Genomic DNA, 56,350 nt, shown 5'->3' on the forward strand with positions numbered 1-56,350 from the left:
CAGGCAGTTCCGGGAGGCCGTCGCCGACTTCGGGCTCGGTTACACGGAAAAGGTGGAGAAGAACGTGACAGTGCAGGCGTACGACGGTTCGACCGACCTCCGCGCGGCGCAGGCTGCCCGGTGATGGTTCCTCCGGAGTACCCCGCGAACCCGTCCGGGTCCGGCCGCCACCGCGCGCCGGACAGCGACGCCCAGACCGCTTACATCCCGCGGATCACCGATGCCGCACCCGATGGTGTCCCCGGTGGGCCGCTCGCGGCCCCGGTCGGACCTGGCGGCAATGTCGACCCACGACCCGTCACGCCATCCGCGCCGACCGCACACCCTGCGCCGTCCGTGCCCACCGCACACCCTGCGCCCCCCGCGGCCGCGCCCTCCGTGGCCGCTGCGCCATCTTCGCCTTCCGCGCAAGACGAGATCAGCGCCGCGGCGGCTGCGGCCCGGCGACGGGCGACTGAGGGGGCCGGCGGTCCGACAGCCCTCAGAAACGATCTGGGCGGCCCTACCCCCACCGCTACCCCGGTGCGGCCTTCCGCGCCTGGCAGCGAGGCTCTCAGCGGGTCTGGCGGATATGAGCCGCGTCGTGCCGCAGCTCACTCGGAGCCGGTCGTGGCGCAGCCGGCGTGGAACGCGACGGTCACCGCACCGATCGACACCTCGGTCGCCGCTTCGCTGCGGGCGGGCGCCCCGCACCCGGCTTCTCCCGGCCCGTCCACGCATCCGGCTTCCCCCGGAGTGTCCGTCGCACATAGTGCGTTGAGCACGCCCGTTCCGGCTCCACTGACGACCGCCCCGGCTCCTGCGTACAACCCGGCTGCCGTCCCCGCCGGACAGCATCCGTCGGCCGCTGCGCACAGCCAGACGGCCGCCGGCCACGCCGCGTACAGCCAGACGGCCGCACCCAATGGCGCCTACAGCCCGGCGACCGCTCCTACCGCTGCATACAGCCCAGTAGCGGCCGCCCCCATTGCCGCGCACGGTCCCGCCGCAACTGCCACGCACAATCCGCAGGTCACCGCCCCGGGGTACAACCCACAGGCGGCCGCCTCGACCACTGCGCACACTCCACAGACTGCGTCTCCGGCCTACGACCCGCCTGCCTCACCTGGTGCGCACGGTTCACCGGTGGCGGCATACAACCCGCAGGCCGCGGCTGGTGCGCACAACCCGCAGGCGGCGGCCCACAACCCAGCTGCCGCAGCTGGTTCGCATAATTCGCTGACGGCGGCCTCGGCGGCGGCATACAACCCGCAGGCTGCCATTCCTGCCGCTGCGCACAGCTCGCCGGCTCCGACTGTGGCGCACAACCAGCTGGCCACGGCCGGTGCCGCGGGCATGCCGGGTTCGGGTTCGGTGGGTGCCTACGACGGTGCGACGACCGCCTGGACGCCTGCGGCCGACCAGCAGGGACGTGGCCAGCAGGGGTGGTCGCGGGCCGAGCCCGGTTCCGGTGCCGCCTGGCCTCCCGGGGACCGCTCCGGCGCTCCGGCCGCACCCGCCGACTGGCTGTCCGGCGGCTCGACCCCCGAGCCGGCGCAGGCGTGGACGGCCGGCCCGACGCGGGATCCGAGTGTGACCGCGATCATCCGTACCGTCGATGCTCCAACCGGTCTTCTACCTGCGGTCTCGCCTGCCAAGCCGACCGCGCCCCCGCCGGGTGCCGCGGCGCAGGCCGCGCGTGACGCGGCCGGCCCGGACGCGGCACTCGGCGCCGCCTCGGTGTCCCCGGCGGCCGGTGGTGCGCCTGCCTCCGGCCTGCCGGCCGACGCGGAACCCGACCCGGCCGACGACAAGGCGAAGCGCGGTGAGCGGGTGGTCAAGCTGCGCCCGGAGCAGACCGACGAGGGTTACAAGAGCGTCTACTCCGAACTGACCCGGCCGACCATCGGCTCCCGGATCCGGACCGGCATCCGCACCTCCGGCGAGCTGATGATCACTTTCGGTCTCGTGGTGCTGCTCTTCGCCGGCTATCAGGTCTTCGGCAACTCGGCCGCGGTCGACGCCGAGCAGGACACCCTGGGCTCGGAGCTGGATCAGGCCTGGGCCGACCCGACCGTGGCGCCAACCGCGAGCACGGTGAAGGGCCCGAAGGCGCCGGGCGCCGACCTGGTGGGCCGGCTCTACATCCCGAAACTGGACAAGAAGTGGGTGGTCGTCGACGGCGTCCAGCCCGACGACATCAGGTACGCGCCGGGCCACTACCCGGATACCGCGAAGCCGGGGCAGATCGGCAACTTCTCGGTGGCCGGCCACCGGGTCCGCAAGATCTTCTGGCGGCTCGACGAGCTGAAGGACGGCGACGTCATCGGCGTCGAGACCCGCGAGAGCTGGTTCATCTACCACGTCTACCAGCAAGAGGTCGTGAAGCCGAACCAGGTCGAGGTGGTCGCCGCGGTGCCCGGCAAGCCCAAGGCCAAGCCGACGCAGGCGCTGCTCACTCTCACCACGTGCAACCCGAAGTTCAACAACTACGAGCGGCTGATCATCCACGCCGAGCTGGTCAAGACGGTCCCCCGGGACCAGACCCTGCCCGACGCCGGCATGCCGGCCGAGATGAAAGCATCCTGACGACGATGTACGCGTGGATCTGGCGCAAGTTGCCGGGTGGCGTCTGGAGCAAGCTGGCCATCTCGCTCGTGCTGGTGACGACGGTCGGGACCCTGCTCTGGTACTGGGTCTTCCCGTGGGCCACCCCGCTGCTGCCGTTCGACGACGTACAGGTCGAAGCGGGCACCGGTGAGGACTCCGGATCCACCATTCCGGGCGACGCCGGCCCGGACGAGGTGCCCTACGAGACCACCTCCAACCAGCCCAAACCGAGCCCCAGCAGGTGATGACGTGCGCATTCTGGTGATCGACAACTACGACTCGTTCGTCTTCAACCTGGTGCAGTACCTGGGTCAGCTCGGCGCCGAGTGCGAGGTGCGCCGCAACGACGAGATCTCGGTGGCCGACGTGGCCGGATTCGGCGCGGCCGGCATCCTGCTGTCACCGGGCCCGGGTGAGCCCACCCGCGCCGGGATCATGATGGACGTGATCAAGGAGTACGCCGGGAAGATCCCGATGTTCGGCGTCTGCCTGGGCCACCAGGCGATCGGCGCCGCGTTCGGGGCCACCGTGACCCGCGCCCCCGAGCTGCTGCACGGCAAGACCTCCGAGGTGCATCACAAGGGGGTCGGGGTGCTGGCCGGGCTGCCCGACCCGTTCACCGCGACCCGCTACCACTCGCTCGCGGTCCTGTCGGAGACGCTGCCGGCCGAGATCGAGGTGACCGGCACGACCGACTCGGGTGTCGTCATGGCGATGCGGCACCGCGAACTCGCGATCGAGGGCGTCCAGTTCCACCCCGAGTCGGTACTGACCGAAGGCGGTCACACCATGCTCGCGAACTGGCTGGCGTTCTGCGGTCTGCCGTCGGCGCTGGAGAAGGCCCCGGCGCTGGCCGCCGAGGTGGAGACCCGCCGCCGGTCCGCCTTCGCCACCGCCTGATTCAGGAATACGAGAAAGGCCGGCACCCCCCGGGGTACCGGCCTTCGTCGTATCCGTCGATCAGGGCTGCTCGTCGCCGCCGCCCTCGCCGGTCCCGGTGGACTCCGAGGTGCTCGGGTTCGGGTCGGGGTCAGCGATCACGGTGAGCTTGATCGTCGAGTTGCGCTCGACTTCCTTGCCGGCCTTGGTGCCCTGGGTGATCACCGTGCCCGGCTCGCCGTCGGCCTGCACGAACTGCGGGTCGGCGACCAGGTCGGACGCTTCCAGCAGAGCCTGTGCGGCCTCGAGCGACTTGTTCTCGACCAGCGGCACCTTGACCAGTGCGTTGTTGGACACCGTCACGGTGATCTGGGTGCCCCGGTCGACCTTCTGGCCGGCCTTCTCGACCTTCAGAACCCGGTCCTTCTCGGAGGCGCTGTCGATCCTCTGGACGTCGACTTCCAGACCGAGGCTGGTCAGTTGCGCCTCAACCGCACTCAGCGGACTGCCGATCAGGCCTTCCGGAACCTCCACCGGTTCCGGCGCATTGCAGACCTTGTAGGTGACCGGATCAGTAGCGGTCACGTTGGCGCCCGCAGTCGGGTCCTGGTCGGTGACCGTACCGTCGCAGTCCTTGTCCGTGTCCGGCGGCAAGGGCTTGGCGTTCGTCAGGCCGACCCGCGTGAGCTCGGCCTGAACCTGCTGGGGTGTCAGCCCGATCAGTTTCGGCATGGAGAAGGTCGTCGGCGTGTTCGCGGTCGTGTCGTTGTCGTCGCCCTTCTTCGACATCGCCAAGGCGACACCGAGCACGACCACGACGAGAACCGCGAGACCGGCGACCACGGCCATCACCCACGACGACCGGCTCTCCGGTTTCTGCGGAGCGCCCATGCCGGCCGGGATCGGCCGCTGGATCGTGGTGGCGCCCTGCGGCGGCCACTGACGCGGGCCGCCCTGCATCGCCACGGTCTCGGCCTGGTTCATCACCGGGGTGGCCATCACCGGACGGCCGGAGACGGCACGCAACGCGTCGGCGCGCATCTCCTGGGAGCTCTGGTAACGATTCAGCGGGTTCTTGGCCAGCGCCTTCAGCACGATCGCGTCGATGTCCGGCGGGACGTCACGGACGATCGAGCTGGGAACCCGCGGCTCCTCGCGAACGTGCTGGTAGGCCACACTGACCGGGCTGTCACCGACGAACGGCGGCTGCCCGATCACTAGTTCGAAGAGGACACAACCGGCGGCGTACACATCGGAGCGTGCGTCGACCGACTCGCCCCGCGCCTGCTCGGGCGACAGGTACTGCGCGGTGCCGATGACCGCGCTGGTCTGAGTCATGGTGGTGGCGCCGCTGGCCAGGGCCCGGGCGATACCGAAGTCCATCACCTTGACCTGGCCGTTCTGCGTGATCATCACGTTGCCGGGCTTGATGTCCCGGTGGATGATCCCGTGCCGGTGGCTGAACTCCAGCGCGGCGCAGATGTCGGCGATGATCTCCAGGGCGCGGCGTGGCTGAAGCCGCTGCTCCTGGGCGAGAACCTCTTTCAGGGTCCGTCCGTTGACGAACTCCATCACGATGAACGGCAGTTTCTCGCCGGTGGCCGAGATCTCCTCGCCGGTGTCGTAGACGGCGACGATCGCTGGGTGGTTCAGGGCGGCCGAGTTCTGTGCCTCACGACGGAACCGCTCCTGGAACGTGGCGTCCCGGGCCAGGTCCGTACGCAGCATCTTGATGGCGACGTCGCGACCGAGGCGCAGGTCACGCCCCCGGTGCACCTCGGCCATGCCGCCGTATCCGAGCAGCTCGCCGACCTGATACCTGCCACCGAGCAGGCGGGCCTGCGCCGTCATAACGTCTGTCGTCCTTCGTTCGGTCGGATCCAGCCGAGCTGGGCATCGGCCTTTGTAAGACGGTACGACGCCACCGACACAGGGTCGACGACCACGCCCGAGCGGAGGATAGCCTCAGAGCTGCTGTGATGACCCAGCGTGCTGCCCAAGGCGGAACTGCCGTTGCCATGTCGTAACAGGAAAGAGATGACCCCGGCGCAGAGCAGCACCAGCAGAGCCAGCACCACGGCGAGGACCACCAGCACCTGACGCCCGAACGAACTCTCCTGCTTCGCGGCCGGGGGCTGTGGTTGGTACGTGTTCATCGGCGGACCCGACTGCGGCCGGTACGGCGGAGGCGCCGGCGACATCGGCTGGGAGGCCGGCGGCGCGGACGGCACCGACGCCGCACCACGGGCACCGGAGACCGGCCGCGGGACCGCGGCACGCGCGGCACCGGAGGTGGGCCCGCCCGACTGCGGACGGTTCGGCGGCGCGCTCGTCGGGCGCGAGTTGTGCACCGGGGGTGCGGACTGCGGGGCGACCGGCTGCTGAGCGGTCGTCAAGGAGGACGCCGCCTGCCGGGCCACCGCGGCCATCGCCGAGGCACTGGGCCAGCGGGCACCCGGGTCCTTGGCCATGGCGCGTTCGACGATGGCGCGGACTGCGGGCGGGATGTCGGCGGGCAGTGGTCGCGGGGTCTCCCGGACGTGCTTCATCGCGATCTCGATCGGGGTGGCCCCGTCGAACGGGCGATGGCCGGAGAGGCACTGGTAAGCGACGACGCCGAGAGCGTACACATCGGAGGCCGCGGTCGCGACGTCACCGGCAGCCTGCTCGGGGGAGATGTAGGAGGCCGTGCCGAGCACCGCGCCGGCCACGGTGAGCTGTCCGACGAGTGCGGAACGGGCGATACCGAAGTCGGTGAGAACCAGGGTGCCGTTCGGCCGTACCAGAAGATTGCCTGGTTTGACGTCTCGATGAACGATGCCGTTGCCGTGTGCCGCCTGCAACGCGTCGGCTGCCTGCGCGACAAGCGCCATGGTCCGCGCCGGCGTCAGCCGGCCGACCCGGCTCAGCGTCCGGGAGAGGGCGTCGCCCTCGACATACTCCATGACCAGGAACGCGATCTGCTGATCGCTGCCGTAGTCGTAGACGTCCACGACGCCGGGATGATTGATGGTGGCCATGGTCCGTGCCTCGCCGCGGAACCGCTCGGCGAAACCCGGCTCGTCGAGCAGCGCGGGCAGCAGGATCTTGACCGCGACGGTCCGGCCCAGCACGTCGTCCGTGCCGCGCCAGACATCACCCATGCCGCCACCGGCGATCCGCTCCTCCAAGCGGTATCGCCCACCGAGCATGACCCCCGGCCGGATCATGTCAGTCCCCTCCCCGGCCCGCGGCGGCCTTCATGATGAGCCCGGCGATCCGGGCTGCCTCAGCGCTGGCATGACCGCCGGGCACGTTCTCCAGCATGACGCACACCGCGGACACCGCCTTCCCGTCCTCGTCGTACGCGAAGCCGATGAACCACCCGTGCGGATCCGCGCCTTCGGCGTTCTGCGCGGTACCGGTCTTGCCTCCGACAGTGAAGCCACTGATCCTGGCGTTCTTGCCGGTGCCGTTCTCGACGACGCTGATCATCATCTCTTTGAGGCCCTCGGCGACGCCAGCGCTGGTCGGCTCGCGAAGCACCTTCGGCTTGGCCGTGTAGATCGTCCGGCGGTCCGAGTCGAGCTGCTGTTGTACCAGGTAGGGCTGCATCTGCTTGCCACTGTTGGCCACCGTCGCGGCCATCAGCGCGCCCTGTAGCGGGGTCATCCGGACGTCACGCTGGCCGAGCGACGACTGGGCCAGCGCGGACTTGTCGACGCTGCCGTCCTCGTTGGCGATGGCGCCGGTCCGGCTGGCCGCCACCGGCATGCCCTTGTCAGCAGTCTCCGGCTCACCGATGTGGAGCGCCTCGTCCTCGAAGCCCCAGTTCTTGGCTGTGTTGATTACCACATCCCGGCCGAGCTTCACACCGAGCTTCGAGAAGCCGGTGTTACAGCTCGTGGTCAGCGCATCCTTGAGAGTGATCTCGCTGCCGGGGCACACCTCGTCCTCGGAGTTGCGGATCGTCGCGCCGCCCTCCTGGTAGACGCTGCCCGCCGGAATCTGGGTGTCGAGGTTGTAGTTGTTCTCCAGCGCGGCCGCCGAGATGATCACCTTGAAGACCGAGCCGGGTGGCAGGGTGTTCGCCACCGCCCGGTTCAGCAACGGCTGGTCCTTGTCGGCGCTGAGCTTCTTGAACGCGTCGAACGCGACCTTGTCGTCGTGGCTGGCCAGCGGGTTCGGGTCGTAACTCGGCATCGAGACCATCGCCTGGATCGCGCCCGTGTTCGGGTCGATCGCGACCGCCGCGCCCTTCGTCACGTCGCGCTGGTTGTCGGTCATCTGTTTCCAGGCGACCTCCTGCGCGCGTGGGATCAGCGACAGCACGATGTTGCCGCCACCGGTCTTGTCACCGGTGAACATGTCGCTGAGCCGGTCGGCGAAGAGCTTGTCGCTGGAGCCGGAGAGGATGTCGTTCTCGAACTCCTCGACACCGACCGCGGAGAGGTTGACCGGCTTGTAGCCCAGGACCGGCGCGTAGATCTCCTTCTTCGGGTAGATCCGCTGGTACTTGAGCTCACCCTCGGTCTCGGTGTTCTGCGCCAGGGTCTCGCCACCGGCTGCCTGGATCACACCGCGGGGCCGTTCGTACTCGGCGATCTGGACTCGCTTGTTGCGGGCGTCGTTGCGGTACTCGTCGGCCTTGTACGCCTGAACCCAGTTCAGCTTGCCGAAGATCAGCGCGAACAGGACGAGGATGACGACACCGGCACGTCGGAGAGGGGCGTTCACGGCTTGATCACCTCCGTCATGGCGCCGTGCAGTTGGGTGGGGGCCTTCTTCGGTCCACTGGCTCGTTCCGCCGGTGTGTTCGCCGGCCGGCGAGCCGCGTCGGAGATCCGCAGCAGCATGGCGACCAGCAACCAGTTCGCCATCAGCGAGGAACCACCCGCGGAGAGGAACGGGGTGGTCTGGCCGGTCAGCGGGATCAGTCCGGTGATGCCGCCGAGGATCACGAAGACCTGGAGGCCGAGCGTGAAGGCGAGACCGCCGGCGACCAGCTTGCCGAACGAGTCACGCACCGCCAGTGCCGCGTGCAGGCCGCGCTCCACGATCAACAGGTAGACGATCAGCAGGGCGGCCAGGCCGAACAGGCCGATCTCCTCACCGAGGCCGGCGAAGATGAAGTCGGTACGGACCTCGGGCACCTTGAACGGCGAGCCGGCGCCCGGCCCGGTGCCGAACAGGCCGCCGGTGCCCAGGCCCAGCAGACCCTGGACCAGCTGATAGCTGTTCCCGCTTTCCCGCTCGTAGTTCTTCTGGGAGAACGGGTCGAGCCAGATCTCGGCCCGGTCGTAGAAGTTCGCGAACGGGCCGCCCACCACGTCGCCGAGCAGATAGGCGACGTAGACGCCGCCGAAGAACAGGACCAGGCCGATGATCAGCCAACTGGATCGTTCGGTCGCGACGTAGAGGGTGACGACGAAAAGGCCGAAGTAGAGCAGCGCGGTGCCGAGGTCCTTCTCGAAGACCAACACCAGGAGGCTGAACAGCCACACCGTCAGAACCGGGCCGAGGTCACGGCCACGCGGGAAGTCGATACCGAGCACCCGGTGGCTGGCCAGTGACAGAACCTCACGCTTACGGACCAGGTAGTAGGCGAAGAACGACACCAGTGCCAGCTTGGCGAACTCACCCGGCTGGATCGAGACCGAACCGAGGCGGATCCACAGCTTCGCGCCGTTCACCTCGGAGATGCTGGCGGGCAGGACCGCCGGAATCATCATCAGCACGATTCCGACAAGACCCAGGGTGTACGCGTACCGGGACACCACCCGGTGGTCACGCAGCAGCAGGAGCAGCACCGCCGCCAGGATCAGCGACAGCAGTGTCCAGGCCAGCTGGCGGCCGCTGGTCTCGGCGAAGAATCCCGGGATGGCCCGCTCGTTGGCGATCGCATTCTCAAGGTCGAGACGGCGTAGGAAGGCCACGCCGATGCCGTTGATCAACGCGACCGCCGGCAGCAGCACCGGGTCGGCGAACGGCGCGGTGAACCGCACCACCATGTGCAGGCCGAAGAACAGGATGCCGATCAGGCCGGCCGGCACCCAGAAATTCGGCTTGATCTCGTCGAACTGGTTGGCCTCCACGGTCGCGCCGAACGCAGCGACGAGCAGCATGGCGAACACCAGCAGACCGAGTTCGGCGTTGCGGCGTGTCTTCAATCCCCGGATACGCGACATCTCGCCCGTGGAAGCGGGCGGTGGAGCCGGTACGGCGGACGCGGTCAAGAATCTTCCCCAGACTGTAGGCCGTGCTCAGTCGACGGTCCGGCACCCGACCGGGTCGACCGTCGGCGGAGCACTTTCGGAAGCAGCCGGAGCGGAGGCGGACCCGCTCGGTTTCGGCGCCGAACTCGGCGAAGCCGCGGTCGATGGCGTCGTACCGGCGACGGTGCAGATCGGCTTCAGGTTCGAGTTGGACGGCTCGTCACTGGTCAGGTCGGCCATGATGGTCCTGGCGCCGTCCTGGTTCTTGGCGTGAATGCCGTCCTTGACCCGCTCCTGAGCCGCCGTGGTCAGGTCGTCCAGGCGCACGTTGCTGGTCTCGCTGACCGTCGACAGGTCCAGACCGGCGATCTGACCGGGCACACCCTGGAAGATGGCGAGCTGACCCTGCTCGGTCGCCCCCACGTAGTACTGGTTCTGGGTGTACCGCCAGCCGACCCAGAGGCCGCCACCGAGCACCACGATCAGAGCCAGCACCATCAGGGCCGTCCGGACCGGATGTCCGGTCGGTTCCGCGTCACGCTCGTAGCCACCGGACGGCTCCGGCTGGGCCGGGCGGGGCGGGGGCTTGAGCGCGGCGGCCCGTGCCGCCGAGGTCGAGCTGTCCGCGACCGTGGTGTTACCCCGGTCGAGTGACGCGGCGCCACCGACGATCGGCGCCTGCTCCATGATGTCGGCGTCGGTGGCGTCGGCGATGATGACCGTGATGTTGTCCGGTCCGCCGCCGCGCAGCGCCAGCTGCACCAGCCGCTCGACACACGCTTTCGGGTCGGCGAGCTCGCGCATGGTCTGCCCGATGGTCTCGCCGCTGACCACGCCGGAGAGCCCGTCGCTACAGATCAGGTAGCGGTCGCCCTTGAGCACCTGGCGAACCGAGTACTCCGGGTCGATGTCGCGACCGTCCAGCGCGCGGGTGAGCAGCGAGCGCTGCGGATGGCTGCTCGCCTCCTCCGGGCTGACCCGGCCCTCGTCGACCAGCATCTGGACGTACGTGTCGTCCTTGGTGATCTGCGCGAACTCACCCTTGCGCAGAAGGTAGGCCCGGGAGTCGCCGATGTGCACCATCCCGAACTTGCTGCCGGAGAAGAGGACCGCGGTGAGTGTGGTCCCCATCCCCTCCAGCTGAGGATTGGCGTCGACGGTGTCCCGGAGCTGCTGATTGGCTGTCCCCACGGCGTGTCGCAGGGCGTCGACCATGGCGTCCCCGGGGACGTCGTCGTCGAGGTGGGCCATCGCAGCGATGACGATGTTGGACGCGACGTCACCAGCGGCCATACCGCCCATGCCGTCCGCGACAGCGAGAAGTCGCGGCCCGGCGTAGACGGAGTCCTGGTTCAGGTCTCGGATCAGACCGCGGTCGCTCTGAGCGGCATAGCGCAGGGTCAGGGTCATGGCCGTAACTCGAGGGAAGTGCGCCCGATCCGGATCGGAACGCCAAGGGGGACTGGAGTAGGTCCGGAGACCTTACCGCGATCAAGGTAGGTGCCGTTGGTCGAGCCGAGGTCCTCGACGAACCACTGGCCCTCGCGAGGCACCAGGCGGGCGTGCCGGGCCGACGCGAAGTCATCGGTGATGACGAGCGTCGAATCCTCGGCCCGGCCGATCGTGATCGGGGCTTCACCGAGAGTGATCCTCGTGCCGGCGAGATTGCCGGCAGTCACGACCAGTTGCCGCGCTGCCTTACCGCGTTTCACCTTCGCCGGCCGGCCCTGTAGCACCGCGCCACCCACCCCCCGAGGGCTGGCGACGATGCTCTTGGTCCGGCCGCCCGCGAAGAGATCCCGCCGGATCACCCCGACAACCGTGAACACGAAGATCCACAGAAGGATGAGAAATCCGAACCGGGCGACGGTGAGGACGAATTCGGGCAAGGTCGCTAGCCGTCCACTCGGAAGGTGAGCGTCGTGGTGCCGAGCTGGATCATGTCGCCCGGGTTGAGCGCGACGGCGGACACCCGCTGGCCGTTGACCATGGTGCCGTTCGTCGAGCCCAGATCGGTCAGCACGACCTGGTTGCCGTCGTAGTCCAGCCGGGCGTGGCGACGCGAGATGCCGACGTCAGGCAGACGCAGGTTTGCCTGGTCGCCACGGCCGATCACGGTCGAGCCCATCTGAAGCGGGTAGGTCCGTCCGTCACCGGAGACCAGGCCCACACTGCGCGGCCCGCCGTGGTGATGCTGCTGGTAGCCACCACCCTGCTGGTCATAGGGCGAATACTGCGGGCCGGCGTCATACGCGGGCTGCTGCACCGGGGCGACCTCGCCACCCGTGTACACCTCCGCGGTGACACGGAACATGCCCGTGTCCAGGCCGTCGCCCCGCTCGATCTCGACGATCACGTCGCCATACACCGTCCAGGCCTGCTCGCCGATGAACTCGGCCTGGGACTGCGCCAGCTCCTGCGCCAGCGCGGCGGCATAGGGCGCCAACCGACTGTGGTCGTAGGGCGACAGATCGATCACGTAGCGGTTGGGCACGAGAGTGCGACCACCGGCCAGGATGGCCTTGTGCGCCTCGGCCTCCCGCTGCATGGCATTCAGAATCTCCACAGGGTGCACGACACCCTTGAAGACCTTGGCGAAGGCCCCTTCGACCAGGCCTTCCAATCGCTTCTCAAAGCGCTGCAGCACGCTCACCGGCTCCTCCTCGGGTTCCGAGGACATGATGGTATCCGGCGACCGCTTGCGCATCTGTAGCCCAAGAGCAGCCGGCACTTCTGACCCTCGTATGGCGCCCTGGAACGCCGTGCTAGTGTTTCCTCCGTTGCCAGGGCGATATCAACTCGCTAGGTGACGTGCGACAGCGTAGTCTGTCGCAGCGAGTAACAAAAAGCAGGCCCGACCGGCCGGCTTCAGCCAAAAAGGTCAGATGTATGATCTTGGAGGCAAGTCACATGGGGATGTGGCGGAATGGCAGACGCGCACGGTTCAGGTCCGTGTGTCCGAAAGGACGTGGGGGTTCAACTCCCCCCATCCCCACGAGATCGAATGGGCGACCCCTGTCCGCGGAAAGCGCGGACCGGCGGTCGCTCTCGTCTTTTCTGCTCCGTGGGCCGAGCCCCCGGAAACCCCGCATCACGGTGGGCGCGGCAGGTGGGTCGGTCACCGTTCGTGCGGTGGGCGCGGCAGGTGGGTCGGTCGCCGTTCGTGCGGTTGGCGCGGCGGGCGGGTCGGTCGCGCTACCCCTCCCCCTTCCCCCTCGGCCCTCCCTCTCTCCTCCGGCCTTCCTCTTCCCTCGGGTCAAGATCAACGGCTTTCGGGGGTACGGCTGGCGGGGCGCTGTTGGGCGTGAGGGATCGTCGCCTTTCGGGTGATGGGTGGGGTGGCGCTATGCTCGCGGCTTTATTCGGTCTTCAGGGTGGGGTGCGGTCGTGACGGCGACTGGTGCTGGTGTCGGGCAGGGCAAGCGCAACGTTCTCGGGGTGCTTGTGGATGCGACTGACTATGCGACTGCTACGGCTCGGATCATCGAGGCGGCCCGGGAGCAGCGGCCGTTCGCTGTGACGGCTCTGGCCGTGCACGGCGTGATGACCGGTGTCGAGGATCCGGCTCACAACGCCCGGCTCAACTCGTTCGACCTGGTCACTCCGGATGGGCAGCCGGTTCGGTGGGCGCTCAACCTCCTGCACGGGGCTGGGCTGACCGACCGGGTGTACGGACCGACCCTGACCCTGAAGGTGGTTGAGCAAGCCGCCGCCGAAGGGCTTCCGATTTATCTGTACGGGTCCACTGAGCCGACTCTTGAGCGGCTGGTGCCGGCCCTACAGGGGATGTTCCCGGCTCTGAAGATCGCCGGGGTGGAAGCCTCCAAGTTCCGCAAGTCGCAGCCAGGGGAGCCGGAGGCGATCGCTGAGCGGATCAAGGCTTCCGGGGCCCGGGTGGTGCTCGTCGGGCTGGGGTGCCCTCGGCAGGAGGTCTTCACCTACGCCATGCGGCCGCTGCTGGACATGCCGCTGCTGGCCGTCGGCGCCGCGTTCGACTATCACGCGGGACTGCTCAAGAACCCGCCGGCGTGGATGCAGAAGTACGCGTTGGAGTGGCTGTGGCGTCTCGGCCTGGAGCCCAAGCGGCTGTGGAAGCGGTACATCCTGCTGAACCCGGCCTACCTGAGCCGGCTCGGCGCGCAGAAGCTCGGCCTGTGGAAGGCGACCCCGCCGGCCCCGTCGACAGTGCCGGTGGCCGAGTTCGCGGTCTGATCGATGCGGATCTTGTTTCCGACAGAGTGTCACAGATCACTTACTGAGTGACCACCTTCGTCCACATAGTCCGTGAAGTCATCCACAGACTGTAATGATTCGTTCACATGAAGTGATTCGGTGCCCCTAGGGGTACCGCGTCCGGGCATATCCCGGTTTCGCAACCGTCACAAACGGTGAACGCTGTCGATGTGAACACCGCTGTGGACGTCATCCTGATCGGCATCCTCGCCGCGGTCTGGCTCGCAGCCGGGCTACTGGCGGACGGCATGCCCACCGCCGGCAGTGCACGCCAGTTGCGGCGCCGGGCCGGGCTGCTCTCCGTGCTGGTCGTCGCCGGCGTCGCGGCATTCGCGGCGGTGCCGCTGGTCTCCGGTCTGGTGCCGGGCATCTCGGCGGCGCCGACGGCCGCGCTGCTTCCGGCGGTTCCAGCCCTGCTCGTGCTGACCGCGACCGTGCGCCGTCTCGGCCTGGTCCGGCGTGGCGCAGGCGCGTTCACCACCGCTCCGCGCACCCCGGTGCCGCCGGCTCTGCGGGCCGCGGCCGCGCATCCGCTGCTGGCCGCGCCTCTCCAGGTCACCGGCCTCGCCGCGCTGGTCGGGCTGCCGATCGCGGCCGGCCTGGTGGCGCTGCCCGGTGGCCAGGCCACCGCGACAGCGGGCATCACTGCGATCGTCATCGTGCTGGCGGTGGCCGTGATCGGCATTCGCGCCGCGCTCCGGCACAGTCGCCTGGCCCCGCTCGCGATGGCGCCCCTGAGGCGCGACCGAGACCGCACCCCGGTCGGCGCCCGCTGACCGCAGACCACCGCAGTAGAGACGGTCGGCCGGCTGCGGGTGCGGGCGTAGGCCGTACCTAATGCTTCTTTGCCTCTTGAACGTAAAGAAGCTCCAGAATGGAGCGCGCCGCCTCGAACCAGCGGTCCAGCCATTCGGAGGGTGGCAGGGTGCCGCGGGCCGGCAGTTCCAGCAGGAGGCCGCGCAGCAGTGGATGATCGGCCATCGACTGGCTCGACGAGTCCGCCCAGCCCGCCGAGAAGACCGGGTCGCTCAGGCCCTGAAGGTCGAGGGCCGGAAGTTTCGAGGCGCGGTCCAGCGAGCTGGACGGCTCGATGCTGGTGTGCGTCCGGCCGGGTGACCGGGTCGGCAGGCCCGCGGCGGTCCGCGACATCAGGTCACTGTCGTTGTCGGGCCCGAGCGCCTCACGCCGGCCCTGCCGGTATGCGCTCACCCCGCCGCTGAATCTGTCCTGCGCCGTCGACGAACCGTTGCTGAGGTTGTCGGAACCAATCGTCATCTGTCTGCCTTGCCTATGTTCGGGCCGGCTCTCAGCGTTGTCCCAGAGGTTCTGAGACAGCGCTGAGAACCAGCCGGTGAGGTGTCCCGGCCCACAGCGCGGTCCGGTCCGCGCTCGGACACTTCAACGAGGCGAATCGCACACAGCGACGGCAGAATCGGGCAAATAGCAACGGCCGGCCCGTGCGATGCGCTCGCGGGGCCGGCCGTTGCGGACGTTCTCAGAGGTCGAACTCGCCGTCCTTGGCGCCGCCCACGAATGCGTCCCACTCGGCCGTCGTGAAGATCAGCGCCGGTCCCGACGGGTTCTTCGAGTCCCGCACCGCGATCGCTTCACCGACGAACGCGACCTCGACACAGTTGTCGCAGTTGGGGCCGCTTCGCGTGCTCTTGAACCACCGCGCGTGGTTCAGATCGACTCGGAGGCCCTTCGCCTCGATTTCCACAATGGCTCCTCTACCAGCACTTTGATCATCTCGCTGGACGATTCCGGATCGAGGGCGGCAGCCCGGATGGTGTCGAACACCTGCCGGTACTTGCGGAGCTCGTCGTCCTTCTCCAGGAAGAGCCCACCGGCCGCGTTCTCCGCGAACACCAGGTCGGGGTCACCGTCCGAGGGGAAGTCGAGGATCGCGAACGAGCCGTCCATCGCGGCGTGTGCGCCGACAGCGAACGGCAGGATCTGGAGAGTCACGTTCGGCAGACGGATCACCTCGAGCAGATGTAGGAACTGCTCACGCATGACCTCGTCGCCACCGACCGGACGACTCACCACCGCTTCATCGAGTACCACCCAAAGATCGATTGGATCGTCCTGAATCAACAACGACTGGCGTTGCATGCGGACGCGGACCCGTTGCGCGATTCTCTGGTCGGTGTCATCCCATCGGGCGGATCCAATGAGAGCGAGCGCATAGTCCTCCGTCTGCAATAGACCCGGAATAACTTGCTGCTCGTACGTCCTAATTGATCTAGCTTCTGCCTCGAAACCCACATAAGTGCTGTTCAGGACGGTTGAATAGGGATGCCACCAGCCTCGCTGGCGGGCATCGCGAGCAATTCCGACGAGACCCTCCGCAATGTCCGGATTCACACCATAAAAAGCCAACATGTCGCTTACGTCGGCGGTCGTGGCGCTGGTATGTCCGGTTTCGATGCGGGATATCTTGGATGGCGAACAGCCCAGCCGTTCGGCCACCACGTCGATGGTCACGCCGGCCGCCTCACGCAGTCTGCGCAGTTCCACACCGAGGCGGCGTCGACGAAGGGTGGGACTGCGGCGTCGATTCACCCGCCCAGTCTTCCGACCCGTTCATGATCGTTCAAGCACAGTGGATGATCACGGAGAATCACGGAAGCGTGACATGCAACTTGCATCGACAGGACTGGTGGTGCAATCTTTCCGTATGGCTAGCGTCACTTAATGTTCTTGAGGGACATGGTCAAAATCGACAAAAGGCACCATACGACGTCCATCACGGGGCGCCGAGCCATTGGCAGTCCGCTGTGGACTTCCGCCCCGACACGGGTGGGGCTGTTCGGCGATAGTGACGTTCCGCAACCTCCTTCGATGGTCAAAACCGTCGAAGACTTGCAAATGTGCATCAAGAAGGCAAACTGATGCACTTGTCACCATCCACATCCCACACGAGTCTCAGGGCAGGAGATGACGTGGTTCTACCTCGGTCCGGTGATGTCATCCACGTGACGAAGGCGGCAAGCGTCCAGTTCGCATCACCGATGTTGTTCCGGGTCATCCGGGTGCACGACTGGCCGACCTACGAGGGCTGGGTCTGGCTGGACGGCTACGAGTTGAACTCGGCCGGTGACGCGGTCGAGCGCCGATCCATCTTCGTACAGGTCAACGGGCTTCGCCCGGTCGGAAAGGCTCCCGATCCAAGGGCCCGCAACGGCCGTCAGCCGGCCACTCGCCCGGGAGTCCTCCCCGGGCGGACGATCCGCACACCCAACCGCTAACGGGTAGCGCCGTTCGAGGGCGTGGTACTCACGGGCGCCGACGTCGTCGGCGTGCCCGCCCTCGCCGACGCGACGATCAGGGTCACGCGAGTGTCCGACGGCACCTGCTGCCCCTCCGCGGGATCACAGTCGATCACCGTGTCCGGTTCGGCGTCACTCTCCCGGCGGAGGATCCGCCACCCCAGACCGGAACGCTCCAGCGCCGCCTGCGCGTCGGCAAGAGGCATGCCCCGCAGCGCCGGCACGTTCACCTCCGGATCGGCCGCATCCGTCGTCGGCAGCGTGGTCGCCGCCACCGCCGGTGTGGTCACGCCGGCACCGGTCTCCGCCGGCAGTTGAGCGGCCGTCGGCGTGTCGCCGGGAGTCTCCGTGTCGTCGCCGGAACTCTGCACGATCACCATGATCCCGAAGCCGAGCAGCGCGAGAAGAACCAGCGAGACGCTGCCGACCGCGATCGGAGTCCACCAGTGCCCGGCCGGCTCGGACTGTCCCGGATCGGCCCAGTCGCCCTCCTGGTCGTACGGATCCCGCGGCACCGCACCAGACGGCCGCACGCCGGCCCGCCCGGTCCACACGTCACGGTCACGATCGCCTGAATCAGGACGATCGGCCGTCGGGTCCGGATCGTGCTCCTCGGGCATCGCCGGGTTCCTTCCGCTCCGTACATCCGCGCTCATCGCAGCGTCAAGGTACCGAATCTTGCTCGGTCAGGACGGTTTCCACCAGCGGAAAGCGCATTTCCCAGACATCGGCGAGGAGCAGTACAGTGCGCGGCATGGCCGAGAAGGGCTGGACAACACAAGCCGCCACCGCGGCCGGGATCGCAGCCGGCGCCGGGGCCGCACAACTGGGTCTTGGGTATGGACTGGGCGTGATCGCCTGGCCGGTGAGCGCCGCCGAGGCGGACAGCGTCTGGCTGGGCAGTCTCGGCTGGGCCGCCTGGATCACGGCCAGCGCGACAGTCCTCGGCGCGGTGATCGCCGGGCGGTTGCGGGCCGAGCGCTCGGATCGCTGGCGTGGGCTGTGGCGATTCGCGCTGGCGGTCGCCTCCGCGCTGGGCGCGCTGGTGATCGTCGCCCTGGTCGCGTTGCCGGCCCGGGGCGCGGTTCGCGAGGGTGCGCTGTCCCCACAGGCGGTCGCCGCGGCGTACGCGGCGGCTGGTCTGCTCGCCGGGCTGGTGGTGGCGTTCTGGGCGGTCTCGTCCGGGCCGGTCGCGGCCAACCTGATCGGGACGGCGCTGTGGCTGTGGGCACTCGCGATCGCCGGCGTGGTCGCCGAGCTGGTCACCGGACGTGACTTCGCCACCTACCTGACCAGTTGGCAGTTCGCCGAGTCGGTCAGCCCTGTGCAGTACGGCGGGATCTACTGGCCGAGCGCTCTGTTGACGCTGTTCGCGGCGTTCGGCATCGGCCTGGTCGCGGCGATCCCGGCAGCATGGCGGCGCGAGCTCGGTCTCGGTACGGCGATCTCCGGCGCGGTCGGGCCGCTGCTGGTGGCGTTGTCGTTCCTCACGCTCGCTCCACTGTTGACCGAGGCGATGGGGCCGATCGAGTCGGCGTACCTGATCGCGCCGTATGCCGTTCTGGCCGGGCTCGGTGGCTCCGCGCTGACCGTGGCGATCGTGAAGGGCCGGCTCAACCGCCTCGAGCGGAAGGACCGGCCGGCCCTGCCGTCGGCCGAGCGGCCGAAAACAGTCGTGCAACCGAGAGTGAACACGGAACCGCCGAAGGCAGCGGCCGCGCCGCCGAAGGACAGGGCGTCCGGGCGAGCGGCGCCACCGAAGCCGGCGCCTCCGAAGCCGGTCACGCCGGCTGTCGTCGACCCGGAGATCGCCGCGGCCGCACGGCCCACCGGGCGCGCCCCGGCAAAGCGGAAGAACGGCGACAGCGAGCCGCCACGGCCCACGATCACTCCACCACCGGCAAACCCGACAGTTGCCAAAATCAACCCGGAAAAGGGCAAGTAGCTCCCGATCTTGTGGACTTCCACGACACACGACAAGCGGGTCAGAGGGGCCAGGTGTGTACCGGGTCGTTGGTGCGCTGGTGGTCCAGGTAGCGCTGAGTCATCTCGCGCAGCGCGGCCGGGCGGCTCAGCCCACGGGCCTCGGCCGCGTGGACGGCGGCGGTCTGCCAGCTCGCGCCGTTGCGGCCGGTCCGGCAGCGGCCCTCGATGATGCCGAGCAGGCGGTCGCGCTGGGCCGGGCACACGCCCAGCAGGTCCAGGCCGGTGTGCGCCTGCGGCAGCAGAACGTCACGGACCAGCGTGGTGACCGGCACCTCGCCCACTCCGGGCCAGGTCAGGCAGGCGGCGATGCCGTCGCGGGCGCCGGCCCGGAAGTTCGCCTCGGCCGCGGCGAACTCGAGACGCGACCAGATCGGCGGATCGTCCTCGGCGAGGGCGCGCACGAGTCCGAAGTAGAGTGCCGCGTTCGCGACCAGGTCGGCGACGGTCGGGCCGGACGGCAGCACCCGGTTCTCCACTCGCAGGTGGGGCCGTTCCCCGGACACGTCATAAACCGGACGGTTCCAGCGGTAGACCGTGCCGTTGTGCAGGCGTAGCTCGTACAGCTGAGGGATTTTGCCGCCGATGCGGACCGCGACCGGATCCTCAACATTGAGCTCCGGCAGCAGTGGTGGAAAATATCGGACATTCTCCTCGTAGAGGTCGAGGATCGAATCGATCCATCGATCACCGAACCAGACCCGCGGACGTACGCCCTGCGCGCTGAACTCGTCCGGCCGGGCGTCGGTGGCCTGCTCGAAGAAGGGGATCCGGGTCTCCGCCCAGAGCTGCCGCCCGTAGAGGAACGGCGAGTTGGCGCCGAGCGCGAGCTGTACCCCGGCGATCGCCTGTGAGGCGTTCCAGTAGCGGGCGAAGTCGTCCGGTGCGACCTGAATGTGGAACTGCGTGCTGGTGCAGGACGATTCCGGCGCGATGGTGCCGCTGCTCGTCACCAGCCGGTCGGCGCCGCGGATGTCGATGTGGAATTCATCACCCCGGGCGCCGGCGATCTCGGCGTCCAGTGCCCGGAAGCGCTCGTTGTCGGAGATGTTGGCCAGCACGACGTGGTCCTGGGTGAGCGTGGGCAGCATGCCGACCAGCACGAGACGGCATTCATCCTTGCCGGCACACTCCGCGGCGCCCCGCAGTGCGTCCAGAATGTCCTGTTCGAAGTCGGCCAGCCCGTCACCGGACAGCTCTCGGGGTGGAACGTTGAGTTCCAGGTTGAAACGGCCCAGCTCGGGCTGGAATCGCGGGTCGCCCAGGTCGGCGAGGATCTCGGCGTTGCGCATGGCCGGAGTGGCGTCCGCATCGACCAGGTTGATCTCGATCTCCAGACCGGCGGTCGGCGCTCCGGCCTGGAACGGCACGGTGTCCAGCATCTCGGCCAGGACGTCCAGGCAGCGGCGCACCTTCCGGCGGAAGACGACCCGGTCATGCGGCGTGAAGACGGCGGTCACCAGATCCTTGCCCATGATCCCTCCCGGGGACGGCTGAGGATGAACCGGACGTCGATCACCGCTCTGTGAACGAACGCATGCGTTCGGTTAGCCTGCCATCTTGCGCGATGGACCGCCAGAGATTCGAAAAGCGCCGCCCGGGGTCCGGGCGGCGCTCATCGAATGTGGAGTGTCAGGCGGCCGGCTGCTGCAGGACGGCCTCGCCCTCGATCTCGATCTTGACCTTCTTGCTGACCATGAAGCCACCGGACTCCAGGGCGACGTTCCAGGACAGGCCCCAGTCGTCACGGTCGATCTCGGTGTGCGCGCTGAAACCGAAGACATGCTGACCGTACGGGCTGGTGGTGGCGCCCTCGAACTCGACGACCAGCTCGACCGGCCGGGTCACGTCCTTGATGGTGAGCTCGCCGTCGAGGACGAACTCGGCGCCGGCGTGCGACTTCACACCGGTGCTGCGGAACTCCATGGTCGGGTACTTCTCCACCTCGAAGAAGTCACCGGTGCGCAGGTGGTTGTCCCGGTCGACCTGACCGGTCTCGACGCTGCCCGTCTTGATCGACGCGGTGACCGAGGAGTCGAGCGGGTTCTCGCCGACCACGATCGTGGCGGTGGCCTCGGCGAACTGGCCGCGAACCTTGCTGACCATGAGGTGCTTGACCACGAACCCGACCCGCTTGTGCGCCGCGTCCAGGTCGTAGGTGCCGGCCGCGGGGATCTGGAGGCCTTCGAACTCACGGGTGCTGGTCATGACACTGCCTTCTCTCGAAGCTCTGCGGGGATGCTTGTCTGACGGAGCAACTATATGCTCGGCAATATTCCTCCTGTCAAGTGCCTGGTAGAGTTCACCTCGTGAACGAAGATCTGGACGACCCACGCCTCACCGCCGTCGGACTGTTCGCCGAGGCGTACACGGGATTGATGAACCGGCTCGCCGCGCAGATCGAGGAGCACCGCCTCTCCCAGGTGGAGTTCGAGGTGCTGATGCGGCTCGCCCGGTCACCCGGCAGCCGCCTGCGGATGACCGATCTGGCTGGTCAGACCACACTCTCCACCAGTGGCGTGACCCGGGTCGTCGACCGCATGGAGCGCACCGGGCTGGTCCGGCGCGAGGCCTGCCCGAGCGACCGGCGCAGCTCGTATGCGGTGATCACCGAAAGCGGCATGCAGCGTCTCGCCGACGTCCTGCCGGGCCACCTGGAGCTGGTCCAGAGGTGGTATGTGGGATTGCTTCCCGAGACGAAGCTCACTGAGCTGCTCGGCTCGCTGCGCACGATCCGCGACGCGGTCAACCCGTGCGCGACGGCGGGCAGCGCGGAGACCGCACTGCCCGCCGCGTAAGAAACCCGCTTACAGCCCGAGGCCCCGGGCGATGAGCATGCGCTGCACCTCGGACGTGCCCTCGCCCACCTCAAGGATCTTCGCGTCCCGGTAGAACCGGCCGACCGCGGACTCGTTCATGAAGCCGTACCCACCGTGCACCTGGGTGGCCCACCGGCTGTTCTCCATGGCCGCGTTGCTGGCGTTCAGCTTGGCGATGGCCGCGTAACGCTTGAAGTCGTCGCCGGCCAGCATCCGGGCCGCCGCGTCGTAGTAGCCGAGCCGGGCCGTGTGGGCGCGCAGGTCCATGTCTGCGATGAGGAACTTGACCGCCTGGTAGTCACTGATCGCGTGCCCGAAGGCGGTCCGGTTCTTGGCGTAGGTCACCGACTCGTCGACGCAGCCCTGGGCCAGGCCCACCGACAGCGCCGCGATCGCGATCCGGCCCTCGTCGAGGATGCGCAGGAACTGGGCGTACCCCCGGCCGCGCTCGCCGAGCAGGTTGGCCGCCGGCACCCGCACATCGTCGAAGGACAGCTCATGGGTGTCCGACGCGCACCAGCCGACCTTCGAATACCCGGGCGCGACCGTGAAACCGGGTGTCCCCGAGGGCACGATGATCGTCGACAACTCCTTGCTGCCGTCCGGGTTCGTGCCGGTCACCGCCATGACGTTGACCAGGCAGGTGATGTCGGTGCCGGAGTTCGTGATGAACGCCTTCGTCCCGTTGATCACCCACTCGCCGGTGCTCTCGTCGAGCACCGCCCGGGTCAGCGTGCCCGACGCGTCCGAGCCGGCGCCCGGCTCGGTCAGCCCGAACGCGGCCAACGCCTCACCGCTGGTCAGCCTGGGCAGCCACTGTTTGCGCTGCTCATCGGTGCCGAAGCGGTAGATCGGCATGGCGCCCAGGGAGACGGCCGCCTCCAGGGTGATGGCGACCGAACTGTCCACCCTGGCCAGTTCCTCCAGGACGATGCAGAGCGCGAAGTAGTCACCGCCCATCCCGCCGTGCTCCTCCGGGAACGGCAGGCCGAACAGGCCCATGCTTCCCATCTGGCGAATGACCTCGTACGGGAAGGTCTTCTTCTCGTAGTGGTCGGCGATGACCGGTGCGACCTGCTCACGCGCGAACTGGCGCACGCTGTCGCGCAACTCCTCGTACTCCTTGTCGAGCCGGAAGTCGACCATCTCAGCCTCTCTCTACACAGGATTGACGCCGTGCCGGCGCCGTGAGAAGGAGCGGTCCCGGCCCTGTGCGGCGGAGAACCGTCGCACCAACTCGGCCCGTAGGTCGCCCGGCTCCACCACGGCGTCCACGACGAGTTCGCTGGCCAGGCGCATGATGTCGATGTCGCGCTCATACTCGGCGCGGCGCTCGGCGACGAAGGTGGCCCGCTCCTCCGGATCCTCGATCGCCGCGATCTTCTTGGCATAGACGGCGTTCACCGCCGCCTCGGCGCCCATCACCGCGATCTTGGCGGTGGGCAGGGCGATCGTCGCATCCGGGTCGAAACCAGGACCGGCCATCGCATAAAGACCGGCACCGTACGCCTTACGCACCACCACGCAGATCTTCGGCACCGTGGCCTCGGAGATCGCGGTGATCATCTTGGCGCCGTGCCGGATGATGCCCTGTTTCTCCACCGCGGTGCCGACCATGAAACCGGGCACGTCGGTGAGGAACAGCAGCGGGACGTTGAAAGCGTCACAGAGCTGCACGAACCGGCTCGCCTTGTCGGCCGAGTCGACGAACAACACCCCGCCCTTGAACATCGAGTTGTTGCCGATCACGCCGACCACCTCGCCGTCCAGGCGAGCGAAACCGACGGTCAGCTCACGGGCCCAGAGCGCCCAGATCTCGAAGTACGAGTTCTCGTCGACCAGACCTTTCACGTACCGCCGCATGTCGAAGGCCTGACGCTCGGAAACCGGGACCAGACCGGCGAGATCGACCTTGGCGGGGTTTGCGGCAGTGGCCGCCGGCGGCTTGGCCGTCCAGTTGGACGGCAGGTAGGACAGGTAGGTCCGGACCACGTCGAGCGCCTCGCGCTCGGTCTTGCAGAGGAAGTGGCCGACGCCGGACTCGGTGCAGTGCACGCGGGCGCCGCCCATCGCCTCGAGCGTGGTCTTCTCACCGGTGACCATCTCGACCATCCGGTCGGACCCCAGATACATGCTGGCGTTGCCCTCGACCATGGCGACGACGTCGCAGAAGGCCGGAATGTACGCCCCACCGGCGGCCGACGGCCCGAACAGCGCGCAGACCTGCGGGATCGAGCCGGACGCCTTGACCTGGGTGTGGAAGATCTTGCCGGCGCCGCGGCGGCCGGGGAACAGGTCGACCTGGTCGGTGATCCGCGCGCCGGCCGAGTCGACCAGGTAAACCATCGGGACGCCGGTCTGGTAGGCGCGCTCGATGATCCGGATGATCTTCTCGACGGTACGGGCGCCCCAGGAGCCCGCCTTGACCGTCGAGTCGTTCGCCATCACGCACACGTCGCGCCCGTCGATCCGGGCGGCTCCGGTGATCACACCATCCGCGGGCAGTCCGTCGGCCAGACTGTTGGCGAAGAGTCCGTCCTCGACGAAGGAACCCTCGTCGACCAGCAGCGAGATCCGCTCGCGGGCGAAGAGTTTGCCCTTCTCGGCGTTGGCGGCGTGATAACGCTCCGCACCGCCCGCCAGCACCCGCTTGTGCGCTCCGGCCAGCGCCTCCCCGTCCATGCCTGCCTCCGCATCCCGCAGCCGACGACCATCCGCAGCCGACGATGTCAGCTTAACGAGCGTTAGGTTATCTCACCCAGTGGACAGCGGGCAATGCCGAACGGGAGCCCCCGTGGCTCGGGGGCTCCCGTTCGTCTTCACTGCTACCGGCGCTGTGGAGTGGCGCCGGCGGTCATCGGCCCCGAACGGAGCCGATGCGGGTCACGCCCGGGACCGGCGCGACCCGGTCTGTCGCCGCGCTGATTCAGCGCAGGCCGAACAGGTCGAAGGCGCTCAGGCCGTCCAGGTCACCCAGGCCACCGAGGCCGTCCAGGTCACCCAGACCGTCCAGGTCGCCCAGCTCACCGGGGAAGCCGATCGAGGAGAACCGCTCGAGGGTCTTGGAGGTGCGCCCGCCGTCCTCATAGCCGGCAGTGTCGACGTCCGCGTCGGTCACCGGCTCCTCGGTGTCGCCGTAGCCCTGGGCACCACGGACGTCGCCCTTGTCGTCGTTGTAGCCCTGAGCACCGCGAACGTCGCCCTTGTCGTCGTTGTAGCCCTGGGCGCCACGAACGTCGCCCTGGAGGTTCTTGTGCCGCTTGGGGGTCCGGTGGGCGTAACCCTGGCCGCGGACGTCGGCCGGGTAGCCGTAGGCCAGGCTGCCGGTCGGGCAGACACAGTCACTGCCACCGAGGATGTAGGACGGGGCGGTGTAGACCGGAACGACCGGCTCGACGTACTGCACCGCCTGGGTGTAGACGATGTCGGCGCCGCCACCGCAGGAGCCGTAGGCGCCGGCGTATCCGAACGCGCCGAGCGAGCTGCCGCACGTGTCGACCGGCTCGACGTACTGGGCGGCGTCGTAGGCCGAGTAGTCGACCTGGTCGTAGCCGTAGTCGGCGCCGTAGCTGTCGACGACCCCGTAGTTGGCGACCGCGCCACCACACGGGCTGGCGGCCACGTACGCCGAGCAGCTCGAGTAGTTGTCGGCCCGCACGAACTGCTGGACCGGAACCTCGACCGCCTGCACGGCCTGAACCGCCTGCACGGCCTGGCCGGAGTACCCGAAGCCGCCACCACCACACGTGCCGTAGGAGCTGGCCGCGCCGAGCAGGGCGAACGAGCTGCCGCAGGAGCTGGTCGGCATGGCGTACGAGGCGCCGTCGAGGGTGCTGAAGCTGTTGAAGCTGCCGAGGCTGATCCGGCTGACACTGCCGAAGAGTCCGCCGAATCCGCCGAGGATGCCGGACTCGGTGACGCTCTCCGCCCGGTGGGTCTGGTTGACCTCGGCTGCCTGCGCCATGGCGGCCGGCGCGAGCAGCAGGGCGCCCGCGGCCAGGATGCCGACGCTTAGAGCCTTACGAACCCAAGTCTTCTTCATCAGTAAAGGGAAGCCTTTCACAAATGGTCAGCATTGGTTTTGCGTATTCAGTTGACTGCTCTGTTTTTGGGCACAGTGATGCCCGGGAGTTGATGAACTGCGATCAGAGCTCGGGCGCTCGTACGATTCGCCGCCTGTGCGCAAACGGTTCAGGAATCGCGTGGCCCGGCGAAGGGGGGAACTACGCCACCGGCTCGAGGTTCATCCGCTCGGAGGCGATCACCGGATCCGCGACGGGCTCCGGCGGCTGGACGGCCGCTTCGAGGAGCCCGTCGACCGTGCGTTCATACCCGGCAATCGTCGCGGTCGACCCACCGGCGACGGGTACACGCAGGCGCCACCGTGATCCGGTGCGTCCGGCGCGGCGCTCCGGCCGCCGCTCCGCCCCCTGGCTGTGGGACGGCATGAGCGGGGAGCCGCCGTGGGGATTCGCTGCGGACCGGCGAGCCGTGCGCTCGACGCGCTCAGCCTGCCAGTCCGTCATGCTCTGCCCCTCGTCGTCAATGGGTGACCGTTCCAGCGGGTATTGGTCACTCGGTATTGGTAACGACGCGGTAGAGCCGGAAGTCACGCCAGCAAATCGGGAAAATGGTTATAGAAAATCGCGCCCGGAATCACACCAGACGAGTTCGCGGGCCGGCCCGCAGAACACCCGACGGCAACGGGCGGCCGACCAGGCGTTCCGCGAGAGCAGCCGCTTCGAGCAGAGCGTCCAGGTCGATTCCGGTGTCGATGCCCATGTCGTGCAGCATGTGGACGACCTCCTCGGTGGCCACGTTGCCGGAGGCGCCCGGGGCGTAGGGACAGCCGCCCAGCCCGCCCACGCTCGCGTCGAACTCGGTCACGCCCAGGTCCAGGGCGGTCAGGATGTTCGCGAGTCCCGTACCCCTGGTGTTGTGGAAGTGGAGCAGGTCGGGCCGCACCGCGGTGAGAAGATCGCGGACCCGCCGCGGAGTGCCCATGCCCGTGGTGTCGCCGAAGGCGATACGGTCCGCACCGTCGGCGCGGACCCGGGCCACGATGCCGGCCACCCGGTCCGGGTCGATGTCGCCCTCGAAGGGGCAGCCGAAACTGGTCGCGACGATCACCTCGAGCGTCGCGCCGGCCTCGTGCACCAGCGGGATCAGCTGGGCGATGTCGTCCAGCGACTCGGCGGTTGACCGATTCAGATTGCGCCGGTTGTGGGTGTCACTCGCCGACACCACCACCTCGATCTCCCGGAACCCGGCGGCCAGCGCACGCTGGGCGCCGCGGGTGTTGGGGATCAGCGCCGAGTAGCGCACGTCCGGGTTGCGCCAGGCCTTCGCCCAGACCTCGTCGGCGTCGGCCATCTGCGGGATCGCCTTCGGATGGACGAACGACACCGCCTCGATCCGGCCCACACCGGTCCGGCTCAGTGCGTCCAGCAGCTGAATCTTCGCCTCGGCCGGCACCGGATCCTCGTTCTGGAGGCCGTCGCGGGGGCCGACCTCGCGGATCGAGACCGTGGTCGTCATCGCATCCTCCCGACAATGCCGGTGTCGTAGTCGCCGGACAGGAACTCCGGGTTCTCCAGCAGTTCGGCGACGAACGGCAGGTTGTTCTTGGGGCCGGCGATCTCGAAGCCGGCCACCGCAGCCCGCGCCTTGGAGATCGCGTCGTCCCGGTCGGTACCGAAAACGATCAGTTTCGCCATGAGCGAGTCGTAGTTCTGGCTGACCGTGTTGCCGTCGGTGTAGCCGGAGTCGACCCGTGTCCCGTCGCCCGCCGGCTCGACCCACGTGGTGATCTTGCCGGGGCCGGGGAAGAAGCGTTTCGGGTCTTCGGCGTTGACGCGGAGCTCGATCGCGTGACCGTTCTGTCCCTCCTCGAGAGTGACCGCCTCGCCGGACGCGATCCGCAACTGCATCTCGACCAGGTCGATGCCGTGGATCAGCTCGGTGATCGGGTGCTCGACCTGAAGGCGCGTGTTCATCTCCAGGAAGAAGAACTCGCCGGTGGCCGGATCGAGCAGACACTCCACTGTGCCCGCATTGCGATAGTTGACCGCTTCGCCGGCTTTGACGGCCGCGGCCTTCATCCGCTCACGCAGCTCAGGGCTCACCGCCGGGGACGGGGCCTCCTCGACCAGCTTCTGATTGCGGCGTTGCACCGAACACTCCCGCTCGGAGAGGGCGATCACCCGGCCGTCGGCCAGGCCGAGGATCTGCACCTCCACGTGCCGCACCCGGGGAAAGTAGCGCTCGATCAGCACGTCGCCGCTGCCGAACATCCGCTCGGCGAAGGTGCGGACCTTCTCGTACTCCTTGATCAACTGCTCGTCGGTCTCGGCGACGGCCATGCCCATCCCGCCGCCGCCCGCAGCGGCCTTCACCATCACCGGGAAGCCGATCTCCTCGGCCGCCTTCCGGGCGGCCTCGACGCTGCCGGCCGGATCCGGCGATCCGGGCGCGACCGGCACGCCTGCGGCGGCCATCAGATTCCGAGCATTGATCTTGTCGCCCATCGCGGTGATCGCATCGGCGGCGGGTCCGACCCACACCAGGCCATTTGCTTCGACGGTACGGGCGAAGTCGGCATTTTCACTCAGGAAGCCATAACCGGGGTGCACTGCCTGGGCACCCGTCGCCTTGGCGGCCGCGAGGATCGCCTCGGTGTTGCGGTAGCTCTGGGCCGGATTGGCCGGGCCGATGCACACCGCCTCGTCCGCTTCCAGAACGAACGGCAGGTCAGCGTCCACATCGGAGTGGACGGCGATGGTGCGGACGCCGAGACGCTTGGCGGTACGGATGATCCGCCGGGCGATCTCGCCGCGGTTGGCGATGAGCAGGGACTCGATCATGAGTGCTCTCTCCGTGGGGTCAGCCTGCCTTGTGGGCGCTTTACCCCATTGTTTAGTTTTGTGGGCTTATCAGTGCCCGATCAGAGCATGAATCGTGGCCTCCCGCAACAGGGCGGCCCGGCGCACCCGGTCGACCTCACCACCCAGGAACGGCGTCGAGTTCATCAAACCGAACGCGGCATGCGCCAGCACCCGGGCCTCCGGCGCGGGCAGCTCCGGGCGCACCCGGGACAACACGGTCACCCACTCCTCGACATAGAGCCGCTGAAGCCGCCGGATCTGCCGGCGCGGATCCTCCGGCAGCCGGTCCAGCTCGTGCAGGTGCAGCGCGATCACCGCGGGGTTGGCCAGCGCGAAGTCGACATGGAAGTCGATCAGGTCGGCCAGCGCCGCCTTCGCGTCCTCCGGATGCCTGGCGACCCGCTCCTTGCCACCCGCCAGCAGGCCCTCGCTGACCGGGATCAGCGCCGCGACCAGCATCGCCTCCTTGCCGGCGAAGTGGTGATAGAGCGCTGGGCCGGTGACGCCGGCGGCCGAGCCGATGTCGTCCATCGACACGCCGTGATAGCCGCGGGAGGCGAACAGCCCCACGGCGATTTCCAGAATCTCGTCGCGGCGCGACCGCCGCCTCGGCGCCGGCGGGGTGGTCCGGTGCCGCTGATCTACCGTCGTCACCTCGCAACTGTAACCCGTCGTCAAGGCCATGCTTAACGGTCGTTCAGCCGATTTATGACCTCGTCGTAAAGCTCACTCGCCAGCTCACGCGTCGGTGCGTCCGGACGCATCCGCTTCAGCAGGGCGCCCAGAATCCGCTCCGCCTCCTTCGGCGAACCCGACCGCAACAGCGCCTCGGCGAGCATGCCCTCCACCCGGTCGGCGTCGTCGATCGCGCCGATCCCACGAAGCCGTTCCGGCGCACCGTACAGGTGGGGCAGGGCCTCCGCATAGCGGCCGCGGCGCATCAGCAGGTTCCCGATCTCGAAGGCGAAGACCGACCGGCCCCAGATCACACCCGGTTCGGCGGCCAACTCGTCCGGCAACTCGGCGTAACGCCTGGCGGCCAACTCGATGACCGTCTCCGCCTCAGGCACCTCGTCGGCGTAGTTGAGCGCCATCAACCGGCGGCGCAGCACCCGCAACTCGCCGGCCAGGTCGCCGGCCTCACGCAGCGACTCGGCCGCGGCCCGGAAGGTCAGCGCCGCCTCACTGTCCCGGTCGATGTCGTAGAGCAACTGACCGGCCTGCTCACCGACCTGACCCCGGCCCGCCGGATTGCCCTCCAGGTTCTCGATCAGATCCCGGTAGATCGCCAGCGCCCGATCGTTGTCCTGCAGCTCCCGGTAGACCGCCGCCAGCAGGAAACGAGTGTCCGCGGCCGGCTCCCCGAAGCCGAGCTGCTCAAAACCGAGCAGCGCCTCCTCGGCCACCTCGGCCGCCTCCACCGGGCGATCCGCCTGGTGGTAGGCCTGCGCCAGCTCCTGCCGGGCGAACAGGCCGCCCTCGACCTGACCGCCCTCCGCGCAGAGAGCCACAGCCTCGACGAAGTCGGCGACCGCCTCCGCCGCCCGGTCCAGCCGCATCAGCGCCCGGCCCCGGTTCACCCGGGCCGGCAACTGCGCGCCCGCCAAACCGAAATCCAGCGGTACGCCCAACGCGGTGACCGCCTCCTCCGGATCCTCAGTGAGCTGGCCCAGCACCATCCCGGCCGCGGCAGCCTCCGAGGCCGGACCGTGCTCGCGGTAGAACACCCACGCCGCCCGGGCCGCCTCGACCGCCTCCTCGCCCCGGCCCGCCATCGCCCGGTTCTGTGCCCGGGTCATCGCGTGATAGGCCAGACGCCGCGGCTCCCCCGTCTCCGCCGCGAGCCGGTCGGCACGGTCGCCGACTTCGTTCGCATCATCGGAACGGTCCAGCAGCCGGTAGACATGTGCCAACCGGATCAGCGCGCTGGCCCGGCTCCCGGTGTCACCGTGCTCCTCCTGGACCGCCACGTCGGCCTCGATCGTCGACAACGACTCGGCGGTCGGCTCGCCGTCACGACTCCGGAACAACGCCAGCCGGGCACGCACCGCACTCGCCCGCGCAGTGTCACCGGCCGTGGTGAACAGCTCGGCCGCCCGTTCCCAGGCCGCCGCAGTCTCCTCGACCGCCTCGTCCGGAAGCACATACCCGTGCAGTGTCGACAGGCGTCCGGCCTGCGCCGGATCCTCCGGGTCCTCGAACCGGCCGTCGTAGGCCGCCAGAACCGCCCGCAGCGCGTCACTCCGATCGTCCCGGTAGTAGCTCTCCGCCAGGTCGATCAGCTCGTCCGCAGTCGCGGTGTCACTGACCTGTACCGTCTCCGGCTCCGGGGGCGCCGGCGGCCGGCCCGCCGGGACTGCCACCGGCCGTGCCGTCGGAGACAACGCCACAACGACGCCATACGGCTCGGCCGACATCGTCCGCCGGACCACGTCACTCTGGTGGCCGGTGCCGTTACGGGCGTCGAACCGAGCGGCCAGCCCGGTCACGAACGTCTCCAGCTCGACGGCCAGCTCAGCGGCGGTCGAGTCCGGCCGGCCGGCCCGCCGGACCGGGGAGTCACCATGCCCGATCGCAGTGATCCGGCGCAGCAGCAGCACCGCGCTCGCCGCGAAACTCATCGCCGCGGCAGGTGACGGCGCCCGGTCCAGCCAGTCGATGTGGCGCTGGAGAATCTCCAGGCCACGGTGCTCGTTACCGGTCCGCGCGCAGAACTCGATGTGATCGCCGATGCCCCACAGGTCGGCCAGATTGTTGCGCTCGACCAGGTAGGAACGCCGGTGTGCGTCCGCGGCCTCGTCCAGGCGGCCGGTCTTCAGGTACACCACCATCAGCTCGCTCAGGATGCTCTGCGGCTGCTCGGTGCAGGACAGGTCACCGGCCAGCACCGGGGTCGCCAGTTCCACGGCCTCCTCGAAACGGCCCTCCCCGGCAAGGTGGCTGACCAGGCTCGTCGGGTCACAACCGGCACAGTCCGACAGTTGGTTGCGCGGCGCCGCCTGCCACTTGCGGAACCACTCCTCCGCCTCCGGGATCAGGCCGACATGCTGGGCCACCAGGTAGCGGTGCTTGTAGACCGGCTGCAGGCCGTGACCGCTCTCCCGGTAACGCCGCTCCATGTCGTCAAGCACGGCGTAGGTCCGCTCCAGCGGCAGCTCCGGGAACCTGGTCATCGAATGGACCATGTTCTTGAAGAGCCAGAGCAGGTTGTGCATCCAGCGCTCGTGGTACGGGCTTGGGTTACCGTCGAAATCGGACACACACCACGAGAAGGTGGGGAATGCCCGCACCGGCTCGCCGCCGTAGATGTAGGCGGTCGTCGCGAACAGCCGCGCCGAGAACTTCAGCGACGCGTCATCCGTCGTGTCCACGTGCCGGAGCACTTGGTCGACCAGGGCGATCTGGGCCGAACCGTAGGGCAGCTGCTGCGCCTCGCCGAGCAGATCCCAGAGCTCCTGAGCGGTCTTCATCGGGTCTCCTCACCGGGGACTGCCCTGTCCAGCAGGCCCAGGAACGACGTCGTCAGCAGGGCCGCGTCGGACGGGCGGATCGGGTGGTGGCCGAGGAGCAGCGCCTGGCCGTACAACGACTCGACCGCGAGGCCGGACAACTCGGCGTCGCCGAGCGCGGCCACCCGCCGGACCAGCGGGTTTCGGTGGTTGAGCACCAGCTGCGGCCGATCGGTGGGAACCGTCCGGGACAGCGCGTCCAGCACCCCGCCCCACAGGTCGTCGGCCCGGTCGCGGCTCGACGTGAACTCGTCGTGGAACGCCGCGGCCCGGCTGACCAGGTAGAGCGCCGGCGTCGTCACCGGGTCGAACGCGCGCACCACGACCTCACAGCCGAGCCGGTCCAGCCGGCGCTGCGCCGCCGCCAGGAACGGGCGCATCTGCAACTCGGCCTCGGCGTCCACAGTGGTGAACCGGGTGGTCAGGTCGGTCGGGTCCAGCCGTTCCGCCCGCACCTCCGGGTCGAGCGCCGCCAGCCGCTGGATCAGCTCGGCGTCGTAGACGTAACCGCCGTTGATCAGGCCCAGGTCCTGCGCCGCTGCGACCCCCGCGAGCTGCCGGAACTCGTCGGCGGTCGCCGCGTAACGCAGCACGCCGTGCCGGGACCGGAACTCGGCCAGGGTGACCTCGCCCATGTTGGTCTGCATCGGGTACCACTGCTCGACCAGGCGCAACATCTCGTCGTCGTGCAGGGCCAGCGCTTTCACACCGAGATGGTGGATGCTCAGGAACTCGCCGAGCCGGCGCGGGTCGGTCGCCGACAACCGCACCAGCCAGCCCCGAAGCTGGTCGGCGATCGCCTCCCTGGTCTCGGCCAGCATGCCGTCGTCGTAGAGCGCCTCACGACTCGCGGTCGGCCGCAGCTCGGTGCTGTCCACGACGCAACGTGCGAAGAACGCCCACTCGGGCAGCAGGCCCTCGACGCTCTCGGACAGCAGCATCCGCTTCAGGTAGACCCGGTGGCCGCCACGGCTCGCCGGGTTCACCGGGGTGGGCAGCACGAACGCGGCACCGGTCAGGCCTGCGGCGGGCACGTTCAGCTCGATGACGTCGAACGGGCGGAACCCGAGAGTCCGCTCGGCATAGCTCATCCGGGACTCGGTGGGCAGCTCCCACGGCACCGTGCCGGTGGTGACCTTGCGGCCGTCGACCGACACCGTGACCGGCAGCAACGAACCATACGTCCGCGCCAGGTCGGTCACCGTCTCGCCGGTCAGGTAGTGCTCGGCGCCGCGCCGGGGCAGCAGGGTGACCGTGGTGCCCGGCTCGCGCTCGTCGCCGGGGCGGACCGCGTAACGCCCGTCCGAGAAACCGGTCCAGAGAACCGGGGCGGCGCCCTCGCGGCGGGTGTGCACCCGGATCTCGTCAGCCACCAGGAAGCAGGAGAGCAGGCCGATGCCGAACTGGCCGAGGAACTCGTGCCGGGCGAACCCCAGCTCGTCACGTTTCGAGCTGCGCCCGATGGTGGCGAGCAACTCGTGGACCTGCGCCTCGGTCAGGCCGATGCCGTTGTCGTCGATCCGCAGCGTGCCGTCGCCGGTGCTGTCGGAGGAGACGACGGAGATCACGCCGGAATGCTCGGGACCGACCGCGGTGATCGCGTCGACGGCGTTCTGCAGCAGCTCACGGACGTAGACGCGGGGGCTCGCGTAGAGGTGGTGGCTGAGCAGATCGACAATGCCCCGTAGGTCGACCTGGAACGTGTTGCTCACGCGCGGCACGGTACCGGTTACCGCCGACAAAATCCGACCGATATCACTCGGTGAGCCGCCGCTTCCACTCGTCACCCGCTCCCGCCACCGTCCGATTCCCGAGGCCGACCGCTGCCGACCGCTGTCCGCTTCCCGAGGCCGACCGCTCTCGACCGCTGTCCGCTTCGCGAGGCCGACCGCTCCCGACCGCTGTCCGCTTCGCGAGGCCGACCGCTCCCGACCGCTGTCCGCTTCTCGACGCCGACCGCTCCCCTCCGCAGCCCGTTTCCTGATGCCGGCTGCTTCCGACCGCCGTCAGTCGGTGGCCGGGCTCGTTGATTCGCGGTTGGCCAGCACGAGCGTGACCGACACCAGGGCCAGGCCGACCGGCCACGCCTGCTGGGCCACGGTCCAGCCGTCCGGGCCGGGCATCGACCACGGCGACGCCTTCTCGGTGAAGAACAGGCTCCCGACCAGCAGCACGCCCTGCACGCCCGGCCCGGCGAGGGCCCCGGTCGTCGTGTCCCGACAGCGCGCCCCGACCGCCGCGCCCGCCACCGGCACCAACCCACACACGGCCGCCTGAAGGATCACGAACCCGGCGGGCCATGTGATCTCCGGTGCGACGGCCGCCTGAACCCCCACGTAGATCAGCACCCACACGAGCACCGCGGGCAACAGCACCAGCCCCGCCCGGAGCCACTGCCGCACCCATCGGGGCACCGGCGTGATCACCGTGGACCCCATCGGATCGGGAAGCGCGAACCCCGCCCCCGCCCCGAGCGCCCCGGCCGCCACCCACAATCCGGCCAGCACCGCCCAGCCCAGCGGCTTCTCAGCCAGCGCCGACACCTGCACCAGCACCGCCAGGAGGGCCGCCGCACCGAGGGGCCACCACGGCACCGCCCGCAGCAGATGCGGAATCAGCAACCTGACCGTCATCGGCAGACGCCGCCTTCGGCACGTGGCTCGCCCTGGGACTCGGCCGCCGGGATCGCGGGCGGAGTGAGGGTCACGCCGAGCCCGGCAAGGGCTGTCGACGAGGGGTCACGCAGCTCCGCCCAATGCCGCGCCAGATGGTCGGCGACCTCGGCATACGGCCGATCCAGCAGGCTCACGGCCGCATCCAGCTCGGCTTGGCCATACCGCACCCGGGGCATCCGGAGCTCACCGCTGCGCACCCGCGCGACACCGTCCGGCAGGCCTTGGGCGAGCAGCCACAACCCGGCGACCGTACGGTGCTGGCCGGCGGCATCGCAGTAGGGATCCGGCAACATGCCGGTGTACAGCCCGACCGACGCCCCCACGTAGTCGCCGGCCAGCCGCATCCGTGAATCCGCCGCCCAGCCCCCGACCCGGCCCCACGACTCGGACGTGACGACCTCGGGAACACCGGATGTCATCGGCTTGAGGTCGTAGGAGCTGCCGATCTGCCGCACCGTCGGCCGCTGGGCGGTGGCCGGCAGGTGCGCCTCGACCGGCTCCACCGCCTGCCGCCAGTTCTTGATCCAGCCCTCGAAGTGCGGCAACGCGCAGTAGCGGACCCGCTGATGCGTCTGGCAGGAGAGCACGGCCGGCCCGGTGTACTCGTTGACCAGGTCGATGCTGATGATCGCCGGGCTCTCCGCGGTCTCGCGCTCCACCGACACACCGGCACACGCCACAGCCGCGACCAGCACCATCACCGACGTCTTCGGCCAGGGCCGCCAGGTGACCGCCGCAACCAGCGCGATCAGCACACCGACCAGGTAGAGCAGGTGCCACCCGGTCGGCCGGGGCGCCCCGATCTCCCAGGCCGGCTCCGGAACCGGCCAGAGCGCCGAAGCGTAATTCTGTGGATAGCTGGGCAGCGCCAGCAGGGCGATCAGCAGCGCACACAGCGCGACACCGGTGAGCGGCCCGGCCGCCGGGCTCGGAAGGACCCGTCCGACCAGGAGACCGATGACCGCGCCGATCGGCGGGATCACCAGGACCACCGCCGCCGCCCAGGGATCGAACTCACCGACCGGCCAGGCCGGCAGCAGCAGGAGCAGCGACCCGACGTGGACCGCCGCGCCGGTGAGCACCGCGATCGGCGCCGACACCAGCATCGCGAGCCCTCGGCGGGCCGGGCCGGCGGGCATGGTCCGGGTGCTCTCCTCGGCGCCGGCCCGCCGGTCCCGGCCGGTGGCCAGGTGGGTGGCCAGCAGCAGGCCCATGGCCAGCACCAGGGAGCTCATCCCGGAGTTCTCGGCGAAGGTGGCCCACGTCGGCATCCTGGTCCAGGCCCAGGCGACGCCTAGTGCCGTCGACAGGAGTGCCCCACCCCAGTAGAACGGGCTGTGCCACAGCCGTCGCGCCTCCGCCCGGGCCAGCGCCACGGTGGCCGCGCGCGGGGTCGGCGACGTATGGACAGAGCGCTCCATCGTGACGGTCATCGGGTCACCCCGGCCGCGACCGCGTTGCCGAGGAGCAGCAGATATCCGTCCTCGATGGACGGCCTGGCCGGCTCGGCGCCGTCCGGTTGCCGCCCGATCGTCCGGTAGAGGCCGTCCGCGTTGCGCCAATACGCCGCGTTGCCCACCGGCGGCTGCTCGGAGAGCCACACCTGCCCCTCGGCAACGCCGGCCAGCTCACGCGGGCTGCCCTCGAAGACCACCCGGCCGCCGCTCATCACCACGACCCGCTCGCACAGGGCGCCCACGTCCTCGGTCTGATGGGTGGAGAGCAGCACGGTCCGCCGCTCGCCGAGCCGGGAGATCAGCGCCCGGAACAGCATCCGCTGCTCGGGGTCGAGGCCGACGGTCGGCTCGTCCAGGATCACCAGCTCCGGATCGCCGAGCAGCGCCTGGGCCAGACCGAGTCTCTGGCGCATGCCGCCGGACAGTCTGCGGACCTTGGTCTTGGCCCGATCGGTGAGCTCGACCTCGTCGAGCACGCGGCGCACCTCGGCCCGGCGCTGCCGGGTGTCGGTGATCTCCTTCAGAACCGCGACGTAGTCGAGCAGGTCATACGCCGTGAAGTTCGGATACAGACCGGGATTCTGGGGGAGGTAGCCGATCCGCCGTCGCACCTCGGTCCGCTGCGCGGCCACCGATGGGTCGAGCCCGCCCACCCGAATCGTCCCGGCATCCGGGGCCAGTGCCGTGGCCAGGCACCGCAGCAGGGTGCTCTTGCCGGCGCCGTTCGGTCCGAGCAGGCCGGTCACCCCGACCGTGATCTCCAGGTCGACCGAGTCGAGCGCGGTGGTCGCACCGTAGTGCTTGGCAAGGCCCTGAACAGCAACGGCGGTCATCGGCTCTCCCCGAGGTCGAAGCGGCGTCGCCGCTGGATGAGGACTGCGGCGGCCAGCGCCGCGGACAGCAGGTAGGCGAGCTGGGCGGTCGGACCGAACATCGCCGCCACCGCCAGGTCGTCGCTCGTGCCGGTGGCGGCGAGCACCCCGGCGAGCCAGAGCCCGCCGAGGACACCGGCGGCGACCGGCAACGACAGGACGGTGGCCAGCGCCAGAGTCCCGGTGCAGAGCAGCAGAGCGGGCAGCAGCCAGGCCACCGAATACCACCCCGGGCCGGGCAGCAGGACGGCCGCGACGGTGGACATCAGGACGGCGACCCCGATCACCGAGACGGCACGCCACAGCACCAGCGCCGGCCCGGCGGCGGGAGTCGTGCCGGTGATCTCGTGCATCGGGTCGGCGGGTGGACCGTAGGCCCCGGAGACCGCGATCACCGGGAGGATCGGGGCCAGCACCAGGAACGCCTGGCCGACCAGCAGGCTGCCGTCGGCGCCGAGCCGGGCCGCGGCCACCGCGAGCATCAGCACGGCCGCCGTCGCCAGCAACCACGACCAGCGCAGCGCGGGTGTGGCGGTGAGCAGGCGCAACCTGTGCTCGGGCAGGCCGGCCCGGGTCAGGAGCCGCTGGAGCGGGCCGAGCCGGGGCGCATGGATGTCGTCGTAGACTGCCGACCAGTTGTCGGTCAGCCAGGCGTCGTCGGCCGGGATGCGGGCCCGGCAGTCGGCGCAGGCCAGCAGGTGCGCCTCCACCGCCATGATCCGGCTGGGCTCGAGAGCGCCGGTCTCATACTGCTCGATCAGGCCTGGGTCGAGATGCCAGTCGGTGGTCATGTGAGCAGCTCCCTCAGCCTGGTCCGGGCGCGCATGAGGCGGGTTTTCGCGGTGCCCTCGGGGATGCCGAGCAGTTTCGCCGCCTCACGGACGGAGAGCCCGTCGAGCGCGGTCGCCTCGATCAGCCGGCGCAGCTCGGGGGAGAGCCGGTCGAGGGCCGGGCCCAGAGCGCCGTGCTCGACGCCGAGCAGCACCAGCTCCTCGGCGGACGGGGTGGTGGCGACATCTGGCAGCTCGTCGGCGGGGCCGCTCAGCCAGCGATGGGCCGGCCCGCGCAATGTGGAGAGCAGCCGCCGGACAGCGATGGTCCAGAGCCAGGCCGCAGCGTCGGCGGACGTCTCCTCATACCGATGGGCGTCTTTCCAGACCGCGACGAACGTGTCCTGGATCGCCGCGTCGACCACATCGGGGTCGGCGCATCGCCGGCGCAGCCGGGCGCGAAGCCAGCCGGCATGCCGGTGATGCAGCAGACGCAGCGCCGCCGTCTGTCCGGCGGCGACGGCCCGCAGCAGCTCGGCGTCGCTGCTCTGCTCGCTGACCGGGGGTATCGGTCGCTGTCTTCTCCGTCGCACATCTGGACTATCGCCGACGGCCCCGGATTCGGTTCACGAAAAACGGCGCCGCCTGTGGAAGGCGGCGCCGTGCTCAGAACGACGGTCAGCTGAGCCCGCCGGGCTCCGACCCCTTCGCGATCGGGGCACGGACCAGATTGCCCCATTCGGTCCAGGAACCGTCGTAGTTGCGGACCTGTGGATAACCGAGCAGGTGGTGCAGCACGAACCAGGTGTGGCTGGACCGCTCGCCGATCCGGCAGTAGGCGATGATGTCGTCCGCCGACTCCAGGCCCAGCTCGTCGCGGTAGATCTTGATCAGCTCGTCGTGCGGTTTGAACGAGCCGTCGTCGTTGGCCGCCGACTTCCACGGCTTGCTCACCGCGCCCGGGATGTGCCCGCCACGCAGCGCGCCCTCCTGTGGATAAGCCGCCATGTGGGTCAGCTCACCCGTGTACTCCTGCGGGGACCGGACGTCGACCAGCGGCCGGCCGCTGGAGATGTGGCCCATCACCTGGTCGCGGAAGGCACGGATCTCGGCGTCGTTGCGGACCGGCGCCGGGTAGTCGGCCGCCGGGCGGACCGTCTTGTCCCTGGTCAGGGTGCGCCCCTCGGCCGCCCACTTCTGCCGGCCGCCGTCGAGCAGCCGCACGTCGCGGTGGCCGAAGAGGCTGAAGACCCACAGCGCGTACGCCGCCCACCAGTTGAAGTTGTCGCCGTAGAACACGATCGTGTCGTCGCGGCCGATGCCCTTGGCGGCGCACAGCTCCGCGAACGTCGCCGGGTCGAGGTAGTCCCGGGTGACCTGGTCGTTCAGCTCCAGGTGCCAGTCGACCTTGACGGCCCCGGGGATGTGGCCGGTGTCGTAGAGCAACACGTCCTCGTCCGACTCGACGACGACCAGGCCGGGGGTGTCCAGATTCGCGGCGAGCCACTCGGTGGTGACCAGTTTGTCAGGGTGCGCGTACGCCTGAAGCGCCTGCGCCGGATCGTTCGGAACGGACATGCCTGTCACGCTAGCGCCTGTTCAGGGAGATAACCGGATGTCCTGCCCGCCGGCTGTCCCTAAGCTCGGTTTCCATGTTGCTTCGGATGTCCACCTTGCTGCTCAAGACCCTGCGCGAGGAGCCGGCGGACGCGGAGGTGCCGAGTCACCGCCTCCTCGTGCGCGCCGGGTTCGTCCGTCGCGCCGCTCCGGGCGGCTACACCTGGCTGCCGCTCGGCAAGCTGGTCCTGGACCGGATCGTGGCGGTCGTCCAGGAGGAGATGTTCGCGGCCGGTGGGCAGGAGATCTCGTTCCCCGCGCTGCTGCCGCGCGAGCCCTATGAGACGAGCGGCCGCTGGACCGAGTATGGCGACGACATCTTCACCCTCAAGGACCGGCGGGGCGCCGATCACCTGCTGGCGCCCACCCACGAGGAGATGGTCACCCTTCTCGTCCAGGACATGACCGGGTCCTATCGGGACTTTCCGCTGATCCTCTTCCAGATCCAGACCAAGTTCCGTGACGAGGCCCGGCCCCGGGGCGGGCTGCTACGCGGCCGCGAGTTCCTGATGAAGGACGCCTACTCCTTCGACCTCACCGACGCCGGTCTGGCCGAGGCCTACGACCGGATGCGTGCCGCCTACCAGCGGATCTTCACCCGGCTCGGGCTGAAGCACACGATCGTCTCGGCAATGTCGGGCGCGATGGGCGGCTCGGCGTCCGAGGAGTTCCTGGCCTCGGCCGAGGTCGGCGAGGACACCTACGTCGGCTGCACCGCCTGTGACTACGCCGCCAACACCGAGGCCGTGACCACTCCGGCGCCGCCCGTTCGCGAGGTGACCGCACCCCCGTCGGCCGTGCACGACACCCCCGGTACACCCACCATCGCGTCGCTCGTCGAGCTGGCCAACGAGCGGGCGCTAGCCGGGCGGACCGACTGGACCGCAGCCGACACCCTGAAGAACGTGGTGGTGACCGTGCAGCATCCCGGCCGTGAGCCGGAGCTGCTGGCGATCGGCGTGCCCGGCGACCGCGAGGTCGACCTGAAGCGGCTCAACGCCGCTCTCGCCCCGGCGACCGCGGTCCTCTTCGACGGCTTCGACACCTATCCCGACCTGGTGAAGGGCTACATCGGCCCGCAGGACATCAAGATCCGATACCTGGCGGATCCGCGCGTCGCCCCCGGCACCGCCTGGCTGACCGGCGCCAACGAGCCCGGCAGACACGCCACCGACGTGGTCTGCGGGCGCGACTTCACACCCGACGGCACCATCGAGGCGGCCGAGGTCCGGCCCGGCGACCCGTGCCCGGCCTGCGGCGACGGCAGCCTCACGATGCGCCGCGGCATCGAGATCGGGCACATCTTCCAGCTGGGCCGGCGCTACACCGACGCGTTCAAGGTCGACGTCCTCGGCCCCGACGGCAAACCCTCCCGGCCGACCATGGGCTGCTACGGCATCGGCCTGTCCCGGGCGGTCGCGGCCATCGCCGAGCAGCACCACGACGAGCGCGGCCTGGTCTGGCCGGCCGGGATCGCCCCGGCCGACGTGCACATCGTCGCGGCGGGCAAGGACGGCCAGGTCGAGGCGGCCCTCATCCTCGGCGGCACGCTGTCGCGCGCCGGCCTGCGGGTCCTCGTCGACGACCGGCCCAACGTCTCGGCCGGGGTCAAATTCACCGACGCCGAGCTCATCGGCATCTCCCGGTGCGTCGTGGTCGGCCGCCGTCTTTCCGAGGGGTACGTGGAAGTGCGCGACCGCCGCACGCAGGATCGAAAGGAAGTGCCCCTCGTGGACGTGGCCGGTGTGATCACGGCGGAGCTCGGGTAGTCCTCGTGATGCAGCGGCGGTGGAGGAGCAGAGCAATGGTCAGGCTGGTCGCGGACGCGATGACCCGGCGGGTCGTCTACCTTCCCGAGGACACCCCACTCGACGAGGCCGCTCAGGTGATGAGCGATCAGGGCATCGGCGATGTAATCGTCACCCAGGGCCCGACCATGGCCGGCATCGTCACCGACCGGGACATCGTGGTCCGGGCGATAGCCGAGAAGCTGTCCCCGGCCACCACGACACTGGGTTCGATCGCCACCCGCGAGCTGCTGATGATCGAGCAGAGCGCAACCGTCGAGGAGGCGGTCCAGGCCATGCGCGAACGGGGCGTGCGCCGCCTGCTGGTCTGCGATGCCGATCGCAAACTGGTCGGCATCCTCAGCCTCAGCGACATCGCCCTGCTACCGACCTCCTCAGCGGCGGCCTGACCACAGCCTGGCCCTAGCCATCGTGAGGCAGCGCACGGCGAGCGGACGGGTGGTCGGCGCGTAGGGTCGATGCCGTGAGTGACATGCCGCCGAAACTGGCTGAGATCGTCGATGAGTTCGCGACCGCGCCCCGTGACGTCGTGCTCGAGATGCTGCTGGAGTTCGCCGACGCGGTGCCTCCGCTGCCGGCGGAGCTGGCCGGCCACGAGGGCATGGAGCAGGTTCCGGAGTGCCAGACGCAGTTCTTCCTGAAGGCGATCGTGCAGCCGGACGGCACTGTGGTGTCGCTCTTCGACTGCCCACCCGAGGCGCCGACCACGCGCGCGTTCGCCGGAATTCTGGCGGAGGGGTTGGCGGGCGCGTCTGCGGCTGAGGTTCTGGCCGTACCAGATGATCTTTATTCTCGAATGGGTCTCGCTCAGGCGATCAGCCCGCTTCGGGTCCGTGGCGGGACCGCGATCCTGGCCCGCCTCAAACGGCAGGTCGCCGAGCAGGCAGCCCCGCTCGGGGCGGAGTGACGTGGACATCCAGGTCTGGTCCGACGTCGTCTGCCCGTGGTGCTACATCGGTAAGGCACGGCTCGAGAAGGCGTTGAGGGCCGTCGAGGGCGAGGTGACGGTCACCTATCGGGCGTTCCAGTTGAGCGCCGAGCCGGTGCCGGAGCCGTTGCCGATCAAGCAGGTGATGGCCGCGAAGTTCGGTGGGCCAGAGCAGGTGGAGGAGATGCTTGCCCAGGTGACCGAGATGGCCGCGTCCGAAGGCCTGACGATCGACTACGACCGGGCGATCGCGGCCAACACGTTCGCCGCGCACCGGCTGATCGCCTGGGCGGCGATCCAGGATCGGCAGGCCGACATGCTCGACGCGCTCCAGCGGGCCCACTTCGCCGATGGTGTCGACATCGGTTCCCTGCCGGCAATCGCCGAGGTCGCCGGCTCGATCGGGCTCGATGCCGGCGCCGCGCTAGCCCACCTCAAGTCAGAGGCGGGCACCACCGCGATCAACACCGACATCGAGGAGGCTCGGGCACTCGGCATCAGTAGCGTCCCGACCTTCGTGGTCGACGGCAAGTACGCACTGCCGGGCGCTCATGACACCGCGACGCTGCTGTCGGCGTTCGAGGAGATCACTCGCCGGGAGAGCGCCAACGCCGGTCTATGACGTTTCACGTGAAACGACATAGATGACCGTCACATGAGTGGGCCGACCTGGACGCGCAACGAATCAAGCGCGGGACGCGGGACGCGAGACCCGCGCAGGACGCAGGGCGCGAGACCCGCGCGGGACGCAAGACGTAGGACCGAACTCGGACGGGGAACAAACCCGAGCCCGAGACGCAGGATGCGGGACGAACCCAGGAGCGGAAAAGCCCGGGCCGGGAACGTCGTGGCCAGGGATGCAGGGCCCTCGGGCGCAGGGCCTCGAGTACAGGGCCTCGAGCGCGAATCGGCCCCGGGCAATCCGGCCGTCACATGGGTGCGAGCCGGGCGAGGCCGTCGATCACCTCGGCGCCGGGAAGCGCCCCGAGCGCCGGCCCAGCGATGGCGATCTTGCTGTGCCGAACCCCGGATCCGATGATCACGTGCGGCGTGGCTACGACACGGGCATCGACCAGGATCGGCCAGTCGGCGGGGAGCCCGATCGGGGTGATCCCGCCATACTCCATCCCGGTCAGCGACACCGCCTCGTCCATCGGCGCGAAGCTGGCCTTGCGCACGTCGAGGTGCCGGCGGACCACACCGTTCACGTCGGCTCGCGTGGTGGCCAGGATGATGCAGGCCGCGTACTTGGTGACGCCACCCCGGCCACCGGACACGATCACGCAGTTGGCGGACTCGGCGAGGCTCACGCCGTACGCCTCGCAGAAAGCCGCCGTGTCCGCCAGCCCCGCATCGATCGGCGCCACCAGCACCTGATCGGCGTCGATCGGCCCCTCGGGCGGCCAGACCGCCAGAGCCTTGGCGACCGGAGGGGCGAGCAGATCCGGGCGGGACTGGGCGGGTTCGGTCTGGAGGCTTCCCATCATCCCGTCATCCTCACCCAAGCCGATGATCACGGCACATCCGGCCGCGGGACAACAGTGCCCACCGGACAGTAATCCCGAAACGCACCAGACGCAGCCAAATCGGCGGTGGTGAGCACGGAAAGAACCGGAAAGCACTCAGATCCGGCCCGATCATGCCGACCGTCAGGGGTTGTGGAGGATCGTCGACAAGCGCGCGTGGGGACCGTCAGCGGTCTCGCGCTGATGGCCGGTGCGACGGCCATGGTCGCCGTCTCCGGCGGCCATCACTCGATCTTCGCGGTCCTGCTGCTCGGGCTGCTGGCGCTGGTGATGTCGCATGCTCTCGTCGTCGAGATCCAGCGCCAGGCCCGACGCCGCTCGCAGATCGTCTGGTACCGGACCGACACGGTGAACACGATCCTGCTCGGATGCTGGGCGCTCATCGCGGTCGCCACCACCACGACACCGCTGCTCGCCCTGCCGATCCGCATCGTCAGCGCCCTGCTGGCCGCCGGTTACACCGCCGCCTGCATCTACTTCGTCGTGGAACGCCGTCGCGCCGTCACGTCGCCGGCGCCGCGCCCGACACTCGCGCCTGCCGTCGAGGCCAGGGACCCGCTGGCGGACTCGACCCCGTCGGTCTGACCGGGAAGCGTCGGCAGCACCACCATCAACGGCGGGACCGGCACGCCGCTGGTCTCGATCGGCAGCTCCGGCACCGGCAGCCAGTCGACACCGAGTTGCTCGGGGCCGAAGCCGTCATCTCGCCCCACTCGGGGCTCCCCGTCCGCCACCGTCACCGCGAAGACGGATGTCATGCCCGACGGGTAGGGCATCTCGAGCACGTAGCGGGCGTCGCTGACGACCAGGCCGGTCTCCTCGAAGACCTCGCGCCGCAGTGCCTCCTCGGCCGTCTCACCGGGCCGCAGGCCGCCACCGGGAAGGGTCCACCACTCTCCGCCACCGGATCGCCGGCTGCGCTCGTGCACCATCAGCACACGGCCGTCCCGGACGATCACGGCGGCGGCCCGTCTTCGTTCATCCACGACATGCAGGCTAACCGCATGAACTGTGCCGCGCAGGCTTCCTTCATTCCTCTGTGGATAACCCGGCACGTTCAAGGAACGGACAAATTGGCATCTATGCCTGCGGAACGCTGACCAGCAGATACGACCGGGTCTGCAGCCACGGCTCGACCAGCTTGATTCCGGTCCGCTTGGCGATGAAGGTGAGCGCCGCCACGGTCGGGTCGGCCGGCGCGGATTGCCCGGACAGGCCCGCTGCCAGGAGATCTTTCCGGTAGTCGGCCACCTTGGTGCCGGTGGCCCGGTCCGGCGCCGAGGTGTCTAGATCGAGCGCGAGATCTCCGTCACGGAAGACCATGAGATGCCCCGGTTTGCCGCCACCACCCCGGTATCCGACCACCAGACCATCACCCGCGGACAGCGGCTGAGCGATCTTCGGCGTGACACCGAGGGAGCCGTTGTCCTCCACGATGACCGACCATTTGCCGACGCCGATGATGCCGACGAAGAACCGGCTCCGCACGCCTGCCTCGCCGTCACCGGGCCCGAGGACCCGTGGCCACTCCACCCGTTGCAGTTCCTTGCCGCCCATCCGCTCGAGGAGCGGGTGCGGCTGGATTCCGCGCACGATGGTGAAGCAGAACCCGCTCGTGAGACCCGGGTGATGATCCGGCCAGGTGTAGTCCAGCACCTCCGAGGCGGACGGGCGCGGATCGGCGGCGCCAGGTGAGCCACATCCGGCAGCAGCCGTGAGGGGCAGGAGAAGCAGGACCGAACGGCGTTTCACCTGTCTAGTAGATCAAAGATCGAAGGTCCGTAACGTCCCTGTCATGGTTGACGCCGTTCGGCGAGCCGTCGATGGGCGGCCCTGGCGAGGTTTTCCGTGGTCAATGGGCCGGCCGCAACCACGAGATGGCGGCTTTTGAAATTCAGGACGAAAACTGCTTCATCCACCCGTACTTCCGTATTTTGGCCGTCGAAGCGTCGCACCTGTCCGGCCTCCGGAACGGTTTCTCCTGAGCGGCCGGTGAACGATTAGCCGACCGGGTATCGCGGAACCGCTGAGGGGATCTTCGCGCCGCCGAACCGGCGGGGCTGACAGGTCGGGCAGCGTCCCCGCATTGCAGGCGGCCACAGCGCCTCTCAGGGCCGCCAAATACCACTGGGCACCGAACGGCCCCCGAAGCCGCCGACGAACGGTTACGGCACAAACAAAAACGCCGCCCGGCACCCGGACGGCGTTGAAGAGATTGTGGAGCCCAGGGGACTTGAACCCCTAACCCCCGCCTTGCAAAGGCGGTGCTCTGCCAGTTGAGCTAGGGCCCCGTGATCCGCGTTATCGCAGATCGGGCGCAGTGGTCGCCTCGTGCCACAGGGCACGCTCGTCGCTGGAGGCCTTGACCTTCTTGACCACCAGAGCCGCCACACCGACGACACCGGCAATGATCAGGAGCTTCTTCAACACTGAACTGCACCCCTCAAGCATCCGGCCAGACGAGACTAACCCCGTACAACAGTAGATTGCCGCACCCATCAGCGAAACGCCCACCGCAACCGAGGCCGCAGTAACCCGCAACGCATCGTCACCACCGCAACCACAGCCGCAGTAACCGCAACACACAGTCACCACCGCAACCACCATGGGCGCAGTAACCGCAACACATGGCCATCACCGCAACCACCGTGACGCGGGGTCTGGGGGCTCGCCCCCAGGCTAGCAAAAATGACGAGTGACCCCGGTCCGCGCACTCCGCGGACAAGGGCCACCTGGTCATCTCGTGGGGCTAGATGGAATCGAACCATCGACCTCAGAGTTATCAGCTCTGCGCTCTAACCGACTGAGCTATAGCCCCTCACCTGCGAACAGAACGTTACCGCATCGGGTTGCGGGTCTCCAAAGCGGGGGTACCCGCAACCCGATAGCGGCTCGTCAGTCGCGTTCGGCCAGCGTGAGCTCGATGCCGCCGACCAGGTCGGCGCAAACGTTGTAGATGAACGCGCCCAGTGTGGCCAGTGCGGTGAACAGCACCACATTGACCGCACCGATCAGCATCGACGTGCCGATGACACCCCAGGCGGTGATCCGGAAGGCGCTGGTGGTGCTGCCTTCGGTGCCGCCGCTGGCGGTGACCAGCTCCTGGAGGTTGCCGTTGACGGAGCTCCAGACGCCCATCGTGTCGAGGGCGAGGTAGAGCACCGACGTGGCGACGACCACCACGATGAAGAGCACGATCGACACGGCGAACGAGAACTTCATCACCGACCACGGGTCGATCCGCTTCAGGTTCAGCCGGGCACGACGGGGGCCGCGGGCAGCCGCCGACGACACGGTGGAACGAGCGGATCGCACGGCCTCGGAGACACGCGCTGCTCCGACCGCTGCCGCGCCACCGGCGGCAGGCGTCGACCCGGTGCGCTGCTTCGCAGCGCCGGGCGGGGTCGCTTGCGGCGCCGGCGGTGTCGTGGTGGGCCGCTGCGGGTTGCCCGGGGCCGGCGCAGGCGCGGTCACCGGGGTACGCCCGGAGACCGCACCAGGAGCAGCGCCCTTGCCCTTGGTGACGACCGGCACCGACGCCGAGCCCTTCACCGGTGGCTGCACGCCTGGCCGCTTGTTGTCGGCGCCGTCGGTGTTGCCGGCGGCCGGCTCACCGGGCGGCGGGGCCATGCCCGGCGCCCTGGTGAACTTCGGCGGGGACGGGGCATCGGCGGGGACAGAGGCGCGCCCTGTGCTCTCGCGACCAGCCGGTGCGGCAGCGTCTTTCTTCGCCGCATCGTCCGGAGTCGCTGAGGTCCCGGGGCCCCCCGACTTCGCCTGTGTCTCCGGCATCAACTAGTCCTGTTCGTCAGGCTCGTCGGCATTGCGAGCAAGCGCCACGATGGTTACACCTTCTGGGAGGTCCATCAGCTTGACCCCCATTGTGTTCCGATCCCGTGTGCGCCGTACAGGCTTCACGGGAGTCCGGATGACACCACCATTGCTGGTGATGGCAAACAGTTCATCCTCCGGGCTGATCACCAGAGCGCCGACAAGTCCACCACGACGCTCGGTGATCTTGGCGGTCAGTACCCCCTTGCCGCCACGCCCCTGCACCGGATACTCCTCGATGGGCGTGCGCTTCGCATACCCACCATCGGTGGCGACCAACACATCCATGTCCGGCCGAACTACTTCCATGGCCAGAAGTTCATCGCTGTCACCGAAGCGCATGCCGATGACACCGGACGTGGCGCGGCCCATCGGACGCAGCGCCTCGTCGGTCGCGTTGAAGCGGATGGCCTGGGCTTTCTTGGACACCAGAAGCAGGTCGTCCTCCGGAGCCGCCAGTGCCGCGCCCACCAATTCGTCATCCTCCCGCAGGTTGATGGCGATAATGCCACCGCTGCGGTTGGAGTCAAATTCCTCCAGGCGGGTCTTCTTCACGAGCCCATTCTTAGTGGCGAGCACAAGGTAGGGCGCGACCTCGTAGTTCGGGATCTGGATGATCTGCGCGATGTGCTCGTCGGGCTGGAAGGCGAGCAGGTTCGCGACGTGCTGTCCCTTGGCCACACGGCTCGCTTCGGGCAGTTCGTACGCCTTTGCCCGGTAGACCCGGCCCTTGTTCGTGAAGAACAGGATCCAATCGTGTGTGGAAATGACGAAGAAGTGCGACACGATGTCGTCCTGCCGCAGCGTGGCACCGCTGACGCCCTTGCCGCCACGCTTCTGCGACCGGTACAGATCGGTCTTCGTCCGCTTGGCGTAACCGGTTCGTGTGATGGTCACCACAACGTCTTCCCGGGCGATGAGGTCCTCCATGGAGACCTCGCCGTCGAACGGGATGATCTGGGTGCGCCGTTCGTCGCCGAACTTGGCGACGATCTCGGCCAGCTCCTCGGAGACGATCGCCCGCTGCCGTTCCGGCTTGGCGAGGATGTCCTTGAGATCGGCGATCTCGATCTCGATCTTCGCCAGCTCGTCGATGATCCGCTGCCGTTCCAGGGCGGCCAGTCGGCGCAGCTGCATGTCGAGGATCGCGGTCGCCTGGACCTCGTCGACGTCGAGCAACTGCATCAGGCCCTGACGCGAGTCCTCCACGGTGGGCGAGCGCCGGATCAGGGCGATGACCTCGTCGAGCATGTCCAGCGCCTTGGCCAGACCGCGCAGGATGTGCGCCCGCTCCTCGGCCTTGCGCAGCCGGTACGCGGTCCGGCGCTGGATGACCTCGATCTGGTGCTCGACGTAGTAGCGGATGAACTGCGCCAGGTTGAGCGTGCGCGGCACCCCGTCGACGATCGCCAGCATGTTGGCGCCGAACGTCTCCTGCAGCTGGGTGTGCTTGTAGAGATTGTTCAGCACGACCTTGGCGACCGCGTCGCGCTTCAGGACCAGGATCAACCGCATGCCGGTACGGCCGGACGACTCGTCCCGGATGTCGGCGATGCCGGTGAGCTTGCCTTCCTTGACCAGCTCGGCGATGCGCTCGGCGAGGTTGTCCGGGTTCACCTGGTACGGCAGCTCGGTCACCACGAGACACGGCCGGCCCCGGGTGTCCTCCTCGACCTCGACCACCGCGCGCATCCGAATCGACCCACGGCCGGTCCGGTACGCGTCGTTGATCGCCGACTGGCCGACGATCATGCCCTTGGTCGGGAAATCCGGACCCTTGACGAGCTCGATCATTGCTTCGAGCGCGGTCGCCTCGTCCGACTCGGGGTGGTCGAGCTGCCACTGGACGGCACTGGCGATCTCGCCCAGATTGTGCGGCGGGATCTTGGTGGCCATCCCGACCGCGATGCCCTCGGATCCGTTGACCAGCAGGTTCGGGAACCGGGCGGGCAGGATCGTCGGTTCCTTGGTGCGCCCGTCGTAGTTGTCCTGCATGTCAACGGTGTCTTCGTCGATGTCCCGCAGCATCTCCATCGCCAGCGGGGACAGCTTCGCCTCGGTGTAGCGCATCGCCGCGGGCGGGTCGTTACCCGGCGAGCCGAAGTTGCCGTTGCTGTCGATCAGCGGGTAGCGCAGCGACCAACGCTGCCCCATACGCACGAGGGCGTCGTAGATCGACGAGTCGCCGTGCGGGTGGTAGTTGCCCATCACATCGCCGACGATGCGGGCGCACTTGACGTAACCACGGTCCGGACGGAAGCCGGCGTCGTACATCGCGTACAGGATCTTGCGGTGCACCGGCTTGAGGCCGTCCCGGACGTCGGGGAGCGCACGGCCGACGATCACGCTCATCGCATAGTCGAGGTACGAGCGCTGCATCTCGACCTCGAGGCCGACCGGCTCGATGCGCTGCGTCACGCTGCCGCCGATATCGGCCGGGGTCTCGTCGCCGCCGGAGGGCTCGGGAGTGTCAGTCACTTTTAACCCTTACTCAAGGTGATGCCGGGCAAATGCTGCCGAAACTGGCATAAGGCTGTGGATAACACTGTGGAAAGTGGCCACACGCTGTGGATACGGCTTCCCGGACTTAAATGTCGAGGAACCTGACGTCCTTGGCGTTGCGCTGGATGAAGGACCGACGGGCCTCCACGTCCTCGCCCATCAACACGCTGAACAACTCGTCCGCCACCGCGGCATCGTCGAGTGTCACCTGACGCAGCGTCCGGGTGTCCGGGTTCATCGTGGTGTCCCAGAGCTCGTCGTAGTTCATCTCGCCGAGACCCTTGAACCGCTGGATGTCGTCGGGCTTGGCGTTCGCCTTCTTCTGCTGGCGCAGCGCGATCAGCCCGTCCCGCTCGCGGTCGGAGTACGCGTACTGCGCGTCGTCACCCCGCTTGTTCCACTTGATCTTGTAAAGCGGCGGCGACGCCAGGTAGACGTGACCGTGCTCGACCAGCGGCCGCACGAAGCGGAACAGCAGCGTGAGCAGCAGCGTCTGGATGTGCTGGCCGTCGACGTCGGCGTCGGCCATCAGGATGATCTTGTGATACCGCAGCTTCGAGATGTCGAACTCGTCGTGGATGCCGGTGCCCATGGCCGTGATCAGCGCCTGGACCTCGTTGTTCTTCAGCACCCGGTCGATCCGGGCCTTCTCCACGTTGAGGATCTTGCCGCGGATCGGAAGGATCGCCTGGATACGGCTCTCCCGGCCGGACTTGGCCGAACCGCCGGCCGAGTCACCCTCGACGATGAACAGCTCGGTCTCGCGCGGGTCGGTGGACTGGCAGTCGGCCAGCTTGCCGGGCATCGAGCCGGACTCCAGCAGCGACTTGCGGCGCGCCAGCTTGCGGGCCTGCTGGGCGGCGATCCGGGCGCGGGCCGCCTGGTCGGCCTTCGTGATGATCAGCTTGGCGTCCGCCGGGTTCCGGTCGAACCAGTCGGCGAGCTGCTCGTTCGCCACCTTCTGCACGAAGCTCTTCATGTCGGTGTTGCCGAGCTTCGTCTTGGTCTGGCCCTCGAACTGCGGCTCGCGCAGGGTCACCGAGATGATCGCGGCCAGGCCCTCACGAATGTCCTCACCGGACAGTTTCTGGTCGCCCTTGAGGAACTTCTTCTCGATGCCGTACTTGTTGACGATCGTCGTCAGTGCGGCGCGGAAGCCCTCTTCGTGAGTACCGCCCTCGTGCGTGTTGATGCGGTTGGCGAAGGTGTAGACCGACTCGCCGTACGACTCGTTCCACTGCATCGCGACCTCGACACCCATGCCGGCGTCGTTGTCCTCGGCCTCGAACTGGATCACCGACTTGTGGATGGCGCTCTTCGTGGCGTTGAGGTGCCGCACGAAGTCGGCGATGCCGTCCTCGTACATGAAGGTGACCCGGCGGTGCTCACCGTTCTCGTCGACCTGGTCCGGGCGCTGGTCGGTGTAGTTGATGGTGAGGGCACGGTTGAGGAACGCCATCTCCTGAAGCCGGCGGTAGATCGTCTGGTAGTCGAAGTCGACGGTCTCGAAGATGTCCGGGTCCGGCCAGAACTGCACGGTCGAGCCGAGCTTGTCGGTCGGCTCGCCCTTCACCAGCTCGCCGGGAACCGAGTAGTCGTACTTCTGGCGCCACCAGAAGCCGTCCTTCTGGATGGCGACGGCCATCCGCGTCGAGAGCGCGTTCACCACGGACACGCCGACACCGTGCAGACCGCCGGAGACCTTGTAGGCCTGACCGTCGAACTTGCCACCCGCATGCAGCACGGTCAGCGCGACCTCCACACCCGGCTTCTTCAGCGTCGGGTGCAGGTCGACCGGGAAACCACGGCCGTTGTCGGTGACCGAGACGCCGCCGTCGGCCAGCAGGACCACGTCGATGGTGTCGCAGTAGCCGGCCAGGGCCTCGTCGACCGCGTTGTCCACAACCTCCCAGACCAGGTGGTGCAGACCGCGCTCACCGGTGGAGCCGATGTACATACCGGGACGCTTGCGGACCGCTTCCAGGCCTTCGAGCACGGTGATAGAGCCGGCACCGTATTCCTGCTGATTCTCTGACACCCTCGGCCACTTTCTCGCGCCGGGCCGTGAGGCCCCGCAACGGGGTTGGCGGGCTCGTCGACGGCGGCACGCGCGCACGGGGGCCCAGAGATGACACCGCGGGAAAAAGCGGACCACCGGTGGAACCGTGCGCGCCGGTCGCCGCGGACGGCCCGCGGATCGTGATCGGCTGGAAAAACCGCATAGCGTGACGACATGGGTCGGCGGAGTAGCCAACTTCGCCGTCAAGCACAGTTTTCCCGGTCGCTGTCGATTCTACTCCGCCGGAACGAGTCGGCGAGGGTCCGGCACCCCTTCCGGGTGCCTGAGAGTGCCGTAGCGCGATTTGAGGCGCTACCCACGTAATCCCCTACACGGCACAGCCGACCCACGCAATGGCAAACGCTGCGGCAGTTGCGTGGGTCGGGCGCGCCTGCCGTGCCTCACACACACTCACTGCGACACTGCTCGACAACGTCCCGCGCCCGTGTCGTAACCTCGCCCGCGCGGGCCGGAGATGGCCGGGTGGTCGCAGGGCAGGTCGAGGAGGGGTGGCCCCAATGGCGCACGACAAGGGCCTGGACAACGTCGCGGTGCACTGGCCGCGGACCAACCAGTACTACGACCCGGTGGCTCCCGCCGAGTTCGTCGACTTCGGAGCGATCGCGGACCGGCCCGAGATCGCGGCGCCCACCGGTGCGCTCGCGCTACACATCGCCAAGACCGGCACGGTGCGCGCTACCGCGTACACCGAGCTGATCGATCTTCTTCTCGGTCTTGAAGGTGTGCTCTACGCCACCGAGGCCGCCGCCGAGGACGAGGACCCGGTCATCGACCCGGACGGCTGCGCGTGGATCGCCGGCGGCCTGGAGCGGTTCGTCGAAGGGCACGAGAAGTTCGGTGACCTGGTCACCTTCGACACCGTCACCGAGGTGCTGCGCACCGCGATCTCCGCGGGCCGGCTCGCCGAGCAGCAGCTGCGCTGGCTGGACCAGCGGCTCGCCGCGCTACGCGACGACGCCGGCAACTCCCCGCACTGGAGCTTCGCGCGCACCGAGCTGGCCGTGCTGGCCGGTTTCTACCGCCGGTGCGCCGAACGCGGCTTCGCGATCTTCGCCGACTACTGACCGGCCGGTCCTCAGGACTTCCGGACCAGCCAGGTCACCCCGCCGGCGACGAGAAGCAGCACCAGGACCGTCCCACCCCAGAAGATCCGGGTACGGTCCCCGCCGCCGGTGGCATGCCCGGTGGACAGCAGCTCGTTGCCGTCGCACAGGTTCGTCTGCCCGTCGGTCTCGAACACCCGGTACCGGCCGCCCTCGACGAACTCGTATCCACAGGACGCCGAATCCTTCATGGTGACCAGCGTCACTGAATTGCCGGCTTCGCCCTTCTGCACCGACTCGACGGCGAACCGCACCTCGACCTCGTTGCCGAACATGTCGCCGTCGACGTCCTCCGCCACGCCGACGAAGGCGGTCTCGGAATTCCCCAGCGGATCCGAATTGTCCGCGCACGAACACGCCCACGCTGGTCGGGCAGCCACCGGAAGCGGCGCCAGCACGAGCAGAAGCAGGACCAGGAGACGACGCAGCAACAGAGTCATGCGAGGTCAGACGCACGCCGGGCCGGAATAGTTTCAGCCGTAGGTGTCCCGGGGCCCGCGCCCCTGCACACGCCGCGGCCCGCGACTCCACGACGGCGCCGCCGGCCCGTGGATGTTGAGCCTGGTCACCACGTTGTTACCGACCTCGCCGGCGATCTTCCGGAGCAGGGTCGCGGCGAGCATCCGCAACTGGGTGGCCCACGCGGTCGACTCCGCCTCGACGGTCAGCACCCCGCCCTCCAGCCGCACCGGGCGACTGTGCGCCGCAATGTCCGGTCCGACCACTTTCTCCCACGCCCCGAAAACCGTGGCCTCGGCCTTCGGTTTCTCCCAGCCACGGGCCTTGACCAGGCGTTCCAGCATCGCGCCGAACAGTTGTGGATCACGCGGATCCGGCCCCGGCCCGGAATAGCCACGCAGCCGCCGGCCACTACCCTGACCGGTCCCGGTCCGGCGTTTCGGCGTCCGCGACGCCGCTTCACGGCGCCGCGCCAGAGCCGCGTCGAGCACGGCGCGGGCGAGTTCCGGCCCGGCCAGGTCCGCGTTTTCCACAGGCTGTGGAGAAGCATTTTCCGGAGTACGGCCACCCGCTGAAGGCGAAACCCGCTCAGCAGCCCGTGTGGCGCCCCGGAGCTCCCGATCCTCATCCGACCCCGCCCACAGGTCCCCGAGAGCGTCAGTGAGGCGCTGAGGCGGCTCCTCCGGCCGGCGTGGCTCGCCACCACCCGACCGATCCCGATCAGCATCAGGAGACACGGCTCACCGCCCCCGTCACGACGTCGAAGCGCGCGCCACGCAGGCTCGCTGGCACATCCTCCGGAACCGCGCACGTCACCAGCAACTGTGCCGCGTCCGAGACCAGCGCGGCCAGCCGTTCCCGGCGCTGCCCGTCCAGCTCGGCGAAGACGTCGTCGAGCACCAGCACCGGCTCGATCCCGTCCGAGCGGAGCAGGTCGTAGGCGGCCAGCCGCAGCGCCAGCGCGAACGACCAGCACTCGCCGTGGCTCGCGTAGCCCTTCACCGGCAGGTCGCCCAGGCTCAGCGCGAGATCGTCCCGATGCGGGCCGACCAGGGTCATGCCCCGCTCGATCTCGGCGACCCGCCGCTCCTGCAACCGCTCCAGGATCGCCGCCTCCAGCGCCGGCCGGTCCGCCTGCAACGACTCGCCCAGCCGGGACGCGTAGGCGATCGCCGCGGTGCCCCGGCCCGGCGCGACCGCGTCATACGCCTTCGTCAGGTGCGGCGCCAGCGCGGCCGCCAGCTCCAGCCGGCCGGCCAGCAGCTCGGCGCCGTGCTCGGCGAGATGGTGATCCCAGACCGCCAGGGTCGACAGGTCCTGCCCGCGGGTGCCGCCCACCTTGCGGTTCAGGTAGGCGTTGCGCAGCAGGGCGTTGCGCTGCTTCACCACCCGGTCGTAGTCGGCCCGCACCCCGGCGAACCGCGGCTGCCGGGCCACCAGCAGATCGTCCAGGTAACGGCGGCGCTCCGACGGGTCACCGCGGACCAGCTCCAGGTCCTCCGGGGCGAACAGCACCATCCGCAGCGCGCCGAGCACCTCCCGCGGCCGGCGCACCGGCGACCGGTTGAGCCGTGCCCGGTTCGCCCGGCCCGGCACGATCTCCAGCTCGACCAGCAGCTCCCGTCCCTCATGGACGATCGCGCACCGGATCACCGCCGAGGCGGCGCCGGCCCGGACCAGCGGAGCATCGGTGGCCACCCGGTGACTGTCCAGAGTGGCCACATAACCGAGCGCCTCGATCAGGTTGGTCTTGCCCATGCCGTTCTGCCCGACCAGCACGGACACGCCGGGATCGAGATCGACCGCCACCCGCTCATACGAACGGAAGTCGGTGAGCTCGACCCGGCGTACGTGCATGGATCAGCGCTTGACGGCGTGTCCACCGAACTGCTGGCGCAGCGCGGCGACGGCCTTCATGGCGGGCGAGTCGTCCTGGCGGGACTGGAAACGCGCGAACAGCGACGCCGCGATGACGTGCGCCGGCACGGCGAGACGCACAGCCTCGTCGACGGTCCAGCGGCCCTCGCCGGTGTCGTCGGCGTAACCCTTCAGCGCGTCCAGCTCCGGGTCCTCATCGAGAGCCCGGTCCAGCAGGTCGAGCAGCCACGACTTGACGACGCTGCCCTCCCGCCAGCTCTTGATCACGGCGGGCACGTCGTGGATGTACTCCGACGCCTTGAGGATCTCGTAGCCCTCGGCGTACGCGTGCATCAAGCCGTACTCAATGCCGTTGTGCACCATCTTCGCGTAGTGACCGGCGCCGTGCGTGCCGGCGTGCGCGAACCCGAACTCACCGGCCGGCTTGAGCGCCTCGAAGATCGGCTTGCAGTGCTCGACCTGCGCGGCCTCGCCACCGACCA

56 protein-coding genes and 3 tRNA genes (2 of these 59 only partly in view) are annotated in these 56,350 nt (G+C 68.8%); 17 read left to right on the plus strand and 42 right to left on the minus strand.

Going from position 1 to position 56,350, the window contains the following annotated elements; all coding sequences use genetic code 11:
* A protein-coding gene (locus AB0E94_RS07035; protein WP_360323448.1) for a DUF881 domain-containing protein crosses the window boundary here: on the plus strand, positions 1-124 show its end. The gene continues 638 nt to the left of window position 1, outside the view; only the last 124 of its 762 coding nucleotides appear in the window; the start codon falls outside the window, past its left edge; its stop codon occupies positions 122-124.
* A 469-nt stretch (positions 125-593) separates the two neighbouring features.
* Here AB0E94_RS07035 and AB0E94_RS07040 read toward each other — a convergent pair whose 3' ends face one another.
* On the minus strand, positions 594-716 hold the full coding sequence (locus tag AB0E94_RS07040) for a hypothetical protein (RefSeq protein WP_360323450.1): 123 nt from the start codon (positions 714-716) through the stop codon (positions 594-596).
* A 580-nt stretch (positions 717-1,296) separates the two neighbouring features.
* On the opposite strand from AB0E94_RS07040, the gene AB0E94_RS07045 reads away from it, so the two are divergent.
* Genes AB0E94_RS07045 through AB0E94_RS07055 form a run of 3 tightly spaced genes read left to right on the plus strand, consistent with a single transcriptional unit; the run spans position 1,297 to position 3,489 of the window.
* A complete protein-coding gene (locus tag AB0E94_RS07045) occupies positions 1,297-2,568 on the plus strand; it encodes a class E sortase (RefSeq protein WP_360323452.1) in 1,272 nt (423 codons plus the stop codon).
* A 5-nt stretch (positions 2,569-2,573) separates the two neighbouring features.
* Entirely contained in the window at positions 2,574-2,834 is a 261-nt protein-coding gene (locus tag AB0E94_RS07050) for a hypothetical protein (RefSeq protein WP_360323454.1), read from the plus strand.
* A gap of 4 nt (positions 2,835-2,838) precedes the next feature.
* Positions 2,839-3,489, plus strand: a complete 651-nt coding sequence (locus AB0E94_RS07055; protein WP_360323456.1) for an aminodeoxychorismate/anthranilate synthase component II — start codon at positions 2,839-2,841, stop codon at positions 3,487-3,489.
* Between the two features lie 60 nt (positions 3,490-3,549).
* On the opposite strand, the gene pknB is transcribed toward AB0E94_RS07055, so the two are convergent.
* The 7 genes from pknB to AB0E94_RS07090 form a co-directional block, all read right to left on the minus strand.
* Positions 3,550-5,319: a Stk1 family PASTA domain-containing Ser/Thr kinase gene (gene pknB, locus AB0E94_RS07060; protein ID WP_360323458.1), complete on the minus strand. Its 1,770-nt coding sequence runs from the start codon at positions 5,317-5,319 to the stop codon at positions 3,550-3,552.
* Entirely contained in the window at positions 5,316-6,677 is a 1,362-nt protein-coding gene (locus AB0E94_RS07065) for a protein kinase (RefSeq protein ID WP_360323460.1), read from the minus strand. Before AB0E94_RS07065 ends, pknB begins: the two co-directional genes overlap by 4 nt.
* A 1-nt stretch (position 6,678) precedes the next feature.
* Complete coding sequence (locus tag AB0E94_RS07070; protein ID WP_360323462.1) at positions 6,679-8,184, minus strand: penicillin-binding protein 2; 1,506 nt, start codon at positions 8,182-8,184, stop codon at positions 6,679-6,681.
* A complete protein-coding gene (locus tag AB0E94_RS07075) occupies positions 8,181-9,635 on the minus strand; it encodes an FtsW/RodA/SpoVE family cell cycle protein (RefSeq protein WP_360323464.1) in 1,455 nt (484 codons plus the stop codon). Before AB0E94_RS07075 ends, AB0E94_RS07070 begins: the two co-directional genes overlap by 4 nt.
* Before the next feature lie 75 nt (positions 9,636-9,710).
* A complete protein-coding gene (locus tag AB0E94_RS07080; RefSeq protein ID WP_360323466.1) occupies positions 9,711-11,072 on the minus strand; it encodes a PP2C family serine/threonine-protein phosphatase in 1,362 nt (453 codons plus the stop codon).
* Positions 11,069-11,551, minus strand: coding sequence for an FHA domain-containing protein (locus AB0E94_RS07085; RefSeq protein WP_093620755.1), 483 nt, complete (start codon positions 11,549-11,551; stop codon positions 11,069-11,071). The genes AB0E94_RS07080 and AB0E94_RS07085 overlap by 4 nt, the downstream gene beginning before the upstream one ends.
* 5 nt (positions 11,552-11,556) lie before the next feature.
* Positions 11,557-12,342: a DUF3662 and FHA domain-containing protein gene (locus AB0E94_RS07090; RefSeq protein ID WP_093620829.1), complete on the minus strand. Its 786-nt coding sequence runs from the start codon at positions 12,340-12,342 to the stop codon at positions 11,557-11,559.
* A 232-nt stretch (positions 12,343-12,574) separates the two neighbouring features.
* Between AB0E94_RS07090 and AB0E94_RS07095 the strand changes: the two genes are divergently transcribed.
* The 3 genes from AB0E94_RS07095 to AB0E94_RS07105 all read left to right on the plus strand — a co-directional run bounded on the left by AB0E94_RS07095 (position 12,575) and on the right by AB0E94_RS07105 (position 14,671).
* Positions 12,575-12,657: transfer RNA gene (locus AB0E94_RS07095), tRNA-Leu, on the plus strand.
* Positions 12,658-13,049: 392 nt separating this feature from the next.
* Positions 13,050-13,874, plus strand: coding sequence for a WecB/TagA/CpsF family glycosyltransferase (locus tag AB0E94_RS07100; RefSeq protein WP_360323468.1), 825 nt, complete (start codon positions 13,050-13,052; stop codon positions 13,872-13,874).
* Between the two features lie 176 nt (positions 13,875-14,050).
* Positions 14,051-14,671: a hypothetical protein gene (locus AB0E94_RS07105; RefSeq protein ID WP_360323470.1), complete on the plus strand. Its 621-nt coding sequence runs from the start codon at positions 14,051-14,053 to the stop codon at positions 14,669-14,671.
* Between the two features lie 58 nt (positions 14,672-14,729).
* On the opposite strand, the gene AB0E94_RS07110 is transcribed toward AB0E94_RS07105, so the two are convergent.
* The 3 genes from AB0E94_RS07110 to AB0E94_RS07120 all read right to left on the minus strand — a co-directional run bounded on the left by AB0E94_RS07110 (position 14,730) and on the right by AB0E94_RS07120 (position 16,460).
* Positions 14,730-15,170: a hypothetical protein gene (locus tag AB0E94_RS07110; RefSeq protein ID WP_360323472.1), complete on the minus strand. Its 441-nt coding sequence runs from the start codon at positions 15,168-15,170 to the stop codon at positions 14,730-14,732.
* 220 nt (positions 15,171-15,390) lie between these two features.
* Complete coding sequence (locus tag AB0E94_RS07115; RefSeq protein ID WP_317789319.1) at positions 15,391-15,615, minus strand: DUF397 domain-containing protein; 225 nt, start codon at positions 15,613-15,615, stop codon at positions 15,391-15,393.
* Positions 15,579-16,460 carry a helix-turn-helix transcriptional regulator gene (locus AB0E94_RS07120; RefSeq protein WP_360323474.1) on the minus strand — a complete coding sequence of 294 codons (882 nt, stop codon included), beginning with the start codon at positions 16,458-16,460 and terminating at the stop codon, positions 15,579-15,581. Before AB0E94_RS07120 ends, AB0E94_RS07115 begins: the two co-directional genes overlap by 37 nt.
* A 329-nt stretch (positions 16,461-16,789) precedes the next feature.
* Here AB0E94_RS07120 and AB0E94_RS07125 point away from each other — a divergent pair, with 329 nt between their 5' ends.
* The gene (locus AB0E94_RS07125; protein WP_317789321.1) at positions 16,790-17,146 is read left to right on the plus strand and encodes a hypothetical protein; all 357 of its coding nucleotides are present in this window, start codon (positions 16,790-16,792) and stop codon (positions 17,144-17,146) included.
* On the opposite strand, the gene AB0E94_RS07130 is transcribed toward AB0E94_RS07125, so the two are convergent.
* Positions 17,143-17,787 (minus strand): PASTA domain-containing protein, encoded by a 645-nt coding sequence (locus AB0E94_RS07130; protein WP_360323477.1) that lies wholly within the window; start codon positions 17,785-17,787, stop codon positions 17,143-17,145. The two genes, AB0E94_RS07125 and AB0E94_RS07130, sit on opposite strands and share 4 nt — an antisense overlap.
* Positions 17,788-17,921: 134 nt before the next feature.
* On the opposite strand from AB0E94_RS07130, the gene AB0E94_RS07135 reads away from it, so the two are divergent.
* On the plus strand, positions 17,922-19,112 hold the full coding sequence (locus tag AB0E94_RS07135; protein WP_360323479.1) for a Hansenula MRAKII killer toxin-resistant protein 1: 1,191 nt from the start codon (positions 17,922-17,924) through the stop codon (positions 19,110-19,112).
* A 40-nt stretch (positions 19,113-19,152) separates the two neighbouring features.
* On the opposite strand, the gene AB0E94_RS07140 is transcribed toward AB0E94_RS07135, so the two are convergent.
* Both AB0E94_RS07140 and AB0E94_RS07145 read right to left on the minus strand, forming a co-directional pair.
* Positions 19,153-20,625: a glutamate-cysteine ligase family protein gene (locus AB0E94_RS07140; RefSeq protein WP_360323481.1), complete on the minus strand. Its 1,473-nt coding sequence runs from the start codon at positions 20,623-20,625 to the stop codon at positions 19,153-19,155.
* Between the two features lie 157 nt (positions 20,626-20,782).
* Entirely contained in the window at positions 20,783-21,358 is a 576-nt protein-coding gene (locus AB0E94_RS07145) for a YceI family protein (protein WP_360323483.1), read from the minus strand.
* Positions 21,359-21,459: 101 nt separating this feature from the next.
* Between AB0E94_RS07145 and AB0E94_RS07150 the strand changes: the two genes are divergently transcribed.
* Complete coding sequence (locus AB0E94_RS07150) at positions 21,460-21,948, plus strand: MarR family transcriptional regulator (RefSeq protein WP_360323485.1); 489 nt, start codon at positions 21,460-21,462, stop codon at positions 21,946-21,948.
* A 9-nt stretch (positions 21,949-21,957) separates the two neighbouring features.
* On the opposite strand, the gene AB0E94_RS07155 is transcribed toward AB0E94_RS07150, so the two are convergent.
* The 15 genes from AB0E94_RS07155 to AB0E94_RS07225 form a co-directional block, all read right to left on the minus strand.
* Positions 21,958-23,115, minus strand: a complete 1,158-nt coding sequence (locus AB0E94_RS07155) for an acyl-CoA dehydrogenase family protein (protein ID WP_360323487.1) — start codon at positions 23,113-23,115, stop codon at positions 21,958-21,960.
* Between the two features lie 12 nt (positions 23,116-23,127).
* A complete protein-coding gene (locus AB0E94_RS07160; RefSeq protein WP_360323489.1) occupies positions 23,128-24,651 on the minus strand; it encodes an acyl-CoA carboxylase subunit beta in 1,524 nt (507 codons plus the stop codon).
* Positions 24,652-24,895: 244 nt separating this feature from the next.
* Positions 24,896-26,011 (minus strand): hypothetical protein, encoded by a 1,116-nt coding sequence (locus AB0E94_RS07165; protein ID WP_360323491.1) that lies wholly within the window; start codon positions 26,009-26,011, stop codon positions 24,896-24,898.
* Between the two features lie 181 nt (positions 26,012-26,192).
* Positions 26,193-26,495: a hypothetical protein gene (locus tag AB0E94_RS07170; RefSeq protein WP_360323493.1), complete on the minus strand. Its 303-nt coding sequence runs from the start codon at positions 26,493-26,495 to the stop codon at positions 26,193-26,195.
* Between the two features lie 130 nt (positions 26,496-26,625).
* A complete protein-coding gene (locus tag AB0E94_RS07175) occupies positions 26,626-27,507 on the minus strand; it encodes a hydroxymethylglutaryl-CoA lyase (protein ID WP_360323495.1) in 882 nt (293 codons plus the stop codon).
* Positions 27,504-28,832: a biotin carboxylase N-terminal domain-containing protein gene (locus AB0E94_RS07180; protein ID WP_360323497.1), complete on the minus strand. Its 1,329-nt coding sequence runs from the start codon at positions 28,830-28,832 to the stop codon at positions 27,504-27,506. The genes AB0E94_RS07175 and AB0E94_RS07180 overlap by 4 nt, the downstream gene beginning before the upstream one ends.
* A 69-nt stretch (positions 28,833-28,901) precedes the next feature.
* Complete coding sequence (locus tag AB0E94_RS07185; RefSeq protein WP_360323499.1) at positions 28,902-29,507, minus strand: helix-turn-helix domain-containing protein; 606 nt, start codon at positions 29,505-29,507, stop codon at positions 28,902-28,904.
* 32 nt (positions 29,508-29,539) lie between these two features.
* Positions 29,540-32,323 carry a tetratricopeptide repeat protein gene (locus AB0E94_RS07190; protein ID WP_360323501.1) on the minus strand — a complete coding sequence of 928 codons (2,784 nt, stop codon included), beginning with the start codon at positions 32,321-32,323 and terminating at the stop codon, positions 29,540-29,542.
* Positions 32,320-34,074, minus strand: a complete 1,755-nt coding sequence (locus tag AB0E94_RS07195; protein ID WP_360323503.1) for an HSP90 family protein — start codon at positions 34,072-34,074, stop codon at positions 32,320-32,322. Before AB0E94_RS07195 ends, AB0E94_RS07190 begins: the two co-directional genes overlap by 4 nt.
* A gap of 294 nt (positions 34,075-34,368) precedes the next feature.
* Positions 34,369-34,995: a hypothetical protein gene (locus AB0E94_RS07200; protein WP_360323505.1), complete on the minus strand. Its 627-nt coding sequence runs from the start codon at positions 34,993-34,995 to the stop codon at positions 34,369-34,371.
* Entirely contained in the window at positions 34,992-36,470 is a 1,479-nt protein-coding gene (locus AB0E94_RS07205; RefSeq protein ID WP_360323507.1) for a hypothetical protein, read from the minus strand. The genes AB0E94_RS07200 and AB0E94_RS07205 overlap by 4 nt, the downstream gene beginning before the upstream one ends.
* Positions 36,467-37,327 carry an ABC transporter ATP-binding protein gene (locus tag AB0E94_RS07210; RefSeq protein WP_360323509.1) on the minus strand — a complete coding sequence of 287 codons (861 nt, stop codon included), beginning with the start codon at positions 37,325-37,327 and terminating at the stop codon, positions 36,467-36,469. The genes AB0E94_RS07205 and AB0E94_RS07210 overlap by 4 nt, the downstream gene beginning before the upstream one ends.
* Positions 37,324-38,157 carry a hypothetical protein gene (locus AB0E94_RS07215; RefSeq protein WP_360323511.1) on the minus strand — a complete coding sequence of 278 codons (834 nt, stop codon included), beginning with the start codon at positions 38,155-38,157 and terminating at the stop codon, positions 37,324-37,326. Before AB0E94_RS07215 ends, AB0E94_RS07210 begins: the two co-directional genes overlap by 4 nt.
* Positions 38,154-38,729: an RNA polymerase sigma factor gene (locus AB0E94_RS07220; RefSeq protein ID WP_360323513.1), complete on the minus strand. Its 576-nt coding sequence runs from the start codon at positions 38,727-38,729 to the stop codon at positions 38,154-38,156. Before AB0E94_RS07220 ends, AB0E94_RS07215 begins: the two co-directional genes overlap by 4 nt.
* 85 nt (positions 38,730-38,814) lie before the next feature.
* Positions 38,815-39,714, minus strand: coding sequence for a sulfurtransferase (locus tag AB0E94_RS07225; RefSeq protein ID WP_360323515.1), 900 nt, complete (start codon positions 39,712-39,714; stop codon positions 38,815-38,817).
* A gap of 74 nt (positions 39,715-39,788) precedes the next feature.
* On the opposite strand from AB0E94_RS07225, the gene AB0E94_RS07230 reads away from it, so the two are divergent.
* The 4 genes from AB0E94_RS07230 (at position 39,789) to AB0E94_RS07245 (ending at position 43,111) form a co-directional block, all read left to right on the plus strand.
* Positions 39,789-41,522 carry a proline--tRNA ligase gene (locus tag AB0E94_RS07230; RefSeq protein WP_360323517.1) on the plus strand — a complete coding sequence of 578 codons (1,734 nt, stop codon included), beginning with the start codon at positions 39,789-39,791 and terminating at the stop codon, positions 41,520-41,522.
* A gap of 35 nt (positions 41,523-41,557) precedes the next feature.
* A complete protein-coding gene (locus tag AB0E94_RS07235) occupies positions 41,558-41,950 on the plus strand; it encodes a CBS domain-containing protein (RefSeq protein WP_360323519.1) in 393 nt (130 codons plus the stop codon).
* Positions 41,951-42,024: 74 nt separating this feature from the next.
* On the plus strand, positions 42,025-42,468 hold the full coding sequence (locus AB0E94_RS07240; RefSeq protein WP_360323521.1) for a SufE family protein: 444 nt from the start codon (positions 42,025-42,027) through the stop codon (positions 42,466-42,468).
* A 1-nt stretch (position 42,469) separates the two neighbouring features.
* Positions 42,470-43,111, plus strand: a complete 642-nt coding sequence (locus tag AB0E94_RS07245; protein WP_360323523.1) for a DsbA family oxidoreductase — start codon at positions 42,470-42,472, stop codon at positions 43,109-43,111.
* Between the two features lie 307 nt (positions 43,112-43,418).
* On the opposite strand, the gene AB0E94_RS07250 is transcribed toward AB0E94_RS07245, so the two are convergent.
* On the minus strand, positions 43,419-43,973 hold the full coding sequence (locus AB0E94_RS07250; protein WP_360323726.1) for a YbaK/EbsC family protein: 555 nt from the start codon (positions 43,971-43,973) through the stop codon (positions 43,419-43,421).
* A gap of 198 nt (positions 43,974-44,171) precedes the next feature.
* On the opposite strand from AB0E94_RS07250, the gene AB0E94_RS07255 reads away from it, so the two are divergent.
* Complete coding sequence (locus AB0E94_RS07255) at positions 44,172-44,600, plus strand: hypothetical protein (protein ID WP_360323525.1); 429 nt, start codon at positions 44,172-44,174, stop codon at positions 44,598-44,600.
* On the opposite strand, the gene AB0E94_RS07260 is transcribed toward AB0E94_RS07255, so the two are convergent.
* Positions 44,489-45,001 (minus strand): NUDIX hydrolase, encoded by a 513-nt coding sequence (locus AB0E94_RS07260; protein WP_360323527.1) that lies wholly within the window; start codon positions 44,999-45,001, stop codon positions 44,489-44,491. The genes AB0E94_RS07255 and AB0E94_RS07260 overlap by 112 nt on opposite strands.
* A gap of 94 nt (positions 45,002-45,095) precedes the next feature.
* Positions 45,096-45,767: a DUF6461 domain-containing protein gene (locus AB0E94_RS07265; protein ID WP_360323529.1), complete on the minus strand. Its 672-nt coding sequence runs from the start codon at positions 45,765-45,767 to the stop codon at positions 45,096-45,098.
* Between the two features lie 47 nt (positions 45,768-45,814).
* On the opposite strand from AB0E94_RS07265, the gene AB0E94_RS07270 reads away from it, so the two are divergent.
* Positions 45,815-46,000 (plus strand): hypothetical protein, encoded by a 186-nt coding sequence (locus AB0E94_RS07270; protein ID WP_360323531.1) that lies wholly within the window; start codon positions 45,815-45,817, stop codon positions 45,998-46,000.
* 233 nt (positions 46,001-46,233) lie between these two features.
* Here AB0E94_RS07270 and AB0E94_RS07275 read toward each other — a convergent pair.
* The 6 genes from AB0E94_RS07275 to gyrB form a co-directional block, all read right to left on the minus strand.
* Positions 46,234-46,306 (minus strand) — tRNA-Ala (locus tag AB0E94_RS07275).
* 10 nt (positions 46,307-46,316) lie between these two features.
* Complete coding sequence (locus tag AB0E94_RS07280; protein ID WP_211304171.1) at positions 46,317-46,445, minus strand: DLW-39 family protein; 129 nt, start codon at positions 46,443-46,445, stop codon at positions 46,317-46,319.
* 314 nt (positions 46,446-46,759) lie between these two features.
* A tRNA-Ile gene (locus AB0E94_RS07285) sits at positions 46,760-46,833 on the minus strand.
* 77 nt (positions 46,834-46,910) lie between these two features.
* Complete coding sequence (locus AB0E94_RS07290; protein ID WP_360323533.1) at positions 46,911-47,807, minus strand: DUF3566 domain-containing protein; 897 nt, start codon at positions 47,805-47,807, stop codon at positions 46,911-46,913.
* Between the two features lie 3 nt (positions 47,808-47,810).
* Positions 47,811-50,324, minus strand: a complete 2,514-nt coding sequence (gene gyrA / locus AB0E94_RS07295) for a DNA gyrase subunit A (protein ID WP_360323535.1) — start codon at positions 50,322-50,324, stop codon at positions 47,811-47,813.
* Between the two features lie 109 nt (positions 50,325-50,433).
* Positions 50,434-52,386, minus strand: a complete 1,953-nt coding sequence (gene gyrB, locus AB0E94_RS07300) for a DNA topoisomerase (ATP-hydrolyzing) subunit B (RefSeq protein WP_360323537.1) — start codon at positions 52,384-52,386, stop codon at positions 50,434-50,436.
* A 539-nt stretch (positions 52,387-52,925) separates the two neighbouring features.
* Here gyrB and AB0E94_RS07305 point away from each other — a divergent pair.
* Positions 52,926-53,492: a hypothetical protein gene (locus AB0E94_RS07305; protein WP_093620804.1), complete on the plus strand. Its 567-nt coding sequence runs from the start codon at positions 52,926-52,928 to the stop codon at positions 53,490-53,492.
* An 11-nt stretch (positions 53,493-53,503) separates the two neighbouring features.
* On the opposite strand, the gene AB0E94_RS07310 is transcribed toward AB0E94_RS07305, so the two are convergent.
* The 4 genes from AB0E94_RS07310 to gnd all read right to left on the minus strand — a co-directional run.
* Positions 53,504-53,971 (minus strand): hypothetical protein, encoded by a 468-nt coding sequence (locus AB0E94_RS07310; protein ID WP_360323539.1) that lies wholly within the window; start codon positions 53,969-53,971, stop codon positions 53,504-53,506.
* A gap of 33 nt (positions 53,972-54,004) precedes the next feature.
* Entirely contained in the window at positions 54,005-54,523 is a 519-nt protein-coding gene (locus tag AB0E94_RS07315; RefSeq protein WP_360323541.1) for a DciA family protein, read from the minus strand.
* Between the two features lie 193 nt (positions 54,524-54,716).
* Positions 54,717-55,847 carry a DNA replication/repair protein RecF gene (recF, locus tag AB0E94_RS07320; RefSeq protein WP_360323543.1) on the minus strand — a complete coding sequence of 377 codons (1,131 nt, stop codon included), beginning with the start codon at positions 55,845-55,847 and terminating at the stop codon, positions 54,717-54,719.
* A 3-nt stretch (positions 55,848-55,850) separates the two neighbouring features.
* On the minus strand, positions 55,851-56,350 hold the 3' portion of the coding sequence (gene gnd, locus AB0E94_RS07325) for a phosphogluconate dehydrogenase (NAD(+)-dependent, decarboxylating) (RefSeq protein ID WP_360323545.1). The gene runs 373 nt beyond the window's last position; the window shows 500 of its 873 coding nt (coding positions 374-873); its start codon lies off the right edge, out of view; the stop codon is at positions 55,851-55,853.

This window comes from Actinoplanes sp. NPDC026670 (assembly GCF_040638175.1).
Taxonomy (GTDB): Bacteria; Actinomycetota; Actinomycetes; order Mycobacteriales; family Micromonosporaceae; genus Actinoplanes.

What these genes read in the sequence shown, in the direction of transcription:
- AB0E94_RS07180 (WP_360323497.1), bottom strand. Translation starts at nt 28,832, where the DNA reads ATGATCGAGTCCCTGCTCATCGCCAACCGCGGCGAGATCGCCCGGCGG.
- AB0E94_RS07170 (WP_360323493.1), bottom strand. Translation starts at nt 26,495, where the DNA reads ATGACGGACTGGCAGGCTGAGCGCGTCGAGCGCACGGCTCGCCGGTCC.
- AB0E94_RS07075 (WP_360323464.1), bottom strand. Translation starts at nt 9,635, where the DNA reads ATGTCGCGTATCCGGGGATTGAAGACACGCCGCAACGCCGAACTCGGT.
- AB0E94_RS07140 (WP_360323481.1), bottom strand. Translation starts at nt 20,625, where the DNA reads ATGGGCAAGGATCTGGTGACCGCCGTCTTCACGCCGCATGACCGGGTC.
- AB0E94_RS07175 (WP_360323495.1), bottom strand. Translation starts at nt 27,507, where the DNA reads ATGACGACCACGGTCTCGATCCGCGAGGTCGGCCCCCGCGACGGCCTC.
- AB0E94_RS07125 (WP_317789321.1), top strand. Translation starts at nt 16,790, where the DNA reads ATGCACTTGTCACCATCCACATCCCACACGAGTCTCAGGGCAGGAGAT.
- AB0E94_RS07200 (WP_360323505.1), bottom strand. Translation starts at nt 34,995, where the DNA reads ATGACGGTCAGGTTGCTGATTCCGCATCTGCTGCGGGCGGTGCCGTGG.
- AB0E94_RS07130 (WP_360323477.1), bottom strand. Translation starts at nt 17,787, where the DNA reads ATGCCCGAGGAGCACGATCCGGACCCGACGGCCGATCGTCCTGATTCA.
- AB0E94_RS07215 (WP_360323511.1), bottom strand. Translation starts at nt 38,157, where the DNA reads ATGACCACCGACTGGCATCTCGACCCAGGCCTGATCGAGCAGTATGAG.
- AB0E94_RS07230 (WP_360323517.1), top strand. Translation starts at nt 39,789, where the DNA reads ATGTTGCTTCGGATGTCCACCTTGCTGCTCAAGACCCTGCGCGAGGAG.
- AB0E94_RS07250 (WP_360323726.1), bottom strand. Translation starts at nt 43,973, where the DNA reads ATGGGAAGCCTCCAGACCGAACCCGCCCAGTCCCGCCCGGATCTGCTC.
- AB0E94_RS07080 (WP_360323466.1), bottom strand. Translation starts at nt 11,072, where the DNA reads ATGACCCTGACCCTGCGCTATGCCGCTCAGAGCGACCGCGGTCTGATC.
- AB0E94_RS07065 (WP_360323460.1), bottom strand. Translation starts at nt 6,677, where the DNA reads ATGATCCGGCCGGGGGTCATGCTCGGTGGGCGATACCGCTTGGAGGAG.
- AB0E94_RS07190 (WP_360323501.1), bottom strand. Translation starts at nt 32,323, where the DNA reads ATGAAGACCGCTCAGGAGCTCTGGGATCTGCTCGGCGAGGCGCAGCAG.
- AB0E94_RS07310 (WP_360323539.1), bottom strand. Translation starts at nt 53,971, where the DNA reads ATGACTCTGTTGCTGCGTCGTCTCCTGGTCCTGCTTCTGCTCGTGCTG.
- AB0E94_RS07290 (WP_360323533.1), bottom strand. Translation starts at nt 47,807, where the DNA reads ATGCCGGAGACACAGGCGAAGTCGGGGGGCCCCGGGACCTCAGCGACT.
- recF (WP_360323543.1), bottom strand. Translation starts at nt 55,847, where the DNA reads ATGCACGTACGCCGGGTCGAGCTCACCGACTTCCGTTCGTATGAGCGG.
- AB0E94_RS07090 (WP_093620829.1), bottom strand. Translation starts at nt 12,342, where the DNA reads ATGTCCTCGGAACCCGAGGAGGAGCCGGTGAGCGTGCTGCAGCGCTTT.
- AB0E94_RS07305 (WP_093620804.1), top strand. Translation starts at nt 52,926, where the DNA reads ATGGCGCACGACAAGGGCCTGGACAACGTCGCGGTGCACTGGCCGCGG.
- AB0E94_RS07205 (WP_360323507.1), bottom strand. Translation starts at nt 36,470, where the DNA reads ATGACCGTCACGATGGAGCGCTCTGTCCATACGTCGCCGACCCCGCGC.
- AB0E94_RS07135 (WP_360323479.1), top strand. Translation starts at nt 17,922, where the DNA reads ATGGCCGAGAAGGGCTGGACAACACAAGCCGCCACCGCGGCCGGGATC.
- AB0E94_RS07160 (WP_360323489.1), bottom strand. Translation starts at nt 24,651, where the DNA reads ATGGACGGGGAGGCGCTGGCCGGAGCGCACAAGCGGGTGCTGGCGGGC.
- AB0E94_RS07225 (WP_360323515.1), bottom strand. Translation starts at nt 39,714, where the DNA reads ATGTCCGTTCCGAACGATCCGGCGCAGGCGCTTCAGGCGTACGCGCAC.
- AB0E94_RS07210 (WP_360323509.1), bottom strand. Translation starts at nt 37,327, where the DNA reads ATGACCGCCGTTGCTGTTCAGGGCCTTGCCAAGCACTACGGTGCGACC.
- AB0E94_RS07155 (WP_360323487.1), bottom strand. Translation starts at nt 23,115, where the DNA reads ATGGTCGACTTCCGGCTCGACAAGGAGTACGAGGAGTTGCGCGACAGC.
- AB0E94_RS07110 (WP_360323472.1), bottom strand. Translation starts at nt 15,170, where the DNA reads ATGACGATTGGTTCCGACAACCTCAGCAACGGTTCGTCGACGGCGCAG.
- AB0E94_RS07050 (WP_360323454.1), top strand. Translation starts at nt 2,574, where the DNA reads ATGTACGCGTGGATCTGGCGCAAGTTGCCGGGTGGCGTCTGGAGCAAG.
- AB0E94_RS07235 (WP_360323519.1), top strand. Translation starts at nt 41,558, where the DNA reads ATGGTCAGGCTGGTCGCGGACGCGATGACCCGGCGGGTCGTCTACCTT.
- AB0E94_RS07145 (WP_360323483.1), bottom strand. Translation starts at nt 21,358, where the DNA reads ATGACCAGCACCCGTGAGTTCGAAGGCCTCCAGATCCCCGCGGCCGGC.
- pknB (WP_360323458.1), bottom strand. Translation starts at nt 5,319, where the DNA reads ATGACGGCGCAGGCCCGCCTGCTCGGTGGCAGGTATCAGGTCGGCGAG.
- AB0E94_RS07165 (WP_360323491.1), bottom strand. Translation starts at nt 26,011, where the DNA reads ATGAAGAAGACTTGGGTTCGTAAGGCTCTAAGCGTCGGCATCCTGGCC.